This is a genomic window from Streptomyces sp. NPDC043952, assembly GCF_056435325.1.
The window spans coordinates 13,003-69,419 of record NZ_JBWKES010000002.1; the positions used below are offsets into that span (position 1 = coordinate 13,003).

50 protein-coding genes, 2 pseudogenes and 1 riboswitch are annotated in these 56,417 nt (G+C 73.1%); of the genes and pseudogenes, 27 read left to right on the forward strand and 25 right to left on the reverse strand.

Annotated features, from left to right (window positions below; genetic code table 11):
* Nucleotides 1-135: 135 nt before the first annotated feature.
* Nucleotides 136-591, reverse strand: coding sequence for a hypothetical protein (locus tag AC069R_RS02050; RefSeq protein WP_397982837.1), 456 nt, complete (start codon nt 589-591; stop codon nt 136-138).
* A 275-nt stretch (nt 592-866) separates the two neighbouring features.
* On the opposite strand from AC069R_RS02050, the gene AC069R_RS02055 reads away from it, so the two are divergent.
* From AC069R_RS02055 to AC069R_RS02070, 4 genes are all read left to right on the forward strand, one after another.
* Nucleotides 867-2,177, forward strand: coding sequence for a bifunctional o-acetylhomoserine/o-acetylserine sulfhydrylase (locus tag AC069R_RS02055; RefSeq protein ID WP_478763712.1), 1,311 nt, complete (start codon nt 867-869; stop codon nt 2,175-2,177).
* Nucleotides 2,178-3,317, forward strand: coding sequence for a homoserine O-acetyltransferase MetX (gene metX / locus AC069R_RS02060; protein ID WP_478763713.1), 1,140 nt, complete (start codon nt 2,178-2,180; stop codon nt 3,315-3,317).
* 49 nt (nt 3,318-3,366) lie between these two features.
* Nucleotides 3,367-4,146 carry an N-formylglutamate amidohydrolase gene (locus tag AC069R_RS02065; RefSeq protein ID WP_478763715.1) on the forward strand — a complete coding sequence of 260 codons (780 nt, stop codon included), beginning with the start codon at nt 3,367-3,369 and terminating at the stop codon, nt 4,144-4,146.
* A 108-nt stretch (nt 4,147-4,254) separates the two neighbouring features.
* Nucleotides 4,255-5,484, forward strand: coding sequence for a cytochrome P450 (locus AC069R_RS02070; RefSeq protein ID WP_478763717.1), 1,230 nt, complete (start codon nt 4,255-4,257; stop codon nt 5,482-5,484).
* 36 nt (nt 5,485-5,520) lie between these two features.
* On the opposite strand, the gene AC069R_RS02075 is transcribed toward AC069R_RS02070, so the two are convergent.
* The 3 genes and pseudogenes from AC069R_RS02075 to AC069R_RS02085 all read right to left on the reverse strand — a co-directional run.
* Entirely contained in the window at nt 5,521-5,952 is a 432-nt protein-coding gene (locus AC069R_RS02075) for a hypothetical protein (protein WP_478764206.1), read from the reverse strand.
* Nucleotides 5,953-6,092: 140 nt separating this feature from the next.
* Nucleotides 6,093-6,668, reverse strand: a complete 576-nt coding sequence (locus AC069R_RS02080) for an RNA polymerase sigma factor (protein WP_478763719.1) — start codon at nt 6,666-6,668, stop codon at nt 6,093-6,095.
* A gap of 59 nt (nt 6,669-6,727) precedes the next feature.
* Nucleotides 6,728-6,973 (reverse strand): annotated as a pseudogene (locus AC069R_RS02085) (S8 family serine peptidase); the annotation flags it as partial.
* Nucleotides 6,974-6,980: 7 nt separating this feature from the next.
* Here AC069R_RS02085 and AC069R_RS02090 point away from each other — a divergent pair.
* Together AC069R_RS02090 and AC069R_RS02095 are read left to right on the forward strand one after the other, a co-directional pair.
* A pseudogene (locus AC069R_RS02090) lies at nt 6,981-7,859 on the forward strand (CHAT domain-containing protein); the annotation flags it as partial.
* A gap of 29 nt (nt 7,860-7,888) precedes the next feature.
* The gene (locus tag AC069R_RS02095; protein ID WP_478763720.1) at nt 7,889-8,242 is read left to right on the forward strand and encodes a hypothetical protein; all 354 of its coding nucleotides are present in this window, start codon (nt 7,889-7,891) and stop codon (nt 8,240-8,242) included.
* A gap of 18 nt (nt 8,243-8,260) precedes the next feature.
* On the opposite strand, the gene AC069R_RS02100 is transcribed toward AC069R_RS02095, so the two are convergent.
* The 11 genes from AC069R_RS02100 to AC069R_RS02150 form a co-directional block, all read right to left on the reverse strand.
* Nucleotides 8,261-9,976, reverse strand: coding sequence for a LuxR family transcriptional regulator AbsR2 (locus tag AC069R_RS02100; protein ID WP_478763721.1), 1,716 nt, complete (start codon nt 9,974-9,976; stop codon nt 8,261-8,263).
* 199 nt (nt 9,977-10,175) lie between these two features.
* A complete protein-coding gene (locus AC069R_RS02105) occupies nt 10,176-11,552 on the reverse strand; it encodes an NtaA/DmoA family FMN-dependent monooxygenase (RefSeq protein WP_478763723.1) in 1,377 nt (458 codons plus the stop codon).
* Nucleotides 11,553-11,570: 18 nt separating this feature from the next.
* Complete coding sequence (locus AC069R_RS02110) at nt 11,571-12,836, reverse strand: LLM class flavin-dependent oxidoreductase (protein ID WP_478763724.1); 1,266 nt, start codon at nt 12,834-12,836, stop codon at nt 11,571-11,573.
* Between the two features lie 125 nt (nt 12,837-12,961).
* The gene (locus AC069R_RS02115) at nt 12,962-13,084 is read right to left on the reverse strand and encodes a putative leader peptide (protein WP_471057203.1); all 123 of its coding nucleotides are present in this window, start codon (nt 13,082-13,084) and stop codon (nt 12,962-12,964) included.
* A 124-nt stretch (nt 13,085-13,208) separates the two neighbouring features.
* Complete coding sequence (locus AC069R_RS02120; RefSeq protein ID WP_478763726.1) at nt 13,209-14,228, reverse strand: ABC transporter substrate-binding protein; 1,020 nt, start codon at nt 14,226-14,228, stop codon at nt 13,209-13,211.
* A gap of 52 nt (nt 14,229-14,280) precedes the next feature.
* Nucleotides 14,281-15,075 carry an amino acid ABC transporter ATP-binding protein gene (locus AC069R_RS02125; protein ID WP_478763727.1) on the reverse strand — a complete coding sequence of 265 codons (795 nt, stop codon included), beginning with the start codon at nt 15,073-15,075 and terminating at the stop codon, nt 14,281-14,283.
* A complete protein-coding gene (locus AC069R_RS02130; protein WP_478763728.1) occupies nt 15,072-16,052 on the reverse strand; it encodes an amino acid ABC transporter permease in 981 nt (326 codons plus the stop codon). The genes AC069R_RS02125 and AC069R_RS02130 overlap by 4 nt, the downstream gene beginning before the upstream one ends.
* A gap of 246 nt (nt 16,053-16,298) precedes the next feature.
* The gene (locus AC069R_RS02135) at nt 16,299-16,448 is read right to left on the reverse strand and encodes a hypothetical protein (RefSeq protein WP_478763729.1); all 150 of its coding nucleotides are present in this window, start codon (nt 16,446-16,448) and stop codon (nt 16,299-16,301) included.
* Nucleotides 16,449-16,480: 32 nt separating this feature from the next.
* Nucleotides 16,481-16,591, reverse strand: a riboswitch (SAM riboswitch).
* 79 nt (nt 16,592-16,670) lie between these two features.
* Nucleotides 16,671-17,561 carry a glutathione S-transferase C-terminal domain-containing protein gene (locus AC069R_RS02140; protein WP_478763730.1) on the reverse strand — a complete coding sequence of 297 codons (891 nt, stop codon included), beginning with the start codon at nt 17,559-17,561 and terminating at the stop codon, nt 16,671-16,673.
* Between the two features lie 138 nt (nt 17,562-17,699).
* Nucleotides 17,700-17,822 carry a putative leader peptide gene (locus tag AC069R_RS02145; RefSeq protein WP_397982856.1) on the reverse strand — a complete coding sequence of 41 codons (123 nt, stop codon included), beginning with the start codon at nt 17,820-17,822 and terminating at the stop codon, nt 17,700-17,702.
* Nucleotides 17,823-17,943: 121 nt separating this feature from the next.
* Nucleotides 17,944-19,395 carry a purine-cytosine permease family protein gene (locus AC069R_RS02150; protein ID WP_478763731.1) on the reverse strand — a complete coding sequence of 484 codons (1,452 nt, stop codon included), beginning with the start codon at nt 19,393-19,395 and terminating at the stop codon, nt 17,944-17,946.
* A 322-nt stretch (nt 19,396-19,717) separates the two neighbouring features.
* On the opposite strand from AC069R_RS02150, the gene AC069R_RS02155 reads away from it, so the two are divergent.
* Complete coding sequence (locus AC069R_RS02155) at nt 19,718-21,145, forward strand: amino acid permease (protein ID WP_478764208.1); 1,428 nt, start codon at nt 19,718-19,720, stop codon at nt 21,143-21,145.
* 21 nt (nt 21,146-21,166) lie between these two features.
* On the opposite strand, the gene AC069R_RS02160 is transcribed toward AC069R_RS02155, so the two are convergent.
* The 4 genes from AC069R_RS02160 to AC069R_RS02175 form a co-directional block, all read right to left on the reverse strand.
* Nucleotides 21,167-22,543: a cryptochrome/photolyase family protein gene (locus AC069R_RS02160; RefSeq protein ID WP_478763732.1), complete on the reverse strand. Its 1,377-nt coding sequence runs from the start codon at nt 22,541-22,543 to the stop codon at nt 21,167-21,169.
* 126 nt (nt 22,544-22,669) lie between these two features.
* On the reverse strand, nt 22,670-24,826 hold the full coding sequence (locus AC069R_RS02165; RefSeq protein WP_478763733.1) for a DEAD/DEAH box helicase: 2,157 nt from the start codon (nt 24,824-24,826) through the stop codon (nt 22,670-22,672).
* Nucleotides 24,827-25,081: 255 nt separating this feature from the next.
* Complete coding sequence (locus AC069R_RS02170; RefSeq protein ID WP_478763734.1) at nt 25,082-26,101, reverse strand: hypothetical protein; 1,020 nt, start codon at nt 26,099-26,101, stop codon at nt 25,082-25,084.
* Nucleotides 26,098-27,087: a hypothetical protein gene (locus AC069R_RS02175; protein WP_478763736.1), complete on the reverse strand. Its 990-nt coding sequence runs from the start codon at nt 27,085-27,087 to the stop codon at nt 26,098-26,100. The genes AC069R_RS02170 and AC069R_RS02175 overlap by 4 nt, the downstream gene beginning before the upstream one ends.
* A 348-nt stretch (nt 27,088-27,435) precedes the next feature.
* Between AC069R_RS02175 and AC069R_RS02180 the strand changes: the two genes are divergently transcribed.
* From AC069R_RS02180 to AC069R_RS02205, 6 genes are all read left to right on the forward strand, one after another.
* Nucleotides 27,436-27,648: a hypothetical protein gene (locus tag AC069R_RS02180; RefSeq protein WP_397982863.1), complete on the forward strand. Its 213-nt coding sequence runs from the start codon at nt 27,436-27,438 to the stop codon at nt 27,646-27,648.
* 152 nt (nt 27,649-27,800) lie between these two features.
* Complete coding sequence (locus tag AC069R_RS02185; protein ID WP_478763737.1) at nt 27,801-28,991, forward strand: tRNA lysidine(34) synthetase; 1,191 nt, start codon at nt 27,801-27,803, stop codon at nt 28,989-28,991.
* Between the two features lie 17 nt (nt 28,992-29,008).
* Nucleotides 29,009-31,033: an FAD/NAD(P)-binding protein gene (locus tag AC069R_RS02190; RefSeq protein WP_478763738.1), complete on the forward strand. Its 2,025-nt coding sequence runs from the start codon at nt 29,009-29,011 to the stop codon at nt 31,031-31,033.
* A gap of 4 nt (nt 31,034-31,037) precedes the next feature.
* Nucleotides 31,038-32,363, forward strand: coding sequence for an LLM class flavin-dependent oxidoreductase (locus AC069R_RS02195; RefSeq protein WP_478763740.1), 1,326 nt, complete (start codon nt 31,038-31,040; stop codon nt 32,361-32,363).
* 23 nt (nt 32,364-32,386) lie between these two features.
* Complete coding sequence (locus tag AC069R_RS02200) at nt 32,387-32,572, forward strand: hypothetical protein (protein WP_478763742.1); 186 nt, start codon at nt 32,387-32,389, stop codon at nt 32,570-32,572.
* Nucleotides 32,565-34,013: an amidase gene (locus AC069R_RS02205; RefSeq protein WP_478763743.1), complete on the forward strand. Its 1,449-nt coding sequence runs from the start codon at nt 32,565-32,567 to the stop codon at nt 34,011-34,013. The genes AC069R_RS02200 and AC069R_RS02205 overlap by 8 nt, the downstream gene beginning before the upstream one ends.
* Before the next feature lie 35 nt (nt 34,014-34,048).
* On the opposite strand, the gene AC069R_RS02210 is transcribed toward AC069R_RS02205, so the two are convergent.
* Nucleotides 34,049-35,830: a M28 family peptidase gene (locus AC069R_RS02210; protein WP_478763745.1), complete on the reverse strand. Its 1,782-nt coding sequence runs from the start codon at nt 35,828-35,830 to the stop codon at nt 34,049-34,051.
* Between the two features lie 559 nt (nt 35,831-36,389).
* Here AC069R_RS02210 and asnB point away from each other — a divergent pair.
* From asnB to AC069R_RS02230, 4 genes are read left to right on the forward strand one after another with little or no spacing between them, the layout of a single operon-like run.
* Nucleotides 36,390-38,588: an asparagine synthase (glutamine-hydrolyzing) gene (gene asnB, locus AC069R_RS02215; protein ID WP_478763746.1), complete on the forward strand. Its 2,199-nt coding sequence runs from the start codon at nt 36,390-36,392 to the stop codon at nt 38,586-38,588.
* Nucleotides 38,585-39,439: a hypothetical protein gene (locus tag AC069R_RS02220; RefSeq protein ID WP_478763748.1), complete on the forward strand. Its 855-nt coding sequence runs from the start codon at nt 38,585-38,587 to the stop codon at nt 39,437-39,439. The genes asnB and AC069R_RS02220 overlap by 4 nt, the downstream gene beginning before the upstream one ends.
* Nucleotides 39,439-39,723: a PqqD family protein gene (locus tag AC069R_RS02225; protein ID WP_478763750.1), complete on the forward strand. Its 285-nt coding sequence runs from the start codon at nt 39,439-39,441 to the stop codon at nt 39,721-39,723. Before AC069R_RS02220 ends, AC069R_RS02225 begins: the two co-directional genes overlap by 1 nt.
* 40 nt (nt 39,724-39,763) lie before the next feature.
* Complete coding sequence (locus AC069R_RS02230) at nt 39,764-40,867, forward strand: diiron oxygenase (protein ID WP_478763752.1); 1,104 nt, start codon at nt 39,764-39,766, stop codon at nt 40,865-40,867.
* A gap of 112 nt (nt 40,868-40,979) precedes the next feature.
* On the opposite strand, the gene clpX is transcribed toward AC069R_RS02230, so the two are convergent.
* Entirely contained in the window at nt 40,980-42,290 is a 1,311-nt protein-coding gene (gene clpX, locus AC069R_RS02235; RefSeq protein WP_478763754.1) for an ATP-dependent Clp protease ATP-binding subunit ClpX, read from the reverse strand.
* 193 nt (nt 42,291-42,483) lie between these two features.
* Here clpX and eno point away from each other — a divergent pair, with 193 nt between their 5' ends.
* Both eno and AC069R_RS02245 read left to right on the forward strand, forming a co-directional pair.
* Complete coding sequence (eno, locus tag AC069R_RS02240) at nt 42,484-43,764, forward strand: phosphopyruvate hydratase (protein ID WP_397982875.1); 1,281 nt, start codon at nt 42,484-42,486, stop codon at nt 43,762-43,764.
* An 89-nt stretch (nt 43,765-43,853) separates the two neighbouring features.
* Nucleotides 43,854-44,918 (forward strand): aminotransferase class I/II-fold pyridoxal phosphate-dependent enzyme, encoded by a 1,065-nt coding sequence (locus AC069R_RS02245; RefSeq protein WP_478763756.1) that lies wholly within the window; start codon nt 43,854-43,856, stop codon nt 44,916-44,918.
* A gap of 178 nt (nt 44,919-45,096) precedes the next feature.
* Here the strand turns inward: AC069R_RS02245 and dhaM are convergent, their stop codons facing one another.
* Nucleotides 45,097-45,489 carry a dihydroxyacetone kinase phosphoryl donor subunit DhaM gene (dhaM, locus tag AC069R_RS02250; protein ID WP_478763758.1) on the reverse strand — a complete coding sequence of 131 codons (393 nt, stop codon included), beginning with the start codon at nt 45,487-45,489 and terminating at the stop codon, nt 45,097-45,099.
* A gap of 71 nt (nt 45,490-45,560) precedes the next feature.
* On the opposite strand from dhaM, the gene AC069R_RS02255 reads away from it, so the two are divergent.
* The 6 genes from AC069R_RS02255 to AC069R_RS02280 all read left to right on the forward strand — a co-directional run bounded on the left by AC069R_RS02255 (nt 45,561) and on the right by AC069R_RS02280 (nt 51,575).
* Complete coding sequence (locus AC069R_RS02255) at nt 45,561-46,337, forward strand: IclR family transcriptional regulator (protein ID WP_478763760.1); 777 nt, start codon at nt 45,561-45,563, stop codon at nt 46,335-46,337.
* 656 nt (nt 46,338-46,993) lie between these two features.
* Nucleotides 46,994-47,632: a dihydroxyacetone kinase subunit DhaL gene (gene dhaL, locus AC069R_RS02260; protein WP_478763762.1), complete on the forward strand. Its 639-nt coding sequence runs from the start codon at nt 46,994-46,996 to the stop codon at nt 47,630-47,632.
* Between the two features lie 26 nt (nt 47,633-47,658).
* Nucleotides 47,659-48,249 carry a transposase gene (locus AC069R_RS02265; protein WP_478763764.1) on the forward strand — a complete coding sequence of 197 codons (591 nt, stop codon included), beginning with the start codon at nt 47,659-47,661 and terminating at the stop codon, nt 48,247-48,249.
* A 139-nt stretch (nt 48,250-48,388) separates the two neighbouring features.
* Nucleotides 48,389-49,426, forward strand: coding sequence for an alkaline phosphatase family protein (locus AC069R_RS02270; RefSeq protein ID WP_478763765.1), 1,038 nt, complete (start codon nt 48,389-48,391; stop codon nt 49,424-49,426).
* A gap of 113 nt (nt 49,427-49,539) precedes the next feature.
* Nucleotides 49,540-50,325 carry a hypothetical protein gene (locus tag AC069R_RS02275; protein ID WP_478763767.1) on the forward strand — a complete coding sequence of 262 codons (786 nt, stop codon included), beginning with the start codon at nt 49,540-49,542 and terminating at the stop codon, nt 50,323-50,325.
* Nucleotides 50,322-51,575, forward strand: coding sequence for an MFS transporter (locus AC069R_RS02280; RefSeq protein ID WP_478763769.1), 1,254 nt, complete (start codon nt 50,322-50,324; stop codon nt 51,573-51,575). The genes AC069R_RS02275 and AC069R_RS02280 overlap by 4 nt, the downstream gene beginning before the upstream one ends.
* A 48-nt stretch (nt 51,576-51,623) precedes the next feature.
* On the opposite strand, the gene AC069R_RS02285 is transcribed toward AC069R_RS02280, so the two are convergent.
* Both AC069R_RS02285 and AC069R_RS02290 read right to left on the reverse strand, forming a co-directional pair.
* On the reverse strand, nt 51,624-52,274 hold the full coding sequence (locus tag AC069R_RS02285) for a response regulator (RefSeq protein WP_478763770.1): 651 nt from the start codon (nt 52,272-52,274) through the stop codon (nt 51,624-51,626).
* Nucleotides 52,271-53,503: a sensor histidine kinase gene (locus AC069R_RS02290; RefSeq protein ID WP_478763772.1), complete on the reverse strand. Its 1,233-nt coding sequence runs from the start codon at nt 53,501-53,503 to the stop codon at nt 52,271-52,273. Before AC069R_RS02290 ends, AC069R_RS02285 begins: the two co-directional genes overlap by 4 nt.
* Nucleotides 53,504-53,675: 172 nt before the next feature.
* Between AC069R_RS02290 and AC069R_RS02295 the strand changes: the two genes are divergently transcribed.
* Both AC069R_RS02295 and AC069R_RS02300 read left to right on the forward strand, forming a co-directional pair.
* Nucleotides 53,676-54,764, forward strand: a complete 1,089-nt coding sequence (locus tag AC069R_RS02295; protein ID WP_478763774.1) for an ABC transporter permease — start codon at nt 53,676-53,678, stop codon at nt 54,762-54,764.
* The gene (locus tag AC069R_RS02300) at nt 54,761-55,462 is read left to right on the forward strand and encodes an ABC transporter ATP-binding protein (RefSeq protein WP_478763776.1); all 702 of its coding nucleotides are present in this window, start codon (nt 54,761-54,763) and stop codon (nt 55,460-55,462) included. The genes AC069R_RS02295 and AC069R_RS02300 overlap by 4 nt, the downstream gene beginning before the upstream one ends.
* Before the next feature lie 36 nt (nt 55,463-55,498).
* Here AC069R_RS02300 and AC069R_RS02305 read toward each other — a convergent pair whose 3' ends face one another.
* Nucleotides 55,499-56,179: a pyridoxamine 5'-phosphate oxidase family protein gene (locus tag AC069R_RS02305; protein ID WP_478763778.1), complete on the reverse strand. Its 681-nt coding sequence runs from the start codon at nt 56,177-56,179 to the stop codon at nt 55,499-55,501.
* Nucleotides 56,180-56,417: the final 238 nt, after the last annotated feature.

A 56,417-nucleotide genomic window follows, 5' to 3' on the forward strand; every position in this document is an offset into this window, starting at 1 on the left:
TTGGTGGTTCCCTCCTACCGACCCCCCCCCCCCCCCCCCCCCCCCCCACACTCCCCCCCCCCCCCCCCCCCCCCCCCCCCCCCCCCCCCCCCCCCCCCCCCCCCCCCGGTGCTGTTCCCCGTCAGAGGCGGCGGATCACGGGTGGTAGATCTCCGACAGGGCGGTGATCTGGCCCTTGGCGTTGACGTGGTAGGTGAAGTACGGGCTGTTGGCGAGCTTGTGGTTCGCCAGCCACGTCGGGGCGACCTTCACGGTCGTGGTGTCGCGCAGGACCTCGACCACGGCGCCCGGCGCGAAGCCGAGGGAGCGGGCGGCGCCGCTCGGGGTGTAGACGACGTCCTCGTCGTTCTTCGTGTTCACCTTGCACGTCTGCGGGGTGACCCGCACGACCGCCTTGCCCTTGACGTTCTTGGCGGAGTCCAGCTTCAGGAAGTGCCGGCCCGCGGGCACGTGGCACGGCTTCCAGGCCGTGGCCGAGGCGGCGGGGGCGGCGCTCCGCATCGGGCTGGCCCCGGCGGTCCCGCAGGTGGTGGCGAGGAGGGCCGCGGCCGAGGCGGCGACGAGGGCGGCGGAGACGTGACGGTGGTTCATTGAGCGTCCTCTGCTGTGAAGATCGGCTGACACCCAGGGAGAGAGCCGAGCGGGGTCACGGGTTTCACCGGCCCCCGCGGCTGTGACGGGACGGTGACAATGGGAACCCGGCCGGTACGAACGACCCGAGCCGCCGCCCCGGATGTCGGGGACATTGCGGCCGCATGTCGTCCGTGACGACCTCATGTCGCCTGCCGCGTAAGCCTGTTGGCCGGAGAAGACGCGTGGTTGCCTCGTGCCACGTCACCGCCTCCCGCGCACGAGGAGCACGCACCATGAGCACGCAGCCCGGCACCGCCGCCTGGTCCTTCGAGACGAAGCAGATCCACGCGGGCGCCGCCCCCGACCCCGCGACCGGCGCACGGGCCACCCCCGTCTACCAGACCACCTCGTTCGTGTTCCGGGACACCCGGCACGCGGCCGACCTGTTCTCGCTGGCCGAGCCCGGCAACATCTACACCCGGATCCACAACCCCACCACGGACGTGTTCGAGCAGCGGATCGCCGCGCTGGAGGGCGGCGTCGGGGCGGTCGCGCTGGCCTCGGGGCAGGCCGCGGAGACCCTGGCGATCCTGACCCTGGCGGGCGCCGGCGACCACATCGTCTCCAGCACGGCGCTGTACGGCGGCACGTACAACCTCTTCCGGCACACGCTGGCGCGGCTCGGCATCGAGGTGTCGTTCGTGGACGACCCGGACGACCCCGCGGCATGGCGGGCGGCGATCCGGCCGAACACCAAGGCGCTGTTCGCGGAGTCGCTGGGCAACCCGCGCGGCAATGTGCTGGATATCCGGGCGGTCGCGGACGTGGCGCACGCGGCCGGGGTGCCGCTGATCGTGGACAACACCGTGCCGACCCCGTACCTGCTGCGGCCGATCGAGCACGGCGCGGACATCGTGGTGCACTCGGCGACCAAGTTCCTCGGCGGGCACGGCACCGCGATCGCCGGTGTGGTGGTGGACGGCGGCACCTTCGACTTCGGCGCCCGCCCGGACCGGTTCCCCGACTTCAGCGAGCCGGACCCGAGCTACCACGGGCTGCGCTACTGGCCGGCGCTCGGTCCGGGCGCGTTCGCGGTGAAGCTGCGGGTGCAGCTGCTGCGCGACCTCGGCCCGGCGCTCGCCCCGCACTCGGCGTTCCTGCTGCTCCAGGGCGTGGAGACGCTGAGCCTGCGGCTGGAGCGGCACACGTCCAACGCGCAGGCGCTCGCGGAGTGGCTGGAGGGGCGCGACGAGGTGGCGGCCGTCCACTACGCGGGCCTCGCGTCCAGCCCGTGGTACGAGGCCGGGCGGACGTACCTGCCGCGCGGGGCCGGTGCCATCGTCTCCTTCGAGCTGCGCGGCGGGATCGAGGCGGGCAAGCGGTTCGTGGACGCGGTCGAGCTGTTCAGCCATCTCGCCAACATCGGCGACGTACGCAGTCTGATCATCCACCCGGCGTCCACCACGCACAGTCAGCTCACCGAGGAGGAGGCGGCGGCCACCGGCACCACGCCGGGCCTGGTGCGGCTGTCGGTCGGCATCGAGAACCTGGCCGATCTCAAGGCGGATCTGGAGGCCGGGTTCCGCGCGGCGAAGGGCGCGTAGATGAGCGCGGTCACGGCGACCGGGCAGCTGCCGGCCACCGGCGCCTGGCGGGAGGGCGATCCGCCGGGCCGTCGCCGGTGGTGCCCGGCCGGGCGGCCGCTGCGGCTGGAGGCGGGCGGTGAACTGCCCGGCGTACGGCTGGCGTTCGAGACCTGGGGGCGGCTCGCACCGGACGCGTCCAACGCGGTGCTGGTGCTGCACGCGCTGACCGGCGACAGCCATGTCGCCGGTCCGGCCGGGCCCGGCCATCCCACGCCCGGCTGGTGGGAGCCGCTGGTCGGACCGGGGCGGCCGCTGGACACCGACCGGTGGTTCGTGGTGGCCCCCAATGTGCTGGGCGGCTGCCAGGGCAGCACCGGACCGTCCTCGCCGCGCCCGGACGGCCGCCGGGCCTGGGGCGGCGCCTTCCCGTTCCTCACCCAGCGGGACCAGGTCGCGGCGGAGGCGTATCTCGCGGACGCGCTCGGCATCGACCGCTGGGCCCTGGTGGCGGGCGGCTCGATGGGCGGGATGCGGGCGGTGGAGTGGGCGGTGTCGTACCCGGAGCGCACCGGGGCGCTGCTGCTGCTCGCCACGACGGCGGCGGCGAGCGCGGAGCAGATCGCCTGGGCGGGGATCCAGTTGCGCGCCATCCGCGCGGACCCCGACTGGCAAGGCGGCGACTACCACGATGCCGCGCGCGGCCCCCACACCGGCCTCGGTCTCGCCCGCCGCCTCGCGCATGTCACCTACCGCAGCGAACCGGAGCTGACCGCCCGCTTCGGCCGGTCCCCGCAGGACGCCGAGCACCCCTGGCGGGGCGGCCGTTACCAGGTGGAGTCCTATCTGGACCACCATGCCGAGAAGCTGGTACGGCGCTTCGACGCGGCGAGCTACGTCGTCCTCACGGAGGCGATGAACGCCCATGACGCCGGCCGCTCGCGCGGCGGCCTGCGCTCCGCCCTCGCCCGTGTCACGGCCCCCACCCTGGTCGCCGGGGTCGACTCCGACCGCCTCTATCCGCTGGCCCAGCAGGAGGAGTTGGCCGCCCTGATACCGGGGGCGGACCGGACGCGCGTGGTTCAATCGCCGTACGGGCACGACGGGTTCCTGATCGAGACGGAGCAGGTGGGAGCGCTCGTACGGGAGTTGCTGGGCTGAGTCCGTGGCATGGTGGTGTGCCCCGTACCATCGGCCCCCCGGAGCAGCCGTGACCTCCTTCCGTCTCTCTTCCGGCGCCCCCGACTCCCCCGTCCTGCTGCACGTGCCCCACTCCGCCCGCGCGATCCCCGGTGACGTCCGGGACGGGATCCTGCTCGACGACGCCGCGCTGGAGCGGGAACTGGACCACATCACGGACGCGCACACCGCGGAACTGGCCGGGCGGGCGGCACAGCTCGCGGGCCGCGCGCCGTGGCGGTTCGTGAACCGGCTGTCGCGGCTGGTGGTGGACCCGGAGCGGTTCCCGGACGAGCGGGAGGAGATGCTCGCCGCCGGCATGGGCGCGGTGTACACCCGGACCACACACCGCGAGGCGCTGCGGCCCGCGGACACCGACCCCCGGCCGCTGATCGAGCGGTACTTCCGGCCGTACGCCGCGGCCATGACACGGGCGGTGGCGGACCGGCTCGCGGCGACCGGGCGGGCCGTGGTCGTGGACGTGCACTCCTACCCGGCACGGGCGCTCCCCTACGAGCTGCACGGGGACGGCCCGCGTCCGCCGGTGTGCCTGGGCACCGACCCCTTCCACACCCCGCCGAAGCTGCTCGCCGCCGCCCGCGAGGCGTTCGCGCCGTGCGGTGGGACCGGGCTGGACAGCCCGTTCGCCGGGACGTACGTGCCGCTGGAGTACTACGGCACCGAGCCCCGCGTCGAGGCGCTGATGATCGAGATCCGGCGGGACACCTACATGGACGAACCCGGCGGACCGGCCGGAGCGGGGCTCGACCGGCTCGCGGCGGCGCTGGCCGCGCTGGTCGACGCGCTGTAGCCGGGCCCGGCCGCCGTCCCCGCGGACACGCCGGCCGGCGCACCGCACACCCTCCGACTGGAGCAATCCCGCACGACACCCGCCGCGCCCCGTCCCATCGTGGAGGGCATGACGACCATGGAGACCAGCGCGCCCACCGGCCAGGAACCGCCGCCCCCCGTACGGGACTGGCCCGCGCTCGACCTGGAGGGCACCGAGTTCGATCCGGTGCTCGCGGGGCTGGTGCGCGAGGGACCGCTGACCCGAATACGGCTGCCCTTCGGCGAGGGCTGGGCCTGGCTGGCCACCCGCTACGAACACGTGAAGCTGATCACCAACGATCCCCGGTTCAGCCGCGCGGAGGTCGCGCGCGGCCAGGTCACCCGGCTGGCCCCGAACTTCGCGCCCCGCCCCGGCTCGCTCGCCTGGGCCGACCAGCCGGACCACAACCGGCTGCGCAAGCCCATCGCCGGCGCCTTCACGGTCGGCGCGATGAAGCGGCTGCGGCCCCGCGCCCAGGAGATCCTGGACGAGCTGGTGGACGCGATGCTCCGCGAGGGTCCGCCCGCCGACCTGGTCGAGCGGGTGCTGGAGCCGTTCCCGCTGTTCGTCGTCAGCGAGGTGATGGGCGTCCCCGACACCGACCGGGAGCAGGTGCACGCCTGGACCCGGCAGATCATCTCCCTGTCCGGGGGCGCGGAGGCCGCCGACCGGGCCAAGAACGGGCTGTACGGCTGGATCACGGACATCGTCCGGGCCCGCGCGCGCAGCGCCGGCGAGGACGTCTACTCGATGCTCGGCGGTGCCGTGGCGCGCGGTGAGATCGCCGAGCGGGAGGCCGTCGGGCTCGCCGGTCCGCTGCAGATCGGCGGCGAGGCGGTCACCCACAACTGCGGGCAGATGCTCTATCTGCTGCTGACCCGGCCGGAGTTAATGGCGCGCATGCGGGAGCGGCCCGGTGAACGCGGCCCGGTGCTCGACGAGTTGCTGCGCTGGATCCCGCACCGCAGCACGGTCGGGCTCGCCCGGATCGCCCTGGAGGACGTGGAGATCGCCGGGCACCGGATCGCCGCGGGCGAGGCGGTGTACGTCTCGTACCTGGCCGCCAACCGCGATCCCGAGGTGTTCCCGGACCCGGACGGCATCGACCCGGACCGGGACTCCAACCCGCACCTCGCCTTCGGCAACGGGCACCACTACTGCACCGGCGCGGTCCTCGCCCGCCTCCAGCTCGAACTGCTGGTGGACACGCTCCTGGACCGGCTGCCGGGGCTGCGGCTCGCCGTGCCGCCGCAGGAGGTCGAGTGGCGGCGCCAGACGATGATCCGGGGGCCGCGCACGCTGCCGGTGACGTGGTGAGGCGAACCCCAGCCGACCTGGCGGGCCCGCCCCCCGTCAGGCCCGTAGCCACTCCGTGACGATCACCTCCGAGCCGGTGCGCAGCCGCAGGGCGAAGGGTCCGGAGGGCGGGTCGTCGCTGGTGAAGCGGCCGAGGGTGTCGACGGCGACCGGGCGGGCGGTGCCCGGAGAGCCGAGCACCTCGATCCGCGCCGCACCCGGCGGCAGCACCTGCCCGATCAGCCCGTACCCCGTGACCTCGACGTCGACGGTGAGCGCGCCCGCGCGGAACGTCAGCATGCGCGGGGCGTCCGTGACCCCGCGCACCGGCAGCGCGTCCACCAGCGAGTCGAAGGCCAGCTCGGCGATCCGCGCGTCCAGATCACGCAAGGCGTAGGCGTCCACGGCGAGTTGGCGCAGAAAGCCGGGCACGGGATCGAGGACGGCCGCCGCCTGGCGCAGCTCCTCCTCCAGCAGCGCGTCCGCCATGAGGGCGTCCTCGGTGAGGGCGTCCTCGGTCAGGGCGTCCGCCGTGACGGCGCCTTCCGTAAGGGCGTCCGCCGTGCCGGCGTCCGCCGACTCCTCACCGTCCCCGTCCGCTCCGTCGTACGGGAACCCGTCGTCCTCGTTCATGCCGCACCCCGCTGGTCCATCCGGGCCCTCAGCCGGCGCAGACAGCGCTGGCGCAGGGGGCCGATGCTGCCGACCGCGATGCCGAGCGCGGCCGAGATGTCCCCATAGCTGGGCGGCGGCGAGGCGACCAGCACGCGCAGCAACTGCCGGCAGCGCTCGCCGAGTTCGTCCAGCTCCTGCCACAGGCGGCGGACCCGCTCGGCCCGGTCCGCCGCCTCCTCGGAGTCGATCAGTGTCTGCTCCGGCGTACGGTCGTCGCTGGCCCGGTCCAGCACCTGCACATCATCCGTAAGAGTGAGGCGCCTCAGGCCCTTGATGACCTTCAGGCATTCGTGGCGGGCGGTGCTGGCCAGCCAGGCGCCGGTCTTGTCGGGCTCCCGGATCCGCCCCAGGTGCTGGGCGAAGCGGAACCACACGGTCTGGAAGACCTCGTGCCCGTCGGCGTCGGACAGCCGATGGGCGCGCACCACCGACCACACCAGCGGACTCATCCCTTCCACCAGCGCCTTCCAGGCCGCGGCGTCCCCGTCGACGGCGGACCGGACGAGCGCGCCGACCTCTGTTCGGTCCACGGTCCCACCCCTCGTATAGGGCTCGCCATGGTACGCCGTGGAGCGGAGGGTTCCGGCGCTCACGCGGGCAGCGCCGGGGCCGGAACCGGAACCGGGCGCCAGGTGGGCGGCCGCAGCGCGCGCACCGTCGCCCCGCGCACATCGGTGCGGTAGGTCGCCTCCGCCAGCAGCCGGGCCCCGGCCGTGCGCGGGTCGCGCTCGCGCTCCGCCCTCATCAGGGCGGCGACGAGCCCGGCGGCGACCGGGGTGGCGAAGGAGGTGCCGCTCCACTGCGCGAACCCGTCGAACATCACCTGCTCCGGCTTGCCCCCGAAGGGCAGGGTGCGGCGGTTCGTCGGCGGCCCGCTCGCGGACGCGGTGGCCGAGGCGGAGTACGTCCAGGCCGGGTTGCGGCGGCTCGCGCATCCGGGTGCGGAGGCGCGGCTGCCGCTGGTGGAGGCGGCGGGCGCCCGGCTCCAGGAGCTGCTGCTCGCCGGGGCCGTGCCGCGGTTGGGCGCCGGTCCGGTGGTGATCGTGCCGCCGGGCGCGCTGCACCGGGTGCCGTGGGCGCTGCTGCCCGCGCTGCGCGAGCGGGTGCTCAGCGTGTCGCCGTCGGCGGGCAGTTGGCTGCGCGCCCGCGAGACGGAACCGCCGCGCGAGGGCCGTACCGTCCTGGTGCGCGGCCCCGGTCTCGCCACCGGTGGCGCGGAGGTCCCGGAGCTGGCGGACCGCTATGGCACGGCGACGGTACTGGAGGGCGACGACGCCCATGTCCCGCGCGTGCTGGCGGAGTTGGACGGGGCGGGGCTCGCCCATCTCGCCGCCCACGGCACCTTCCGTGCCGACAGTCCCCTCTTCTCGGCGCTGCGGATGGCGGACGGCCCGTTGATCGTGCACGACTTCGAGCGGCTGGCCCGCAGTCCCTACCGGATCATCCTCTCCAGCTGCGACACCGCGCGGCTCGCCTCGGTCGGCGCGGACGAACTCCTCGGCCTGGTCACGGCGTTGCTCCCGCTGGGTACGGCCGGGGTGGTGGCCAGCAGCGCCCCGGTCAACGACGCGGCGGTGATCCCGCTGATGCTCGCCCTGCACAAGGGCCTCACCGCGGGCCTCTCGCTGGCCGAATCCCTCCGGGACGCCCGGACCACCCTGCCGTCCGACCCGGTGCACCAGGCGACGGGGTGGGCCTTCGCGGCGTTCGGGGCGGCGTGAGCCCGGATACGCCTGCCATAATCGCAGACATGTTCGAGGAGAAGGTGAATGCGCTCTCATGGATGACGGCCGAGCACGCCTCCCGGCCGTTCCCGCCCGGCTTCCGCGGCCTGGAGATCGAGGGCCAGGACATGGTGATGCTCGATGCGGACGCCTACGGCTACGCCACGAGCGTCCTCAAAGGGCCTCTCGCCGAGCAGCAGCGGTCTGGCCTCGCGCAGCTGACGACGGTGTTCGACACGGTCCTCCCGGCGATCGAGGACGAGTACGCGGCCGGGTACTACACGCACGTGCGCGACATGGCCGTGCTGGCGGCCGACATCGAGACCCTGCGCGAGCAGCAGCCCGCCGATCAGGCACGCCGTAGGTCACCAACCCGGTGAGCGTATGCGGCCACGCCCCTACGCGGACCTGTCCAGCAGGCAGGGCAGCGCCTCCCGGTCGCCCGTGCCCAGCCGCGTGTACGCGCCGTACAGATGGTTGCCGACCGTCCGCACGGACAGCGTCAGCCGTTCGGCGATCTCCCGGTTGCTCAGGCCCGCCGCCGCCAGGGCCACGATCTGCCGTTGCCGCGCGGTGAGTTCGCCGAGCACCAGCCCGGCCAGCGCCGGGGTGCGCGCGCCCTGGCAGCGGCGGGCGAGGGCGAGCGCGCGGGTGCGGGAGCGGCGCCCGGACCGGGGGTCGCGGTGGGCGTGTACGGCCTGGGCGTGGGCCTCCGCCGCGAACAGCAGGAAGCCGCGCTCCTCCAGGGCGGCGGCGGCACGGTTCAGCGCGTCCCCGTCCCCCCGCGCCAGCGCCTCCGCGTGCCGGGCGAGTACACTGCCCGCGGGCAGCGCACCGGCGGGCTCCCCCACGCGTACGGCACGGTAGCGCGCGTACACCTCCCCCTCGGTGCGGCCGCGCGGCCCCGACCCGTCCAACTCGGCCGCCGCCGAGGTGAGTTCCGCCTCGCACTCGCTGTCCCCCGGCGTCCACCGCAGCCCCTCCCGCGCCCACGCGGCGGCGTCCCGCACCGCGCCTCGCAGCCGGGCGAACCGAGCCCGTACGGCCGCGTACCCGGCCGGCACCGGCTCCCCCTCGGCCACCAGCCAGTCCCCCACCGGCGTGGACAGAGGCCGCACGTCCATCCGCGCCAACCGCCCGGCCAGGCGCCGCTGTTCGGCATCGAGCGCGGCGTCCAGGGCCGCCGGGTCCCGGCTCAGCCGGCGCGCCCGCAGCCGTCCGGTCGCCGCGCGCAGCGCCGGTCCGTGCAGCGGGTCGGCGAGCCTGGCCCGGCCGGCGTCGTCCACGGCGATCAGACCGGCCGTCTCCAGCCCTTCGAGGACGTCGAGGTCGAGGCCGTACAGCGGCAGCCGGGCCGGCTCGGCGAAGGCGAGGCGTTCGAGGGTCTCGCGTTCGCCGGGCACGGAGCGCGCCAGCAGGGGCGCGAGCCGGTCGCGGACGGCCGGGGTGAGGGGCAGCGGGCCGCGCCAGGCGCGTTCGCCGGTGCCGGGTACGGCGACCAGGGCGCCCCCGGCCGCGAGCGCGGCCGCCAGGGAGCGCAGCAGCCGCAGATCGCCCCGGCACAGCCGGTGCAGCCGCCGTACGGTGAGCGCTTCGAACCCGGCCGCACCGAGGAGGGCCGCGGTGTCCTCCTCGGGCAGCGGGGCGAGGGCCAGCCGGGGCAGCAGCTCCCCGGTCCACAGCCGGGACACCGCGCCGGGCAGCGGCGCCTCGTCGGCCGCGGCGACGATCAGCCGGGTACGCCCGTGCGCGGCCAGCTGGTGGACCAGCGCGGCGGAGTCCTCGTCCAGCAGCTGGGCGTCGTCCACGACGAGGAACCGGACGCCGGACAGGGCCCGCACCGCGCCGTGCAGCGAGCCGGGTCCGGGCAGCAGGTGGGCGAAGGCGGCGAGGGGCAGATGGCGGGCCTCGGGTGTGCCGGTCACCCGTGCGTGGTCCTTGCCCCGGACCGCCTCCGTGATCAGCCGCGTCTTGCCGCGCCCGGCCGGACCGGTCACCACGATGCCGCGCCGGGCCCCGGCCAACGCGCCCCGCAGCAGCGCCAGTTCGTCCTCCCGGCCGGTGAAAGGCCAGCGCGGTCCCAGCGTCTTCGCGTCCTGTTCGTAAGTCCTCACACTTACCAGAGCGCGCGTACTCACCTTTGATACAGGGCGACTTGAGTAGCCCCCGACTCAGGCGCCCGCGATCGCGGGACGGCACGCTGGCCGCATGACCCGGCGCCTGTGCCCGTCGCCGCGTCACCGGGGGAAGCGGGCGCGTACGTCACTCACGGGGGAGGTGACGTGCGTGCCCGCGCCGGTGCCCTGTCCCCGCCTACGAGGCGGCCCGCTCGGCCGGGGCGGCGGCGTCGGGGTGGGCCAGGCCCAGGTGCTCGCGCAGGGTGGTGCCCTCGTAGTCGGCTCGGAAGACGCCCTGTTCCTGGAGGAGCGGGACCACCTTGTCGGCGAACGGGTCGAGGCCGCCCGGCGTGATGTGCGGGACGAGGATGAACCCGTCGGAGGCGTCCGCCTGCACGAACTCGTTGATGGTCCGGGCCACGGTGGCGGGCGAGCCCACGAAGGTCTGCCGGTTGCCGTTGTTGATCACCAGATCGCGGATGGACCACTTGTTGGCCTCGGCCTGCTCGCGCCACTGCCGCGCGATGGCGACGGGGTCCCGGTACATCCGCACCTGGGCGCGGCCCCGTGAGATGTGCTCCTCGCTCACCAGCGGATCGACGTCGGGCAGCGGGCCCTCCGGGTCGTACCCGGACAGGTCCCGGTTCCAGACGAACTCCAGGTGCTTGATGGCGGTGGCGCCGCTGACCTGCTGCCGGCGCACCTCGTGGGCGAGTTCGGCGGCCTCGGCGTCCGTGTCGCCGAGCACGAAGGTCGCGGCGGGCAGGATGAGCAACTGATCGGGGCGGCGGCCGTACTTGGCGAGGCGGCCCTTGACGTCGGCGTAGAAGGCCTGGCCCTCCACCAGGTGGGAGTACCTGCTGAAGATCGCGTCGGCGCCGGCGGCGGCGAACTCGCGGCCCTCCTCGGAGTCGCCCGCCTGGAAGATCACCGGGCGGCCCTGCGGGGAGCGCGGCACGTTGAACCGGCCGTGGATGTCGAAGTGCTGCCCCTGGTGCACGAAGGCGCCGGCCTTGGCGTCCCGCAGGAAGGCGCCGGTGGCCTGGTCGGCGAGGATCGCGTCGGCGCTCCAGGAGTCGAACAGCTCGTGCGCGGTGGCCAGGAACTCCTTGGCGCGCGAATAGCGTTCCTCCTGGGGCAGGAAGCCGCCGCGGCGGAAGTTCTCGCCGGTGAAGGCGTCCCAGGAGGTGACCACGTTCCACGCGGAGCGGCCGCCGGAGAGGTGGTCCAGGCTGGCGAACTGGCGGGCCACCTCGTAGGGCTCGTTGAACGTGGAGTTGATGGTGCCGGTCAGGCCGAGCCGGTCGGTGACGGCGGCGAGCGCGGCCAGCACGGTGAAGGTGTCGGGGCGGCCCACCACGTCCAAGTCGTATATCTGTCCGCCCTGTTCGCGCAGGCGCAGGCCCTCGGCGAGGAACAGGAAGTCGAACTTGGCGCGTTCGGCGGTGCGCGCGAAGTGCGCGAAGGAGCTGAACTCGATGTGGCTGCCGGCGGCCGGGTCGCTCCACACGGTGGTGTTGTTGACGCCGGGGAAGTGGGCGGCCAGATGGATCTGCTTCAGCGGCTTGCTCATGGTCGTAGGTCCTCCGGCTCAGACGGCGGTGGCCGCGGTGGCAGCGGCGTAGCGGTTGGCGGGGCGGCCGAGACCGAGCAGGCCGCGCAGGGTGTCCGCCTCGTAGGCGGTGCGGAACCGGTTCCGGCGCTGGAGTTCGGGCACCAGATCGCGGCTGATCCGAGGAAGGTCGTGCCCGGCGACGGCGGGCCGCAGCCGGAACCCGGCCAGCCCGGCACCCGCCAACTCCTCCAGCAGGTCGGCGAGTTGTTCCGCCGTACCGGTGAAGATCCGGGCGTCCGACGTGTACGGCTCGCCCGCGAGCGCGTCCAGCCGCTCCCGGCGCGCCCGCGCCTCGCCCTGGCCCTCGTCCAGGAAGACCAGCAGGTCCCCGAAGACATGCAGGGTCTGCCCCGCCCGCCCGGCCCTCTCCTGCTCGGCGCGGATCTCGGCCACGATCGCGCGGGCGTGCTCGGTGTCGCGCGGGGTGACATATCCGACGTCGGCCTGCCGGGCCAGCAGCCGGTACGGCACCGTGTCATGCCCGAGCGCGGTGACCAGCGGCTGCCCCTGCGGTGGGCGGGGCGTGATCGAGGGGCCCTTGACGCTGAAGAAGCGGCCCTCGAAGTCGATGTAGTGCAGCTTGTCCCGGTCGATGAAGCGGCCGCTGGCCCGGTCGCGGATCTCGGCGTCGTCCTCCCAGCTGTCCCAGAGCCTGCGCACCACCTCCACGTGGTCGGCGGCCTCGTCGAACAGGTCGGTGAGCAGCCCCCGCGCCTCGGGGCTGTCGTACGCCTCGATCCGTTCGACGGTACGGCGGCCGAAGTGGTCCGCCTCGTCGGGCCGGGCGGTGATCCGCACCCGCAGACCGGCGCGGCCGGTGCTGACGTAGTCGAGGGTGGCGATCGCCTTGGAGATGTGGAACGGCTCGGTGTGGGTGGCCACCACGGTCGGGACCAGGCCGATGTGCCGGGTGAGCGGGGCGACGCGGGCGGCGACGAGGACCGCGTCGAGCCGGCCGCGGACCTGGTCGGTGCGGTCGTCCGGCTCCAGCGGGCGCGAGGACTGGGGGCCGAGGCCGTCCTCGAAGGTCACGAAGTCGAGCAGGCCCCGCTCGGCCTCGGCGACCAGGTCCGCCCAGTATCCGGCGGTGAACAGCTCGCCGGGGCGGGCGACGGGCTCGCGCCAGGAGGCGGGGTGCCAGCCGGTGCCGTCCAGGGCGACGGCGAGGTGGAGGCGGGAGTCGGGGGCGTGGTGGTCGGGGCGGTGGGAAAAACTGGCATGGGAGGAACTGGCAGAGGACACGAGTGGGCGCCTTCCTGGGTGTCCGTACGGGGGCGCGCCGGGCCGCGCCGGTGGCGGGGCACGGCGGCGGGCGGGCGCGGCGGGGTGTCCGCGCGGCCGCGCGGGGGCCGGGCAGGGGGGAAGCGTCAGGGGCGACAGAGCGCGCCGGCCACCCGCTGGAGGTCGATGTGGGGCCGGGAGTGCAGCACGGCGGAACGGGCGGTCCGCAGGACGCGCGCGCACGGGAGGTGCCTCGGGTCCCCGGTCATGACCGCCGCCTCCGTCCGCCGTGCTCGGGGCGCCTGAGCGGCACCCGCGCCTGCTTCGTCACGAGTCACAACGCCCCGGCCCCACGGGGTGTTCCCGGCGGCGGGAGATGTTGCCCGCGGGTGCTCAGGAATCGCTGAGCGGCAGTCCGGGCGGGTTGACCTGGGACTTCGCCACGGCCTCGTTGGAGAGGTTGTAGGCGGCCAGCCATTTCGCGTACTGCCCGTTCTCGATCAGGTGGTTGACGGCGTCCGCGATGGGCTTGGCCAGGCCGCTGTTCTTCTTCGTGGTGGCCGCGATCAGCCCCTGGAGGCTCGCGCCCGCCCCGGAGTAGGTGCCCGCGCTGCGGGTGGGGTTCGGGGACTTCGCGGTCTGGGTGACGTGGTAGGCGACGCCGGGGTTCGCCGCGAAGTAGGCGTCGATCCGGCCACCGGTCAGCGCCAGATAGGTGGCGTTCTTGCTGGCGTAGTGCTTGACGGTGAGGGTCTTGCCCTCGGCCTTGAGCTTGCTCTGCCACTCCAGGAGGATCTTCTCCTGGTTGGTGCCGTTGTCGACGGCGACGGTCTTCCCGGCGAGGTTCTCGTAGTTCCCGCCGAAATTCCAGGTGCTCTTCTTCAGCACCTCGAAGCCCACGTTGTCCTTGCGGTACGAGGCGAAGTCGTACTTCTTCTTGCGTTCCTCGGTGTCGGTGATGTTCGCGAAGCCGACGTCGGCCTTGCCGCTGTCGATGGCGACGAACATGTTCTCCCAGGTGGCGTTGGACAGTCGGGGCTTGAGGCCGAGGACCGCGGCGACCAGGCGGCCGAAGTCGGGTTCGGCGCCGGTGAGGGTCTTCTGGTCGCCGCCGATGTAGGCGAGCGGCGGGAAGCCGTCGGGCAGCGCGCCCACGACGATGTTCAGGGTGCCGCTCTTGCGGACGGCGGCGGGCAGTTCGGCGTTGAGCGACTTGACCTCGGGGACCTTCAACTCGGTCTGTCTGGCGGCGCCGTTGGACACCCGGCCCACGGTCACCGTGCCGGCGGCGTCGGTCGTGGTGGCCGCGTCGCTGTTCCCGCCGCAGGCGGCGAGGGCGCCCGAGAGGGAGGCGACCGCGGTGGCCGCGGCCAGCGCGCGTATCAGGCTGCGTCGGGTGGGGTGGCTGGGCATGGCTGTCCTTGTCGTTCGATGGTGCGTCTGCTGGGAGATGAGGGGCGCGGGTTCAGAGGACCTTGGCGAGGAAGTCACGGGTGCGGGGGTGCCGCGGGTGGTCCAGCACCTCGGCGGGCGGGCCCTGTTCGACGATCCGGCCGCCGTCGATGAAGACGATCCGGTCCGCGACCTCGCGGGCGAAGCCGATCTCGTGGGTGACGATGACCAGGGTGGTGCCGCTGGTGGCGAGGTCCTTGATGACGGAGAGGACCTCGCCGACGAGTTCCGGATCGAGCGCGGAGGTCGGCTCGTCGAAGAGGATGATGCCGGGGCGCAGCGCGAGGGCGCGGGCGATGGCGACGCGCTGCTGCTGGCCGCCGGAGAGCTGGCGCGGATAGGCGCCGGTGCGCTCGCCGAGGCCGACCCGTGTGAGCAACTCCCGTGCGAACTCCCGTGCTTCGGCCTTGCCGAGGCGGCCGGTGGCGACGGGCGCGGCGGCCACGTTGTCGAGGACGGTCAGATGCGGGAAGAGGTTGAAGTTCTGGAAGACGAAGCCGATCCGGCCGCGCTGGGCCAGGATCGCGCGCTCGCCGAGTTCCTTGAGCCGGCCGCCCGCGCGCCGGACGCCGATGAGTTCGCCGCCGACGCTGACATGGCCGATCTCGGGCTTCTCCAGGTGGTTGATGACCCGCAGCAGCGTGGACTTGCCGGAGCCGGAGGGTCCGATCACGACGGTGACCTCGCCGGGGCGCACGGTCAGGTCGATGCCGTCCAGGACGCGGTGGGTGCCGTACCACTTGTGCACGTCGTGCACCTCCAGCGCGGCCGGGGCCGTCTCCGGGGCGATGGGGGCGGTGGGGGTCATACGGCGGCCTCCCTGCGCAGCCGGGCCCGCAGGCCGGTGAGGCCGGCGCGTGCCTTCTGGAGCGGGGTCGGCGGCAGGGTGCGGGTGGCTCCCCGCGCGAAGTACCGCTCGACGTAGAACTGGACGACGGAGACGGCGCTGGTCAAAATCAGGTACCAGACAGTGGCGACCAGCAGCAGCGGCACGATGTCGCCGGGGTAGGTGCTGCCCATGGTCTGCACGGAGCCGAACAGGTCGAGCAGCGACACGTAGAACACCAGGGACGTGCTCTTGACCAGGCCGATGAGCTGGTTGACGTAGTTGGGCGTGATGGAGCGCAGCGCCTGCGGCAGCACGATCCGGGTGAACTGGTAGCCCTTGGGCAGCCCGAGCGCGGCGGCCGCCTCGTGCTGGCCCTGGTCGACGGAGAGCAGCCCGCCGCGCACCACTTCGGCCGCGTACGCCGCCTCGTTGAGGCCGAGTCCGATGACGGCGACCGTCATGTCGGTGGCGAGCTTCGACTCGTCGAAGGTGACGAAGGCGGGGCCGAAGGGGATGCCGATGCTCAACGTCTTGTACAAGGCGCTGAAGTTGTAGAGGAAGATCAGTACGACGATCAGCGGCACCGAGCGGAACAGCCAGGTGTAGGTCCAGCTGACGGCGCGCAGCACCGGGCTGCCGGACTGCCGCGCGAGGGCCAGCAGGACACCGCCGAGCAGTCCCAACAGGGCGCTCAGGGCGGCGACTTCGAGGGTGACGAGGAGGCCGTCGAGGACGGTAGGCCGCAGGAACCAGTAGCGGAAGCGGTCCCACTGGTAGAAGGGGTTGGTGGCCAGGCCGTGCGCGATCTGCGCGACGACCACCAGGACGACGGCGGTGGCGATCCACCGGCCGGGTCGGCGCAGCGGCTGGACGCGCTGCGCGGTCAGGGGCTTCGGCGGCTCTGCGGCGGGCGGCGCCTCGGCGAACGAGACGGCGGCGCCTGGGGATTGGCTCATGGCGGGCTCCGGCGGAGGGCGGGGCGTGATGGGAGGAGCGGGGGGGAGAGCGGGGGTTCCGGGGTACGGCGGACCGGGCGTGGCGCCCGCCGCGCGGCTCGGGGCACACGGGGCGGGACGCCTCACAACGCGCGGGAAGCGAACCGGAGTTGGGTCCGGGGAGGGGAAAGCGGGCGGACGCAACGGAGCCGCGCAGGGGCGGGCCCGGTATGCGGGGCTACGGCCGCCGGGGCGGGAAGGCGGAGGTCAGCTCCGGCAGCGGCGGGCCGCGCCCGGCGCGGTACACAGCGCGCTGCTGACGCGCAGCAGATCGACGGCGCGGTCCGCGACCAGGGCGGCGCGCGGCGGTACGCAGCCCTGGGGGCGGCTCAGGGCCGTCCGGGGGGCTGCGTACATGGCGTCACCTGTCACTGTTCCGGCCTCGTGGGGCCTCGCGCTTACCGAAGTCGTGGTCCGGTCCGGTCGTCACCTGGGGCACCCCACCGCGTCGCGAGGGTTGCCGGTCAGCGAGCCAGGGCTTGGCGCTGACGCTCTTGACCGCATCTGAGCCGCAAGTAATCCATCCGGAGCCGCGAATGTCAACGCCCGTCCGTCAGCTGGACAGCCGCGGCACCGATCTCACCTGCGGGAAGCGCCCGGCCAGCCGGCGATGTGGGCCGCCCAGTCCAGGATCTGGACGGCGGCTCCGGCGGCCTCCAGGCCCCGGCAGCGGCCCTGGTGGCGGCGCGCGATGCCCTCGGGATCGAGGGGGCGGCCGAAGGCGGGGTGGGCGGCGAGCCGGCGGGCGTAGGCCCACAGGGCCCGGTGTTCGGCGATGCGCTGCACGGCGGAGGCGTCGAGGTGGCAGCGGTGCACCATGTCCAACTGCACCAGGGACACCCACAGTTCGACGTCGGCGGCGGTGATCCTGTCGCCGGCCAGGTACTCCTCCCCCGCCAGCCGCCGCTCCAGGCGGCCCAGGGTGTCCAGCAGCACATCGAGCGCGGCGGCCCGCTCCGCCGGACCGGCGCCGGCGCGGCCCGCGCGCTGGGCGGCCTCCTCGATGCCCTCGGCGCACATCCGCTCGACGGCCTCGATCACGGATTCCAGGCCGGGCGGGAACAGGGGGCTCCGCTCGGCGCGCGGGAAGCGGTCCAGGTCGCGCAGGATGTCGCGGGCGTGGGTGCTGACGATGCGTCCGGACCAGTCGTCGCTGAGCACCGGCGCGAGCGCCGGGCCCCGGTAGTGGTGCGCGCTGGCCTCGTACAGCGGGCGCAGCTCGGTGTGGCCGCCGTCGTAACCGTCCGGGAGGGCGGGCAGGAAGGTGACCGGACAGCTGTCGTCCAGGCCGAGGAGTCCGTGGCCGACGGCGAGGCGCAGTCCGTCGGGACAGGCGGTGGACAGATGGAGGCGGTAGCGGTGGGGCACGGCGTAGTGGCCGCTGCGCGCGTCCCGGCCGAGCCGGCCGCGGAAGGCGGGCGCGGCGGCGCGGTGGGCGGGCGGGACGGCGGCGAGCGGAGTGATGGACATGCGTCTCCCCCAGGGTCGGTGGGCGTACGAGGGCGCGTCGGCGGGAGCCGTCGGAGGGTGGCCGCGAGGGCCCGATCGGCGAGGGCGCGGAGCGTGGGACGGCGGGTCGGCGCCGGTCGGCCACGGCGTGCGGGCGGGTCAGCGCGGGGCGGCCATGGCGCTGGCGACGCGCAGCAGATCGATGTGCCGGCGGGAGGTGAGCAGCGGGCCGCGCGTCGGCGTCCGGCCCGCTCGGCCGGTGACCGCTTCGAGGCGCGCCATGATTCCCTACCTGTTCACTAGGATTCCCTGTCAGGAAGTCTCGATCCCCCTCGGCCCGGCGTCAAGGGGGTGTCCACCGTCGGGGACGCGCACCGGCGAGAACGCGCCCCGGCCGCCGCCCTCAGGGCTCCCGGTGCTCGTGGGCGGCCCGTTCCAGCTCCTCCGCCTCCGCCCGCGCCAGCCGGGCCTCCGCCTCGACGTCGAGGGAGCGGGTCAGCCACCAGTACAGGAGGGCGGAGACGGGCAGCCCGATGAACAGGGAGATGTCCGCACCGCCGAGCGCCTTCGCGGCGGGGCCCACGTACAGGGTGCCGACGGAGAAGAACGGGACCATGACCGCGAAGCCGGCCAGGTAGGAGATGATGCCCTGCCAGCCCCAACGGCCGTAGATGCCGTGGGGGTTGAAGATCTCGGCGACCGCGTAGTGGCCGCGGCGCACCACGTAGTAGTCCATGAGGTTGACCGCGGTCCACGGGATGAACAGGTAGAGGACCAGCAGCAGGAAGTCGTTGAAGTCGGCGAGGAAGTGCGCGGTGGCGGCGAGTGCGCCGATCACGGAGAGCGCGGCGGTCAGGGCGAGGGTGAGCAGCCGCACGGCGAGCGTCGGCCGTACCCGTCGTACGGAGTCGATGGCGCTGATGAGGGTCAGCGAGCCGCCGTACATGTTGAGCGCGGTGACGGAGACGAGGCCGAGGGCGGCGAAGAGCAGCACGATCGCGCCGAAGCCGTCGAAGACCTTGTCGCCGGCGGCGTTGATCGCGGTGATCGTCTCGAAGTGCGCGCCCGCCCAGGCCGCGAGCAGGGTGCCGAGGACCATCATCCAGATGCCGCCGAGCGCGGAGCCGAAGTAGGTCCAGTAGAAGGTCTTGCGGACGGTGACGTCCGGCGGCAGGTAGCGGGAGTAGTCCGAGACGTAGATGGCCCAGCTGATCTGGTAGCCGGCGACCACGCCGAACTGGGCGAGGAACGGCGTCCACTTGAACGCGCCGAGGTCGAAGGAGCCGGCCGGGTAGTGCAGGGTGAGCAGGATGCCGACGGTGAAGACTCCGAAGACGGCCAGGAAGACGTACGTCAGCACCCGCTCGGCCTTGTGGATGATGTCGTAGCCCACCAGGGCGATGACCAGCGCGACCACGGTGACCGCGAGGACCCAGGGCTTCACCCCGCCGTGCAGCGTGCTGTGCAGGGCGTCGGCGGCGAGGATGCTGTTGAAGACGTTGAACCCGGCGTACTGCACATAGGCGAACAGCCACACCAGGAGGGCGCCGACATAGCCGAACTGCGGCCGTGACTGGATCATCTGCGGCAGGCCCAGCTGGGGGCCCTGGGCGGAGTGGAAGGCCATGAAGAAGGTGCCGAGGACGGTTCCGGCGACGATGGCCAGCAGCGACCAGACGAGGTTTCCGCCGCCGGTGATGCTGATCAGCCCCACGGCCAGGGTGGCGAGCTGGGCGTTGGACATGAACCACAGCGGCCCCAGGTGCCACAGCTTGCCGTGCCGCTCGTTCAGCGGGACGTAGTCGATGGACCGGACCTCGATCCCGGACACCCTGCCCTGCGCCGACCCGCTCATGCCGCCTCCCGAGCCCGTTCCGTCACTCGGATCACATGGTGCACCGGCGCGGGCCGGGTGACGAGACCACGGACGCCGACACACCCCGGAAGATCACGGCGGGGCGCGACGGACGATCGCGCCGGGGAGGGACCGGTGATCACGGCGGGGGCGAGGGCGCCGGAGATATCGCGGTCCGAGCGGCCCGCCAGCTCACTATTTACGCGCACGGAATGCCCGGACGAGACAAGAAACGGCGATTTTGCGACAGGTAGGGGCATCGCCGACCATGGCGGGGTTCCGGCGATCCCGGAACATCGGCTTGATGAGAGGCGCACCACCCATGCACGTCACCGGAACCGCTCCCCTGCCGGCTCCGGCCCCCTCGGAGGCCCCCGCGGCCCCCGTCGGGGACGCTCAGGGGCCGTCCAGCCGGCACGCGCGCCGGTTCGGCCTGCCCGTGGCCACCGCGCTGGTCATGGGCAACATCATCGGCGGCGGCATCTTCCTGCTGCCTGCCTCCATCGCCCCCTACGGCACGGTCAGCCTGGTCGCCTTCGGCGTGCTGACCGTCGGCGCGATCGCCCTCGCGCTGACCTTCGGCAAGCTCGCGGCGCGCGATCCGCGCACCGGCGGCCCGTACGTCTACGCCCGCGGGGCGTTCGGCGACTTCGCGGGCTTCCTCGCGGCCTGGTCGTACTGGATCACCACCTGGGTGTCGAACGCAGCGCTCGCCGTGGCCGCCGTCGGCTATCTGGACGTGCTGATCCCGGTGAGCGGACACCGCTGGACCGCGTGCCTGGCCGCGCTGGTGATCCAGTGGCTGCCCGCGCTCGCCAACTTCGCCGGCACCCGCTACGTGGGCGCCGTACAGCTGGTCTCCACGGTGCTGAAGTTCGTGCCGCTGCTGCTGGTGGCGGTCGGTGGGCTGTTCTTCTTCGACCCCTCCCGGCTCGGCCCCTTCAACTCCAGCGGCCATGGCGCGATCGGCGCGGTGTCCGCCTCCGCCGCGCTGCTCCTCTTCTCCTACCTCGGGGTGGAGTCCGCCGCGGTCAGCGCCGGTGAGGTCAGGAACGCCCGGCGCAATGTGGGCCGGGCCACCGTGATCGGCACCGCGGGCGCCGCGCTGGTGTACCTGCTGGGCACGCTGTCCGTGTTCGGCACGGTCGCGCACCAGCGCCTGATCCACTCCACCGCGCCCTTCTCGGACGCCGTGAACGCGATGTTCGGCGGCAGCTGGGGCGGCTGGGCGGTGGCGCTCGCCGCGCTGGTGTCGATGGTCGGCTGCCTGAACGGCTGGACGCTGCTCAGCGCCCAGACCCCGTACGCCGCCGCGCGCGACGGACTCTTCCCGGCCGCCTTCACCCGGCGCCGCCGGGGCGTGCCGACGACCGGCGTCGCCGTCACCGTGGTCCTGGCGTCCCTGCTGACCGCCTACAACTACCTCTCCGGCTCCGGCAAGGTCTTCGAGGTCCTGGTCCTCGTCACGACCTTCACCGCGACCGTCCCCTATCTGCTGGCCACCGCCGCGCAGATCTTCCACCTCGTCTCCGGCCGCGCCGACTCGGTGGACCGGGGCCGGCTGGTGCGGGACGCGGTGGTCACCTCGGTGGCGGCCGCCTTCTCGATCTGGCTGATGGCGGGCGCGGGCTACGCGGCGGTGTACCAGGGCGCGCTGTTCCTCTTCGCGGGCGTCCTCGTCTACGCGGTGATGACCGCCCGGCGGGCCCGGCCGGGGGCGGCCGCGCCGGCCGAGCGGCCCACCGCGTAACGCGCCCGGCCGGGGGCGCGGTCACCTCCCCCGGTCGCGGGCGGCGCGGAACCGGTCCAGGCCCTCGGAGAGGTCGATCACCGGGTCGGGGTAGTCCAGCGCGGCCCGCTCCGCGCCGGGCAGCTTCCACGGCTCGTGCACGAACCGGGCGGCGACGCCCCCGAGCTCGGGCACCCAGCGGCGCACATAGCCGCCGTCGGGGTCGTAGCGCCTGCCCTGCGCGATGGGGTTGAGAACCCGGTTGGGGCGGGTGTCCGTGCCGGTGCCGGCCACCCACTGCCAGTTGAGCTGGTTGTTGGCGATGTCGCCGTCGACCAGCCAGTACAGGAAGTGGGCGGCGCCGATCCGCCAGTCCACGTAGAGCGTCTTGGTCAAAAACGACGCGGTCAGCAGCCGGGCCCGGTTGTGCATCCAGCCCTCGTGCCGCAGCTGCCGCATCGCCGCGTCGATCACCGGGTAGCCGGTACGGCCCTCACGCCACGCCTCGATGTCGGCGCGCGCGGTGCGCTCCGTGCGCCAGCGGTCGCCCCTGGTGCGGTAGTCGGCGCGGGCGGCCTGCGGGCGGGCGGCGAGGACCTGGCGGTGGAAGTCGCGCCACGCGAGCTGCCGTACCAGCGCCTCGGCACCAGGGCCGCCGTGGCGGCGGGCCCGCTGGAGAAGTTCCACCGGGGACAGGGTGCCGAAGTGCAGCTGCGCGGAGAGCCGGGAGGTGGCGTCGGCGGCCAGGTCGTCGCGGGTGTCGTCGTAGGCGTCCAGGCCGCTGCGCCAGTAGGCGCTCATCCGCTTGCGGCCCTCCCGCTCACCGCCGGGCGGGAGGGCGGGCGAGACGCCGGTGACGTCCTCGCGGGCGGGCAGCGGCTCGCCCCGCACCGCTTCCGGCACGGGCACCCGGCGCGGGACGGCCAGCGGCGCGCGCAGCGTGGCCTGCGCCCAGCGGCGGTGGTACGGCGTGAAGACCGCGAAGTGATCGGAGCCGGCCGGGGTCACCTCGCCGGGCGGTACGGCCACGGTCACCGCGTCGTGCACGAGCAGCCGCCGCCCCGCGGCCTCCAGCGCTCGCCGCAGCCGGTCCTCCCTCCGCGTGGCGAAGGCGCTGTGCGCGGCGGCCAGGTGCACCTCGCCGGCGTCCGCCTCCGCCGCGACGGCGCACACCTGCGCCACCAGGTCCCCGGAGCGCACCACGAGCCGTCCGCCGCGCTCGCGCAGGGACGCGTCCAGGTCGGCCAGGCAGTCGGCGAGGAAGGCGCTGCGGTTCGGGGCGGCGAAACCGGCTGCCTCGACGGCACGGTCGCGGACGAACAGCGGGACGACCTCGCCGCCGCCCGCCAGCGCCGCGCGCAGCGGCGGATGGTCGTGCAGGCGCAGGTCGGAGGTGAACAGGACGACCGAGACGGACATGACGGTCAGCCTATTTCCGGTGATCGGAGGTGGTGGGAAGGCCGGGCGGCGCGGCGGGGTGGATGTGGGTTCGGGGTGGTGTGGCGTGCGGTGGTGTGGCGTGCGGTGGTGTGGCGTACGTCCCTGTCATTCGCTGGGTTGCAGCGGGCTCTCCTCCGGCACGGCCACGCCCAGCCGTGCCTGTTCCTCCTCGACGATCCGGCGGGCCAGCTCGGTGTCGGACACGTCGACCGCGTCCGGCGTGGACTCGGCCACGGCGCTGCGGCGCGCGTAGGCGTCGAACAGGCGGGTCTTGGCCGCCAGCATCCTCACCAGGCGTTCGTCCACGCCCCCGGTGGCGAGCAGCCGGTACACCCGTACCGGCCTGACCTGCCCCATGCGGTGCGCCCGGCCCACCGCCTGGTGCTCGACGGTCGGCTTGAGCTGGGGCTCGCAGAGGACGACGACGGAGGCGGCCTGCATGTTGAGGCCGACCCCGGCCGCCTGGATCTGCGCGAGGAGCACCGCGGGGCCCGCGGCGGCGGCGAAGTCGTCCACGAGCTGCTGGCGCCGCGCGGCCGGGACGCTTCCGGTGAGCGGCCCGAACAGGGCGGTGTCGTCGGCGAGTTCGTCCCGGACCACGCCCAGCACGTCCTTGAAGTAGGAGAAGACGACGGTCTTCTGCCCGTTCTCGCCGGCCTCCCGGACGATCTCCCGGAGCCGGCCCAGCTTGGCCGACTTCTCGGGGCGCGTGTAGGCGGCCCGGCGCATCGCCATGAAGTTGCCCTCGCGTACGGCCTCCCGGTACGCCTCCTCGTCCGAGGCGCTGAGTTCCTCCCACTCGTCGGTCTGCTGGAGGCTGGGCAGTTCGGTGAGGACGTCCGCCTGGTTGCGCCGCAGATAGACCGGGGCGACGGCCTTGCGGAAGGCCACCGATCCGGCCGGCGCGTCCCCCTCGCCCAGGGAGTCCGCTATCCCGCGGTGCAGCATGCCGACGAGGTTGCGGAACTCGACGACCCTGTTCTCCATGGGAGTTCCGGTCATGAACAGGGCGCGCTCGCAGTGCTCCGCCCATCCGGCCACGGCCTGGGACCGCTTGGCCTTCGGGTTCTTCACGCAGTGCGCCTCGTCCACGACGAGGAGTCCGACCTCGCCGCCGCCCGGCAGCGGGAATCCGCGCAGGGCGTCGAACGTGGTCACCGCGACCCCGCCGCGGCCCCGCCAGTCGGCGAACGCCTCGTGCCGGTCGGGTCCGTGCAGCACGGTGACGCGCAGCGCGCTGCGGGCCTCGATCTCGCGGGTCCAGTTGACGAGGACGCTGGCCGGGCAGACGACCATGAAGTGGCTCCGGCCCTCGGCCGCGAGGTGCGCCAGTACGGCGATGGCCTGGATGGTCTTCCCGAGGCCCATCTCGTCGCCGAGGATCACCTTGCGCTGGGCGAGCACGAAGCGCGCGCCGAACGCCTGGTAGCCGCGCAGGGAGACCCGCCGGTGCGTCTCGGCGAGGTGCTGGGTGCGCACCCGTTCGGCGACCTCGTCCGGCAGGAAGCCCTCGGCGGCGGCCGCGTCGGGTTGCCGGCCGGAGATCTCGGCGAGCAGGCCGTAGTACTCCGCGGAGCGGAGCTCGAAGTCCACCCGTGCGGCGATGTCGGACGAGGCTCCACGCAGCAGGTCCACCGAGGTCTGGGCCAGCGCTTCGGGCAGCCCGGCCTGCTGTGCCTCGGCCACCAGTGAGCGGATTCCGGCGAGCGCGGTCAGGGCACGGGCCCGTTTCTCCCGCCCGGCGAGCAGCATCCTGAACCGTCCGGTGGCGGGCTTCGCGTCGGTCAGCAGCGGGCCGAGGCGCTTTGCGAGGGCCGATGCCTCGTCCACCGTGCGCCGGGCCGCCGGGCCCGCTTCCACCAGGACGTGCAGGGCCTGGACCAGGGCGGTGGTCGCGGGTTCCGGGTGGTCGACGTCGATATGGACGGCCACGGTCTCGTGCACGGCCTCGGACAGCCGCCGGGCGGCGGCGAGCACCTGGTCGACGGTGCGCTGTCCGACGCCGGGGATCTGGCGCAGCCGGTAGGGGCCGGCTTCGAGGACCTGGCCGACCGTGCGCAGCCCGCTCTTGTCGACGTTGCCGAGCCGCAGCCGTCCCTCGGTGACGTCCTGGAGCCGGGCGACGGGTATGCCGTCCAGCTCCCTTTTGACCAGCGCGTCATAAATCGGCTTCAGCGCGGCGCGCACCGCGTCGACGGCCCTGCCATGATCACCGGCCACGGCCTGCGCCGCCTCGAACAACCGCGCCCCACCGGCAACCACCTCCCGCGCCTCGTACCCCACCCGTCCCGCCCCCACTCCTCGCCACCGGACTCACGCGCCCCCAGGAACATAAAAGATTCCCATACGACGGGGGGGTGTGGAGGTCGGGACCAGGTGGGGAGGTCGGGACGAGGACGCCGTCCGTTACCGGACGCGGCCGTCGAGCACCTGCCGCTCGACGGCCGGGTACGGATCGTCACCCCGGCGCGCTCCCGGACACGGCAGATCCACGATCACGGACACCGGCGCGGGGACTCAGCGGCCGGCGGACGTCCGCCACTCGGCGGCGGAGCTGGGCGGCAGCAGGTCCGCCGAGGCCGGACGGTCGGCGTCGAGCACCTCGGTGGCGATGCGGACGAAGTCCCAGACCTCGACCGCCGGATCGGCCGGATCGAGCAGCGTGCACAGCTCGTCCCAGCTCAGCCGCGTGCCGCCGGAGACGGCGAAGCGGAGACGGGCGAGGGCGTCCGGCCCGGCGGCCGGCTCGACCCGCTTGAGCGCGGCCTCCAGGTCGAAGTCGCTCGCCGGGATGCGGGCCTCCAGCCGGGCCACTTCCGCGTGCGCCCGCCGGGTGGCCGCCTCCACGTCGGCCGCCCGCACCTCGGCGAGCAGGGCCCGGCGTTCGGGCCGGTCGAGGAAGATACCGATCTCCCGGACGATGTCGGCCGGCTCGTCGGCGACGTGCACAAAGTTGATGATCTTGTTGGGCGGGTCGAGAACGGTCCGCAGATGCTCGGGGCCGCGGGCCTCGGGGTCGGCCGAGCCCTTGAGGTCGGCCAGCCGGACCGAGCCGGGCACCGCGGCGTCGCGGCGGTCGTCGCGCACGATCAGCAGCACCGAGTCGGTGACGCTGTGCATGAGCGTCATCAGCGCGAGCCGGTCGGTGGTGTAGACGTGCCAGTTGTAGCGCCACAACTCGCGCATCGAGTGCCGGTTGTGCCGGATGGGCGCGCTGGCGAGGATGCTGAACCCCTGGTCGGCGAGGTAGCGCAGGGTCCGCTCGGCCCGGCGCCCGGCCATGCCGTCGCACTTGAAGCTCAGCAGGCCGAGCGGGGCCAGCGCGTCGGCCGCGGCCCGGTCCCGGCCGGTCCCGGCCGCCGGGGCGGCGCCGGTGGCACCCGCCGGAGCGCCGAGGACATCGAGGGCGTCGGACCAGCACTCGCGGAAGTAGAGGTCCTCCGCGAACAGTTCGGTCTTGGTGGACGACACGGTCAGTGCACGCCACACCTCCGCGTCCGGCATCCGGCTGTCGCGGGCGACGGGTGCGCTGGTCATACGTTCTCCCTCTGCCGGCTCTGGCCGCCGGCGCTCACATGCGGCTGCGAAGCGGATACCCATGACTGGGGATCAGGGTTGGTCAGCATCTTCGGGTGACCGGGCTCGTCGTACTCGATGACATAGGTGCCCAGCGCGGCCAGGTCCCAGCGGTCGGGGTGCGCGCCGGCCGCCGCGAGGTCCGCGAGGAAGGGCCGCCACTCGACGCGCTCGCCCCGCGCCATGCGCGCCAGCCGGTGCCGCGCGGCGTCCGCCGCGTGGCCGGGTCCCGCGGCCTCGACCGCGCGGGTCACCCGGTCCAGTACGTCGGCGAGCGCCAGGGACCGGCTGGGGGCGGCGAAGCGCTCCCGCGCGCGGTCCAGGGTGGCCTGGTCCTGTGCGGTGGGGGCACCGGCGGCCAGGCTGTCCAGCAGGGCGCGGCGGCCGGCGGCATCGACGAGCAGGCCGAGCTCACGCAGGAGGTCCGCGGGCTCGTCGGCGACGTGGACATAGCTGAGGACGCGGTTGGGCTGGCCGAGCAGCGCGCGCAGGGTGCCCGGCCGCTGCGCCTCCAGGGTGGCGGAGCCCTTGAGCGTGGAAAGCCGCACGGTGCCGGGGAGCGGATGTCCGGACTCGCTGCGCAGCAGCAGGAGGAGGGCCGGGCCCGCGCCGAGAAGCAACTCGTTGACGGCCAGCCGGTCCAGCGTGGCCGAGGTGAGCTGGTAGCGCCACAACTCCCGCCAGTGGAAGGGCTGGAAGTGGAACTCGCGGGCGGCGGTCACGGTGAATCCGTGCTCGCCCAGGTAGTCCAGGACGGGGATCAGCCGGCCCGCGGCCAGGCCGTCCGGCTTGAGCATCAGCAGGGCGCCGTCGCGCAGGGCGGCGGGCAGCCGTTCGGCAAGGACCTCCTCGGCGTCGCTCAGCCCCTCGCGGAAGTACGTCTCTCGGGCGTACAGCTTCCTCTTCGTCTGGCTGCGGGTCAGCGCCGACCAGTCGAGCGTTGCCATGAGGCCTTCCCCCGTGACGGTTCCGTTTGCTGGGACGGGGGGATGCTAGCAGCTCCGCATTCCGAGACCGGATCACGTGAGACGCTCTTTTTTAATTCCCCTGGCCGGGCAGCCCAGCTGAGACAAATATCGTGCCGCATGCGCCGCACACTCCCCGACAGAAGAGATGTTTACGGGTCAATACGGACAGGTTTAGGGCGCGTCCGGAGCGGTTCGGTAAAGAAGTACCGGTGGTGATCGGAATACAGGGCGCCCTGGTCGTCCTTGACGGTCGCGGTCGGCGTCCGGCTAATCTCCGGGCTGTGGGAAGCCCTTCCCGCACTCAACCGATAAAGGAGGGTGGTCGACATGCGCGAAGCTGTTTCCACCGCTGTGCAGAGCAGCAACTTCAACCTGAAGAATGAGGTTGTCGAGCTCATTCCTTCCGGTGTTGCCGCCGGGCGCGCCGTCCTGGGCATCCGTGAGCTGGAGGCCTTCCGTGCCGCCGGTTCCTTCGTGCCCGCCTCGAAGCACGGCCTCGAGGTCATCACCGGCGCGAGCTGCGAGACCGGCGCCCAGTAACACCCAGCCGGGTGGGCCCGTCCTTTTCGGTCGGCGCCCGCCCGGCGTTTTTCCGGGGCCACTCGCCCTCCTCCTTTCAACCATCACATTCGACGTCGGAGGAAAAGGTCATGACCGACACCTCGTCCCGCGCACTCCCCACGGTTTCCGTTGTGACCTCGCATGGTCGGCAGCAGCTGAGCGGCTCGGCCGACGAGCGCCTCATCGACATCCTCAACCGGAACCGGGTTCCGTGGTCCGCGGTCGCGGCCTATGTGCTGCCGGAATCCGGCGGCGACCCGCGCCTTTCGCCCTCGCTCGACCGCACCCTGGCCGAATTCGAGGACGCCTCCGAAATCCTGCTGTACTTCAACCGGAACGTCAATCCGTTCAATTTCTCGATCGAGGACTTCAAGACCATCGAGAGCGACAATCCGGGAGCGGAGGCCACCGAATACGTCTACCAGCGGCTCGACAACGAGTCGGGGACGGCGGAATCCTTCCTGAAGAAGCTGAGCCCCGAGGAGTGCCGGCAGATCATCGCCGACCGGGTCGGCGACACCATCCGCGAGCACCTTCCGCAGGGCGCGGACCTGGTCGTCGGCGTCAGCGGCGGCGGTGACAGCAATGCCCTGCTGTACGGCCTGAGCCAGCTCTCCGACCACGGCATCACCGTCCATCCGGTCATCCTCAAGGGCATTCCGGACTGGGACGCGGGTGTGCCGCGGGCGCAGGCCCTGTGCGAGAAGTACGGCCTGGAGCTCACCGTCGTCGAGGCGGACGAGGTCAAGCAACTCCTGGGTATTCCGGCGGACTCCGTCGACCTGATCGACCGGTTCGAGCGCGAATTCCAGGGCGACGACTTCGAGTTCCTCGGCACGCTGCTGATCCGGCTCGCGCTCTCCAAGGCCGCCCGCGACATCGGTACGCCGTACATCGCCACCGGTGTGAACCTGGAGGACATCGTCTGCGAGAACCTCTACCGGGTCACCACCGGTCTCAAGCCGGCCGCGTTCCCCGCCCGGCGGATCGGCGAGACGACACTCGTGCTGCCGCTGTGGCTGTGCCCCAAGCGCATCATCGACGGCTGCTTCCCGAAGTTCTCGCTGGAGAACTACGACGCCCGCTACCCCTGCTTCTCCCTCGGCCGGAACCTGTACTACAGCGTCGTCTACGCGATGCAGTCCCAGTTCCCCGGCTACCTGGAGCAGGTGGCCCGCGGTCTGTCCCAGCTGAGCATGAAGGACCCGGTCGAGTACACGTACAACGAGCAGCTCGGCTTCCACGTCGAGCGCACGGTGCCCTTCCCGCTGCTGCGCAGGTTCCAGAAGATGCTCAGCGGCGCGCAGCCCACCGCCGGCTGACGGGCGGGGAGGCGGGCATGACCGCGCACTGTGTGGTCGTGGTCGGCGGCGGCCCCATGTGCACGTACGCCATGGCGCAGCTGGCGGCCGTGCTGCCGGACGCGCCGCCGGCCGGACCGGTGCGGATCGTGGTCTTCGAGCGGGGCGGCCGGCCGGGCGCGGGCGAGGTCCACAGCGATGTACAGCCCCCGACCGGCTATCTCAACCGGGTGGCCGGACAGATCGCCTTCGCCCCGGACGAGTCGAGCAACCCGCCGCGCAAGCTGCTGCCCGGCACGCTGCGGCCCACGTTCCAGGAGTGGTGTGCCGAACGGTACGCCGCCACCGGCCACGCCGACTTCGACCTGCGCCCGCACGACGTGCCCAAGCGGTACGTCCACGGGCTGGCCCTGCGCGAGATGTTCCAGTCCTACGCGGACCGGCTGCGCGAGGTGGCCGGTGTCACCGTTCAGGTGCGGGAGACCGAGGTCACCGGCGTCCGCCGCACCGGCGCCGGGCAGCGCCCCGGTGCCGGGAGGTTCCTGGTGCGGGCCGCCGACGGCGGTGACGTCGTCGCCGACGAGATCCTTTTCGTCACCGGGCACTCCTGGAACACGCCGGCGCCGGGCAGCGAGGAGGAACTGCTCGCCGCCCACCGGGGCTATGTGCCCACCCCCTACCCCCTGGCCGAGCGGCTGACCGAGTCCGCGGTGCCGCCCGGCCGGCCCGTGGCGGTACGCGGACTCGGGCTCACCGCCATCGATGTCTTCCTCCAGCTGACCGAGGGCCGCGGCGGCACCTTCGCCGCCGACCCGGACGCGGCCCCGCACGGACTGCGGTACCGGCCAGCCGGCCGTGAACCGTCGGTGATCGTCGCCGTCAGCCCGAGCGGGGTGCCCGTCTCGGGCCGGCCGCTCAACGGCAAGGTGACCGATCCGGCCCGGCTGGAGCACACCGGGGAGTTCTTCACCGTCGAGGCGGTGCGCACCCTGCGCGCACGCGTCGGCATACCCGTGCCGGACGGGCGCCGGCAGCTCGACTTCGACCGGCACCTGTTCCCGCTCGTCGCGCTGGAGATGGCCTGGGTGCACCACCGCACCCTGCGGGACGGGACGGCCGTACGGCGGCTGCGCGCGGCGGTGGAGCCGGCGCACCGGGACTTCCTGGCCGGTCGGGGGCCGTGGGGTGAGGCGGGCGCGGACGCGCTGATCGCGGCGCTGGAGGCCCCGCTCGGCGCGGCGGAGCCCGGCCGGTTCGACTGGCGGGCGCTGCTCGACCCGCTGCCCGCGTCCTCGGCCCGGCGCGGCGACGACGGTGCGGACTGGGCCCGGCGCAGCGCCGACCACCTGCGCCGCGATCACCTCGACGCGCTGGAGGGGAATCTGCGCAACGCCGCGAAGGCGGCCTGCGACGGGGTCTGGCGCGACCTGCGGGCGGTCTTCGGCGAGGCGGTGGACTTCGGCGGGCTGACCCCCGATGCGCACCGCCGCTTCGTCCGCGTCCACCTGCGCCACTACAACCGCCTCTCCAACGGCGCGGGTCTGGAGCCCATGCGCAAGGTGCTGGCCCTCCTCGACGCCGGGCTGCTCGACCTGTCCGTGGGGCCGCAGCCGGCGGTGCGTCCGGCCGGGGACGGCGCCACCGGCGGGTTCACCGTGACGGGCGGCAGGACGGGGGTCGTGCGGGCGGTGGACACGGTGGTCGAGGGCCGGGTCCATCCGTTCGACCCCCGCCGTGACGTGCTGCCGCTGTACCGGTCCCTGCTGGACGCCGGTCTGGTGCGGCTGTGGCACAACCGGGGGCCGTTGGGGTCCGACGACTTCGTGCCGGGCGCGCTGGACCTCACCGAGCGCTTCCACCCGGTGCTGCCGGACGGTTCCAGCGAGGACCGGCTCACGTTCCTCGGTGCGCCCGCCGAGGGGCTCCGGGTCTTCCAGCAGAGCGCCGCCCGGCCCCGTTCCAACAGCTCGGTCCTCTCGGTGGCCGCGGACTGGGCGGAGGAGGCGGCGCAGCGCATGCCCCGCCCGAAGGATCCCCGTTCCCGTATGCAGAGAGATGGTTGACGCGTTGACTCGGCACTCCCACATGAGGCTCGGCGCCTTCCTGTACCCGACCGGTTATCACGTGGCGGCCTGGCGCCACCCCGAGGTGCCCGCCGACGCGGGTGTGAACTTCGCGCACTACGCCGAGCTGGCCCGGACCGCGGAACGCGGTGCGCTGGACTTCCTCTTCCTGCCGGACAGTTCCGCGATGCGCGGGGCGGACCTGTCGGAGCTGAGCCGTACCGCCATCCGGTACGTGGCCCAGTTCGAGCCGCTCACCCTGCTGGGGGCCCTGGCCGCGGTCACCGAACGGATCGGGCTGACCGCCACGGTCTCCTCCACCTACAACGAGCCCTATCACACGGCCCGGATGATCGCCTCCTTGGACCACATCAGCGGGGGCCGGGCCGGCTGGAACCTGGTGACGTCCCAGAACCCGTTCGAGGCCTACAACTTCGGCCTGCCCCAGCACCCCGAGCACGACGCCCGCTACCGGCGGGCGCAGGAGTTCGCCGAGGTGGTCAAGGGGCTGTGGGACACCTGGGACGACGACGCCTGGGTCCGTGACAAGGAGTCCGGTCTGTTCTTCGAGCCGGAGGGCGTCCGGCCCCTGGACCACCGAGGGGAGCACTTCTCGGTGCGCGGGCCGCTCAATATGCCGCGCACTCCGCAGGGGCACCCGGTGACGATACAGGCGGGCTCCTCCGGGCCCGGCCGTGACCTGGCCGCCGCCACCGCCGACGTGGTGTTCACCGCGCAGCACGACAAGAACGACGTGCGGGCCTTCACCGAGGACGTCCGGGCACGCGCCGGGAAGCACGGCCGTGACCCCGACTCCTTGCAGGTCCTGGCCGGAGTCTTTCCCTTCGTGGGCCGTACGCGGGCCGAGGCCGAGGAGAAGGCGCAGCGGCTGCGGGAGCTGATCCAGCCCGAGGTGGGGCTGGACCTGCTGGCCAGCGAACTGGGGCACGTCGACCTCTCCGGCTGCGACCTGGACGGGCCGTTGCCGCGGCTTCCGCCCTCCAACTCCGGGCAGAGCAGGCGGGACCTGCTGGTACGGATGGCGGCCGACGAGGGCTTGAGCGTCCGGCAGCTGTACCAGCGGGTGGCCGGCTCTCGGGGTCACCGGCAGGTCGTGGGCACGGCGGAGTCGATCGCGGACGAGCTGGCGGACTGGTTCGAGAGCGGTGCCGTCGACGGCTTCATCGTGATGCCCCCGTCCCTGCCCGACGGACTGGACGACTTCGTCGACCTGGTGGTGCCCGAGTTGCGCCGGCGCGGGCTGTTCCGCAGCGCGTACGAGGGCAGCACGCTCCGCGACCACCTCGGACTGCGGAGGCCGGGACGGTGACCGGGGCCGAGGACCAGACGAGCGTGACGGAATTCCTTCAGGTGGCACGGCGGGCCGGGCTGACGGTGCCGGACGAGTGGCTGGCCGGGGCCGCCGCGTCGTACGCGGAACTCATGGTGTTCGCCGACCTGTTGCGTGATCCCGGTCGTCCGGCCGGCCACGAGCCGTCGGCCGTGTACCGCCTCACCGTGGAGGACGACGATGCCTGAACCGCGCGAACCGCACGAGCTCTCCGTCGCCGAGGCCGGTGCGCGGCTGCGTTCGGGCACGCTGACCTCGGCCGAACTGACCCGGCACACGCTGGCGCGGATCGCCGAGGCCAACCCGGTGCTGCACGCCTTCGTGACCGTGACCGAGGAACGGGCGCTCAAGGACGCCGACCGTGCCGACCACGAGCTGGCGGCGGGGCTCGACCGGGGCCCGCTGCACGGCATCCCCTACGCCCTGAAGGACATCTTCGACACACGGGGCATCCGCACCACCAGCCACTCCTGGCTCATGGCGGAGCACATACCGGACGAGGACGCCGAGGCCGAGGCGCGGCTGCGGTCCGGCGGGGCGGTCCTGGTCGGCAAGCTGGCCACGCACGAGTTCGCGCTCGGCGGGCCCAGCCCGGAACTGCCCTTCCCGCCCGCCCGCAATCCCTGGCACACCGATCACTTCACCGGCGCGTCCTCCTCGGGCGCCGGTGCGGCCGTGGCGGCGGGGCTGGTGCGGATCGCCATCGGCTCCGACACCAGCGGATCGGTGCGCGGCCCGGCCTGCCACTGCGGCACCGTGGGCCTGAAACCCACCTACGGACTGGTGTCCCGGCGGGGCGCGTTCCCGCTGTCGTACGCGCTGGACCACATCGGTCCGCTGGGCTGGACCGTGCGGGACACCGCGCTCGCCACCCAGGTCATCGCCGGGTACGACCCGCGTGATCCGGGCAGTGTCCGGCGGCCGGTGCCGGACCTGACGGCGGGTCTCGGACAGGGGGTGCGGGGGCTGCGCATCGCCTATTCGCCGTGCTGGTTCCGGGACGACCCGGCGACCTCGCCGGAGGTCACGGCGGCCATCGAGCGGGTGCTGGCGGAACTGGCCCGGCGCGGGGCCACCGTCCACGAGGTGGAGCCTCCGCCGTACCGGCTGTTCAACGCGTGCGGGCGGGTCATCATGGCCGCCGAGGCGTACGCCATCCACGAGGCCGACCTGCGGGAGCGGCCCGGCTCCTACGGCCGGTACACCTATCAGCGGGTCGCGCCGGCGGCGGGCCTGAGCGCGGCCGACCTGGTGCAGGCGCACCGGGTCCGGCAGGAGTTGGCCGACGCCGTGCGGCGCACGGTCTTCGACCGGTACGACGTGTGGGTGACCGCGACCGGGCTCGCGCCGGCGCCCCGGCTGGACGCCTTCCCGGTCGACTGGCCGCCGCCGCGGGAACTGACCGCCATGCAGACCATCCCCTTCAACGTCACCGGCCACCCGGCCCTGGCCCTGCCCGCCGGCCGGTCCGCGAGCGGACTGCCGCTGGGCATGCAGATCGCGGGCCGGCCCTTCGACGAGGTGACGGTGTTGCGGGTGGGCTCGGCGGTGGAGGAGATCACCCGGCACCCGGACGAGCGGCCGGCCGGCTTCACCGTGCGGGCGGCGGCGGGCGGACCGGGGGTCTGAGCCGCGGCTGCCGCGCCCCGGCCGGCGGCGAGGGGTCAGCCCTCCGTCAGCCAGCCCGACTCCAGGAGCGCGTCGAAGAGGCGGTCCGTGGTGGCGGGGTCCAGGGGGCGGCGCAGACCGTACGACGTCTCGGTGACGATCCGCTCGCGGTCGCGCGCGCCGTCGGCCCGGATCGCGAGGTTGAACAGGACCGACAGGTGGTGCTTGTCCTCGGCGATCATCCCGCCGAGCACCGTCCGTGTGGTGACGGGGAGTTCGCCGAGCATGGCCCGCAGATTGAGCGGCCCCGGCCAGTTCCGGCGCACCGGGGGGCCGGCCGCGGCGGCGCCCGCCCCGGCGAGCAGGCGCGCCTCGGCCGCCGGCGCTCCGGCGGCCAGCGCCCGCAACGCCGCGGCGCGGCGCGCCACATGGTCCAGCAGACCGCGGGACCAGCCGTCGTCCGCGCCCCCGGTGTCCCGCGCCAGGCGGGCCGCCGCCTCCTGCTCGGTCCGGCACCAGCGCTCCACCACCGCGCTCCGCGCCGCCGGGTCGGGCCCGTCCGAGGCGAGCAGATGGGCCAGGGCGGCGCCGGCCACGCAGGAACGCGTCATCTCCACCGCGGAGACCTTGTCCGGGGAGTCGCCGGCCGAGTGGTTGAACCGGTCGGCCGGGTGGCAGAACTGGACGGCGGGCCGGTCCACCGAGGGGTCGGCGTACAGCGCGTGGTCGGAGAAGCCGAGGAACGGGGACGGCTGCCAGGTGCCGGGGCTGCTGGCCGTGGCCGTGAAAACCTGCTCCACCACGTGCTCGGCAAGGGGCGCGAGCAGGGTCGGCGTGGTCTCCGGCGGCCGTTCGACGACGAACGGCGAGCGGCACAGCGCCTGGTCCTCCCCGACCATGTCGAGGTTGATCAGCGCCTGCGGCAGACCGCCACCGCCCGGTTGTGAACGCCCGTGCAGGACGGCCGCGTTGCCGAGGAACTCGGCGCCCCAGAAGAACCTGATCGGGCGCCGGGTGCCAAACCGGGCGTCCGCGCGCCGCAGCCGGGCCAGGGTGTCGGCGATGCCGAGCAGCGCGGCGACCCCGGACGCGTTGTCGTTGGAGCCGGGGCGCGGATGGCACAGGTGGGCGGTGAGCCAGATCTCCCCCGCGTCGTCGTCGCCCGGCAGCACTCCGCTCACCAGGGGCATGGCGGCGGTCCTGTCCACCGTGACCTCGGCGTGGGCGACCGCGCCCCGGTCCGCGGCCGCACTGGCCTGCCGGAACCTCTCGGGGGTGAGGCTGAAGCCGAACAGGGCGCTGTCCGGCGGGAGTTCGATACGGCCGACGTACGGTGCATCCGCGCTGCCCTTCCACGGTGCGTCGGTGAGGAGACCGAGCGCTCCGGCGGCGGTCAGCTCGGCCGGCAGGGAGCCCCGTGTGAAGGCCGCCCGGTCCACCACCGCGATCGCCCCGGCCACGGCGGCACCGACCGGGTCGTTCCCGCGGACCGGGACCAGCCGGGCGACGGCGCCGCCCTCGGGGGTGGCGGCGGAGTAGGTCGCCACGGCGAAGGGCTGCTCGGCGTGGTCCGTCCGGAACACCACGGCGGTGTCCGGGCCCGGTCCGGCGAACACGGTCAGGCGGGCGTCGAGCGGTGTCCAGGAGACGGGGGCGCGGAAGGTCCACCACTGCGGCTCGCCGTCGGCGGGATAGCGCCGCACGCCCACGTCGGCCAGCCCGGCCGCCGCGGCCGACTCGGCCACCAGCCGGGCGGCGCGCTCCAGGCCGAGCGACGCCTGGTAGCGGTCATGGGCGCTCACCTGCTCGACGTGGTCCATGACGGCGTCGATGGGCACCGAGCGCAGGAGCCGTCGGACCAGAGAATCGTCCGAAATCTGTGAATAGCCCATGGAAGGTACTCCGGAGCAAATCGGATCGGATACCGGCGCCCCCATCTTTACAGAGCCCGAAGGCGGCTCGGCAATCGCGGACTTGTCTCACGTCGTACTCGTTCTTCCCACGGGCGGCAGAGCCGGAACGCCCCGTCGGCAACCCCGCTCACCTGCGGCAACGTCAACTCCCCTGCTGTAGTTCAACTGTTGACTGTCTCATGTGGACCTTGACGGGCCCACCGCGCGGCTTGTTGCATTCCGTTGTCGGAATTCGGAAATGCCGAGGGCGACTTTCCCGCCCGAGGCATTCCAGAGATTTCGCAGGGGAGGTGAATGATATGCGCAAGTACGCCAAGCCGGCTGCCAAGGAGGTCACCTCCGGCACCGTCCTGAAGATGGTCGTCTGAGTCCGCTCGGACGATCCCTTGCCGCGCCCGGTCCCGGCCGGGCGCGGCAAGCCCGGTGCCGCACCGGCACCGGACCCGGCGTCAATCCAGTCTCCCGCAGCGAGCGAGGTAGAAGTATGTGTGGCCTGTCCGGCATCGCCCGAGTCGACGGCCGTCCCGTTGGTGAGGAAGCGGACGCCCTGCTCCGCCGGATGGCACGCGCGGTGGCCCACCGGGGCCCCGACGACGAGACGTACTTCCGCTCCGGTCCGCTGGGCCTGGGCTTCGTCCGGCTGTCCCTGGTCGACCCGGAGGGCGGTGCGCAGCCGCTCGCCACGGACGACGGCGGCCTGGTGCTCATCGCCAACGGCGAGATCTACAACCACCGCGAGCTGGCGGCCGGTCTGCCCGCCGGCACCCGGCTGCGCACCCGCTCCGACTGCGAGGTGCTGCTCCATCTCTACCGCCGCGACGGTCTGCGCTTCCTCGACCGGGTGCGCGGCATGTTCTCGCTGGTGCTGTGGGACCGCGACCGCGGCCGTCTGGTGTTCGCCCGCGACCGGTTCGGCATCAAGCCGCTTTTCTACCACCTCAACCGCGAGCGGGTCGTCTTCGCGTCCGAGATCAAGGCACTCTTCGAGGACCCCGACTGCCCGCGCGAACTCGACTGGGACAGGGCGCTGGGCGACCAGCTGCTCAGCATGGCGCCGGTGACCGACGACAGCCCGGCCCACTCCTGGTTCAGGGACATCGAGCTGGTGCCCGCCGCGTCGATCGTCACGCTCGACCTCGGCGACGGCTCCCGCTCCACCCACCGCTACTGGGACTTCCCCTCCTACGAGGGCGACGCGGCCGCCTCCGAGTCGCAGCTCGTCGCGGACTACGGCAGGATCCTGGCCGAGAGCATCGACGACTGCCAGATGGCCGACGTCGAGATCGGCCTCTTCCTCAGCGGCGGCATCGACTCGGCGGCCGTGGCGGCGCTCGCCTCCCTCAAGCCGCGCACGTTCACCGCGCTCAACGGCAGCACCCTCGCCAACGGCGACGCCGAGTCCGCGCACCACATCGCCGGCGTCCTCGGCCTGGCCAACCACCAGGTGCTGCTGGACTCCTCGCACACTCCCTCCGCCGAGGAGTGGAAGCGGCACCTGTGGCTGCTGGAGACGCCGCTCGCGGGCCCCGAGACGTTCTACAAGTACGAGATGTACCGCTACGTCGGCGCCCACGCACCCGAGATCAAGGCCATGCTGCTGGGTGGTGGCGCCGACGAATTCAACGGCGGCTACTCGAAGACCATGGCGGGCGGCGGCGAATGGCCCGACTTCGTGCGCAACGTCGACGCCCTCGGCACCGCCCGTGACCGCGCCCTGCGCCCGGACGTCGGCGCGTGGTGGGACGGGGCGGGCCGCTCCATGGTCAGCGCCCGCTATCTGCGCGAGGTGGCGGGCCGGCCGGCGAGCGACCCGTACGCGGAGCTGTTCCGCTGGAAGTACCGCGATGTCCAGCTCTACAACTGCTGGCACGAGGACCGCACCGCGGCCGGCAACGGTATAGAGGCGCGGGTGCCCTTCCTCGACCACCGGCTGATCGAGCTGGTGGCGGCCGTGCCCGAACCGCTGCGGGCGAACCTGGTGTGGGACAAGCAGATCCTGCGCCGGGCCATGGTGGGCATCCTGCCGCCCGAGATGGTCAACCGCCCCAAGGGCCCCTTCTTCTACGGCAGCGGCGAACACCTCACCTACCGCACGTTCCTGCGGATGCTCGCCCAGAACGGCGATCAGCTGCTCGACGAGGCGCTCGCCAGCGACGCGGCCCGCGAGCGCCTGGACGCCGACCAGGTCCGCGCCCAGTTGCGCAGGCTGGAGCAGGACCCGTCGGCCGGCCATGTGGAGCTGCTGCTGCGCGTGGTCAACCTCGGGCTGCTGGAGCGGATGACCCGCGATCTGCCCACCCCGCACGTCGAGTCCCGCAAGGCGCCGGTGCCGCAGAGCGTCCCGGTGACCGACTGGGCGGCCGAGCGGGAGGCCGTCGAGGCCCGTGTGGTGCGCCGCCGGGAGGTCACGCAGGAGCAGGTGCTGGAGCTGCCCGAGCACGTCCTGCTGCTGCACTCCGCCGACGAGCCCGCCGTGTGGTACCTCGTGGTCGACGGCAGCATCGAGTACGTGCTGGACGAGGTGGAGAACCCCGACTGGCTGCGGTTCCTGCACGCCCTGGACGGCAAGCGGCCCTACGGCGAGCTGGTCGCCGCGCTCGGCGCCGATACCGCCGCCGTGACCCCGCTGGCGGCCGAGGCCCTGGAGCTGGGACTGCTGACGTCGGTGGTTCGCGCGGAATGACCAGGCGTGGCCCGGTGCGCAACCCCGACACCGCCCTGGTGCAGGGCCCCTGGGAAGCGCTGGCGGCGAAGTCGGCCCTGCTCGGCTGCCTGGAGCAGCTGGAGGACCTCGGGCTGCTGCCCGTCGTCCACCTCGCCGTGACGTGTGCGGGGTCCGTCGCCCGCGGCTGGGCCAACGAAGGCAGCGACTACGACTTCAACGTGATCGCCACCGGACCCTGGCACGGGCCCGCCGTGCACGCCATCCCGGTGCCGCTGCGGCCGGCCTCGGTGCCCGTGGCGGTGGCGGACGTCGACGGACGCCGCTGGGAAGTCACGTACTGGCTCGACACCCAGGTGGACCAGATGCTGGCGAAGGTGTCCTGGGCGCGGTTCGAGGAGCGCACCGTCGCCTCCGACGTGCTGACCGGGGCGGAGGAGCGGTTCCTGGAGCAGCTGGTCACCTGTCTCACGCTCAGCGGCACCTCATGGGTGCGCGGCCGGCGGCTGGAACTCGGGGCGACCGCCTTCCGCGCCTTCGTGACGGCACGTTCGCTCGCCGAGGCGGACGCCTCGATCGAGGACGCGCTCGGCCAGCTCGCCGCCGACGACACCGACAGCGCCGTGCTGTCCGCCCGCAAGGCGTTCGGCCACGTGGTAGACGCGCTCCTGGAGAGCCACGGGGCGTTCGGCTCCCGCACACCCAAGTGGCGGGCCCGGCGGTTCCACGAGGTACGGCCCCGGCAGCTGTCGTACGAGGACTACTGGGCGGTGGAGACCATGCGCGACCTCCCCCACGACCGGCCCGGAGGCTGGGTCACCCGAGTCGTGCAGCTATGCAGAGATCTGTCGATCGATGTGGAGATTCACTGATGAGAGACACGGAGTTGCAGCCGGACAGCGTGGTGCGCCGCCGGATGGAAGCCCGTACCCGCAAGTACCGCGGGAAGCTGTACATCGCCGTGCAGGACCAGGCCCTGGAACTGGACGAGGTCGCCCAGGCCATCTTCCGCCGCATCGACGGCACGTCGACGCTGCGGCAGGTCGCGGCCGGACTCGCGGAGGAGTACGGCGTCGGGGTCGACGAGGCCACCGCGGACACCGTGGACTTCGCCGTCCAGCTGCTCGGGCACGGAGTCGTGGAGGTCGTGGCGTGACCGCGGCCGCACGCGGGGGCTTCTGCGGGAAGGGCCCGGCATGTGCGGGACGGTAGGGATGTTCGTCGGCTGCTCGGCCCTGTCGTACTGTCCCCGGCGCCTGCTGCGCGCGCCGTCGCCCGATCCGGGGACGGCGCGGGGGACGGAGGGCGGCGAGACCTCCGCGGAGGCCGACGGCGCCGATCCGGCCGTCGCGAGCGGCGAGCCGGCCCCCTACCGCAGTCCCTTCCGCAGCTGGTACGAGCGCTCCAGCGTGCGCAGCGCCCCCCGGCGGCTGCTCGACGCCGATCCCCGCGACGGCGGTCCGGCACCGTGGCTGTTCCCGCCCGACCTGGTACCGGTCACCCGGCACCCGCTCGTCCGCGACCTGCCCGCGCCGCAGTTCCAGGAGGTGCTGGTTCAGCACCTGTACCGGTACCTGGACTTCACCGCCAAGCTCGAGTACCTGGTCGTCAACCGCACCGTGCTGGGCATCGCGCGCGGCACGGTGGGCGTCCCGGTGCCCGGCGAAATGCGCCTCGACGCCTACAAGATGTACTGCGACGAGGCGTACCACGCGCTGTTCTCCGCGGATCTCGCGGACCAGGTGCAGGCGGTGACCGGAACGGCCCCCCGACTGCCCGAGGAACCCTTCTTCCTGCGGCGGCTGAGCGATCTGCTGGCCGAGCTGCCGGCCGGTGAACGGCCCCTGGCCGAGCTGCTGTTCGTGATCGTCTCGGAGACCCTGATCTCGGCGAGTCTCGCCGAGATCCCGCAACGCGAGGCGGTGGCCCCCGCCGTCACCGGCACGATCCGGGACCACGCCCTCGACGAGGGCCGCCACCACGCCTACTTCGCGCACTTCCTGCACCGTCTGTGGGCGCACCTCGAACCGGCGGAGCGCGAAACGGCCGGCCGGCTGGTGCCGGCGCTGATGGACGCCTTCCTGCGGCCCGATCTCGACGCGCTGCGCGAGGAACTCACCGCTTACGAGCTGACCCGCGACGACGCCGAGCAGATCCTCGCCGAGGTGTACACGCCCGAGGTGCTGAGCAGTCACGCCCGTGCCACCTCCCAGCAGACCCGGCGCTACTTCCGGGAACTCGGCGCCTTCGAGAGCGCCGCCGCCCACGACGCGCTGGCGGCGTACGGCCTGCTCGACTGAGGCGGTCCGGACCCGACGCCGGCCGGCTGCGCCCGCCCACGGACCGGCGGGCGGTGCCGGGTGTCCAGTTCCCCGGCACCGCCCGCCACACATCAGCCGCGGCGGGCCGCCGTCACCCGTTCGCCTCGTGCCCGGCCACCGAGTCGTGCTCCACCACCGAGTCGTCCTCGCGCGTCAGCAGCGGCATCTCGCCCTTCAGCACGGTCCGCTCGGTGACCGTCACCCGTGCCACGTCCTCCAGCGACGGCACGTCGTACATCACCGGCAGCAGCGCCTCGTCGAGGATGGCCCGCAGACCGCGGGCCCCGGTGCCCCGGCTGAGCGCCTGGTCGGCCACCGCCTCCAGCGCTCCCGGCTCGAAGGCCAGTTCCACACCGTCCAGTCGGAACAGCCTGCGGTACTGGCGCACCAGGGCGTTCTTCGGCTCGGTGAGGATCCGCAGCAGCGCCTCCCGGTCCAGCTGGGCCACCGAGGTGACCATCGGCAGGCGGCCGATCAGCTCGGGGATCATCCCGAACTTCACCAGGTCCTCGGGGGTCACTTGGGCGAAGAGGTCGTCCGCCGCGGTCCGGTGCCGGGACCGGACGCTGCCGCCGAAGCCGATGCCCTGGGCCCCGACACGCGCCTCGATGATCTTCTCCAGGCCCGCGAAGGCGCCGCCGACGATGAAGAGGATGTGCGAGGTGTCGATCTGAATGCCCTCCTGGGCGGTGCGGCTGCGGCTGCCGGCGACCGCACCGGTCCCCCGCCCCGGCGGGGCGACGGTCACCAACGAGCCTTCGAGCACCTTCAGCAGAGCCTGCTGCACGCCCTCGCCGGAGACATCACGCGAGACAGCCGGACCGTCGCCCCGGCGGCCGATCTTGTCGATCTCGTCGATGTAGACGATGCCGGTCTCCGCCCGGCGCGGGTCGTGGTCGGCGGCCTGGAGGAGTTTCATCAGGATCGCGTCCACGTCCTCGCCCACATAGCCCGCCTCGGTGAGGCCGGTGGCGTCGGCGATGGCGAAGGGGACGTCGAGGATCCGGGCCAGGGTCTGGGTGAGCAGGGTCTTGCCCGAGCCGGTGGGCCCGAGGAGCAGAATGTTGGACTTGGCCAGTTCGACGTCGTCGTCGTCCACGGCCGCGCCGCGCACCCGCTTGTAGTGGTTGTACACGGCGACGGAAAGCGACTTCTTGGCGCGCTCCTGGCCCACCACATAGGTGTCCAGGAATGCCCGTATCTCACGTGGCTTCGGAAGGCCGCCGGCGAGACCTGCCTTTTGTCCCCCGTTTCTCGTTTCCGCGACCACTTCCGCGCACAGGTCGACGCAGCCGTCGCAGATGTGCACGCCCGGCCCGGACACGATCTTCAAGACTTCGTCTTGTCTCTTCTCGCAGAACGAGCAGGTGAGCTGAGTGTCACGCATGCCGACAACCGTCATTGGGTGAACTCCTTCGTGCGGTCGCGAAACATCGGGTGCGCGGAACACGCCCAACCCGCCCGCGGGATCGATCAATTGAGGATAGGCCAGCTCAATCGGGGGGCCTGGGTTGCGAATAGCGAGACGTCCGTCGCACGGCCCGCACAACTCTGGCAGGATGGAGGCGAGTTAATCAATGCGTCCGAGGAGTCACATGACCGCGGTATCCCGAGTCGTAGCCCGTGAAATCGTCGACAGCCGTGGCAATCCCACCGTCGAGGTCGATGTCACCCTTGAGGACGGCTCGTTCGGCCGCGCCGCGGTCCCGTCCGGAGCCTCGACCGGTGCCAACGAGGCCGTCGAACTGCGCGACGGGGACCGGTCCCGGTTCCACGGCAAGGGCGTGCGCAAGGCCGTCGACGCGGTCAACGGGCCCATCGCGGAGGCGTTGCGCGGCCTGAACGCCGTGGACCAGTACCTCGTCGACGAGACGATGATCAGGCTCGACGCCACGCCCAACAAGGGCGCCCTCGGTGCCAACGCGATCCTCGGTGTCTCGCTCGCCACGGTGAAGGCCGCCGCCGCGGCGCACCGGCTCCCGCTGTACCGCTACGTCGGCGGTGTCGGCGCGCGCACCCTGCCGGTGCCGATGATGAACATCATCAACGGCGGTGCCCACGCCGACAATCCGATCGACTTCCAGGAGTTCATGATCGCGCCGGTGGGCGCGGCGAACTTCGCCGAGGCGGTGCGGATGGGTTCCGAGGTGTTCCACACCCTGCGCAAGGCCCTGGCGGAGGCCGGTCACAACACCAACGTCGGGGACGAGGGCGGCTTCGCGCCCAACCTGCGCTCCGCCGACGAGGCCCTGAGCTTCGTGGTCCGCGCGATCGAGCAGACGGGGTACGCCCCCGGCGAGGACATCGTCCTCGTGCTCGACCCGGCCACCTCGGAGTTCTTCCACGACGGGGTGTACGACTACGCGGGCGAGGGCGTCAAGCGCTCGGTCGAGGAGCACATCGCCTACCTCACCACGCTCGTCTCCCGCTACCCGATCGCCTCCATCGAGGACGCGATGGCCGAGGACGACATCGAGGGCTGGAAGCAGGTCACCCGCGAGCTGGGCGGCAAGATCCAGCTCACCGGTGACGACGTCTTCTGCACCAACGTCGAGCGGCTGAAGGACGGCATCCGCGACGGCTACGCCAACTCCATCCTGGTCAAGGTCAACCAGATCGGTTCGCTCAGCGAGACCCTCACCACCGTGGAGACCGCGCACAAGGCCGGGTACACCGCGGTGATGTCGCACCGGTCCGGTGAGACCGAGGACACCACGATCGCGGACCTCGCGGTCGCCACCAACTGCGGGCAGATCAAGACGGGTTCGCTGTCCCGTTCCGACCGCACGTCCAAGTACAACCAGCTCATCCGGATCGAGGAGGAGCTGGGCTCGCAGGCCCTCTATCCGGGCAGCAGCGTGCTGCGGGTGCGCTGACACCGGCACTTTCCCCTCACCACCGGCCTGCGGGCTGCCCCGCGCCCGCCCGCAGGCCGGTCACCGATCCGGAAGGCGGTCCCCCCTCCATGCCCCTCGCCATCGGCTCGTACGAGAAGCTGGGTGCCCTGTCCGACGGGGCGGACCTGCTCAACCTCGCCTGGACGCAGGACGAACGGGACCTGCTGGGTGCGGACGTCATGGCGGTGGTGGCGCAGGAGCTGACCGCCGAGGTGGCCGAGGCCCTGCCGTACACCGGCGACTACATGGTCAAGGACCCCTACGGCGAAGGCGTACTCGGTCCGGTGGTCGCCGACTTCTTCGGGCGGCCCGGCTGGTCCGCGTCGGTGACCTGCGGCGCCGGGGTCGGTCCGCTGCTGCACGACCTGAGCCTGCTGGCCGCCGGGGCGACGGTGGAGGTCCTGACCGACGTCTACCCCGACCACCCGCACTGGGTGGCCAGGGCGGGCGGCCGCTGTGTGCCCTTCGGCGCCGGGCCGCCCGGTGACATCGTGCTCCTGGAGCGTCCCGCGCTCACCGACGACCGCTTCGCCGATCTCGACGCGGTGCGCGAGTTGTGCGCGGGCACCGCGGAGCGGGGTGCGGTGGTACTGATCGACGAGTCCAACGCCAACTACTGCCCCGCCGGGTTCAGCGCGGCGAACCTCGCCGCGGAGGTGTCCAACCTGATCGTCGTGCGCGGACTGTCCAAGGCGTACGGCCTCGGCGGGGTGCGTCTCGGCTACTGCGTCTCGTCCGCCGCCCTGACCGGGGAGGTACGCGGCGTGGTGGCGCCGCTCGGCGCCTCGTCGCTGTCGCTGCGCGTCGGACGGCGCGTCCTCGGGCTCGGCGACGTGACCTCCGGTCTGCGGGCCCGCATCGCGGCGCACAAGCCGTACGTACGCGACCTGTTGACGGCCGCCGGGCTGCCCGAGCCGGTCGCGGCGGCGGACGGCCTGCCCTATGTGATCTTCCCCGAGAAGCCGCAGGTGGTGGTGGAGTCACTGCTGTCCCGCGGTGTCCAGGGCAAGGTGCAGCCGGTGTGGTCGGCCCGGACCGGCGCTCTCGTCGCGGTCGGCCGGCTCAGTGTCCCGCTCGCGGCACACCGGCTGGCCGAACTGGAATCCCGCCTGGACCGCACGACCACTCCCTGAAGGGCTCACGGCACACGGGCGGCCCCCCTCGGGCTACTCGGCGGTGGCGAGTATCCCGGCCGGCGCGGCGGTGGCGATGCGCCCGGCGGGGCGGGCATGGAGGTCGGCGGGGAGCACGACGGACCTCCGGCTGCTTCCGGGCACCTCCGTCGGATGCGCGGACCCGGAACTCGCGGGCTCAGAACTTGCTGACAAAACGTGACTCCTCCGCGCTCTTGAGGACGGTGGCGAGATCCGCGCCGCCCGCCGAGGCCACCGCGGCCGCGACGGCGCCCTCCACGAAGGGCACGTCGGCGATGACGACATCCGGGCGGCGATGGTCCTCAAGGACCGCACGCGCCGTCAGCACCGCGCTGCCCAGATCCGGCACCACCACGACTCCGGCCCCCCGGTCCGCCGCGCCGAGCGCCTCGCGGACACGGCGGTAGCTGGTGCCCAGCCCGCCGTGGTCGTCGCCTCCCGCGGCGACGACCGGCACGCGATCCGGCCCGATCTGCGCGACCAGCTCTGCCACGCCGTCAGCAAGCCTTACGCTGTGTGACACCAGGACGATGCCGACGGACGGGTTCATGAACGCGTAGCCTAAATATCAGAACATGATTCATCAATACAGAACCCACACCGGAGCATGAGGAAAAGAGCGTGGTGGTTGAGTCGGTCAGGCGTGCCGTCCACATCCTGCGGGAACTGACGGCCGCACCGCGGCTGGGCGTCACCGAGCTCGCCGAGCGCGTCGGCGTCTCGAAGTCGGCCGTCCACGGGCTGCTGCGCACCCTTGAGTGCGAGGGTCTGGTGGGGCAGGACCCCGAGTCCGGCAAGTACCGCCTGGGCCCTGCCCTGGTCACGTTCGGCAACGCCTACCTGGACACGCACGAGTTGCGCACCCGTGCGGTGACCTGGTCCGACCTGCTGGCCGCCCGGACCGACGAAGCCGTCTGGGTGGGGGTGCTGGTCCGGGACGAGGTGCTGGTGGTCCACCACGCGCTGCGCCCGCAGGGGGGCGTGCAGGCGCTGGAGACCGGGGCCAGGCTGCCCTGGAACGCGTGCGCCCTCGGCAAGGCCATCATCGCCTTCTCCGCCCCCGAGGCGCGCAAGCGCGCCCTGGACGGGCCCCTGGACTCGCTCACCGGCCGGACCGTGACCGAACCGGCTGAACTGACCGCCCAGTTGGAGCGTGCCCAGGACGTCGGCTACGCCCTGGAGAGCCAGGAGTCGACGCTGGGGGACGCCGGCATCGCGGCGCCCGTCTTCGACCGCACCGGGGCGGTCGCGGGCGCCATCGGGGTGGTCGGTCCGGTCGAGCGGCTGCTCGCCGAGCCGAACCGCGAAGCGCACGCGATCGCGACCCGCGAGACGGCACGGAACCTTTCGCGCGAACTGGGGGCGTCCCGCGCCACCGGACGCCAGACCATCGGCTGAACAGGACATCTCTCCCCCGAAACCCCTGCCCACCAGCGAAAACCGTCGATTGTCGGGCGTGGCCGTCCCTTGACAGCAGGGGTACGGAAATCTAACTTTCAGGTAATCGTTCAGCGATGGAGAACAGTGTTCTGATCGCGAGGATGAGTTGGCTCAGGTACCGCGTTCGTCATGACCGGGCGTGCACGGTCTGACGACCGCTCGGTGCGAGCGGCCGCTCATGGTAGGGGGCGTCCTGAAGAGGCTGATCAACACGGCCGCGGCGTTAGCGTCCGACACGCTCACCGCGAGAGTGTCCGCCCACCCCGGCCCACGCCGTCCCGCCGGAACCCGAGTGACCGGGCGCGCGGGCGGTCCGGCGTCCGTCCCGGTCGGGACGACACGCTCCTCCTCGTCCATCTCCCGCCGGATCCGGCCGGGTTGCCCGCGGCCGCCGTACCGGGCCCGGCCGGTCCTTCCCCCGTACAGACCCTCCCGCAGACGCCGGCCGGCCATGGCGTCAGCGAGTCGGGCGCGGCAGACGTGCCCTTCACCGTCCGCCGCGCCGGCTCCCACCTCCTCGACCTCTGCACGACACCCGTGAGCACCCCGGCACCGCACTGCGGCTGCCGCGGGTGGCACAAGCTGACGACCACACATGCACGGGAGGACGACCGTTGGACCCCGCACGGATACACGAGTGGCTGTGCACGACGGCAGTGCTGATCGACCAGGAGAAGGACCGGCTGACCGACCTGGACGCAGCCATCGGCGACGGTGACCACGGCGTCAACATGCAACGCGGATACGCCGCGGTCGTGCGGTCCCTGGGGGCGGGCGGAACGGACGGCGCGACGGCGGGCGGGCTTCTGGTCGCCGCGGGCGACACCCTCGTCTCGACCATCGGAGGGGCCTCCGGACCGCTGTTCGGCAACTCCTTCAAAGCCCTGGGCAAGGCCCTCGACGCACCCGGAGCGGAGACCGGCACGCACCGGCTCGCGGCGGCGCTCGCCGCGGCCCGTGACAGCATCCAGCGCCTGGGCGCCGCCCGGCCGGGCGACAAGACCATGTACGACGCGTACGGACCGGCCGCCGACGCGTTCGCCCGCGAGGCCGCGGCCGGAGCCGGACTCGCGGCCTGCGCGCGAGCCGCGGCCACGGCCGCCGCCGAGGGGGCGCGCGCCACCGAGCCGATGCAGGCCCGCCGCGGCCGCGCCTCCTATCTCGGCCTGCGCAGTGTGGGCCATCAGGATCCGGGCGCGGCCTCGACCGCGCTGATCTTCCGTGCCCTTGCGACCGCCCTGGAGGCCAAGTGACCCGGTACCCGCAGACGGTCTCCCCGTTGCGACAGACACCCGCTCCCGGCGCCGCACGTCTGCCCGAGTCGCCGGGGCCCTACCCGCAGTCCCAGGCGACGACGCCGGGCGCGGGCCGTTTCGCCTGGCTCGCCCCCATGGCGCTGTGGCCGCTGGCCCGCCCGTACCTCCCGCGCCCCGCGGCGCGGCCACAGGGGGGCGGCACCCAACGCGCCGACGACGAGGCGATGTTCGCCGCGATCGTGTACGTCCTGGTGAGCGGGGTGCCCTGGCGGGCGCTGCCGAAGGCGTTCACCGTGTCCTGGCAGAACACCCACCGCCGTTTCACGCAGTGGAGCGAGGCCGGTCTGTGGAACCGCATCCGCGAGTCCTCCCGCAGGCCGCAGATGCCCGGTCACACCCGCCAGTGGGCCGACATCATCGGCGCACTGGCCGAGGAGCGGCTGAACCGCACCGCGCCCGCCCCCGCCCGGAGCCCTCAGGCGCAGCCACGGCGCGGCGAGGGCCTCAACCCGCGCATCCGGCTGCATCAGCCGGGCGATCTCACGGTCCGTCTGTTCGGCCCGACCCGCGCCCCGGCGCAGGCCACGGGCCAGGCACTGCGCCGGGCCCAGTGAGGGCCGCCGGGTGGAGGGTGCCGTGGACAGCGCCGACGATGTCTAAGGCGCCGCCGGGCCGACGCCCCGTCAGATCCGGTCCCCGCCGGGTACGTTCGACAGAGAGTGTGGTCCCTCAGCGGTGAACGCCCCTGCATCGATGTCCCTCACCGATTTCCGCGGACGGCTCGACCGGGTGATGGCCGAGAACCCGCGGCGGCACGTCGTCGTGCTCGCGCTGGACGGCGTCAACCTCGCCGCGGCGCGCCCCTGTTGGCCGTCCGCCGACGTCCGGCTGATGCGCGCGGTCTCCCCGACGACGTCCTCCGCCTGCTGGCTCAGCTCCCTGACCGGTCTCGGCGTCGACGACCACGCGGTGCCCGGAGTGGTCTTCGCGGCGCCCTCGGGCGGCCCCGCGCTGGTCAACTTCCTCGACTACCAAGGCGCCGGCCTGACCCCGGCCGCCGGCAACGTCTTCTCCGACGCGGCCCGGCACGGCCGTACGCCGCTCGCGGTGCTCGGCGACATGGAGCACTACGGTTCCGCCTGGCGCGACGCCCTGCTGGCACACGCCCGCCCACTCGCGGGCCACTCCTTCTACACGGAGCACGGCGCCTACCGCAGGCGGACGTCCGCCGAGGTGGCCGCCCGCGTCCGCACGGCGGTCGAGGAGACACTCGCCCGGCACGGCAGCGGGCAGCCCTGCCTCCTGTGGTGCTACGTGGAGGTCGATCAGCACGTGCACCGGCACGGGTACGACAGCCACACCACCGAAGTCCTCACGGCTCTCGGCGCGTTCGCCGACGCGCTGGTCGCGCGGGGTGTCGTGGTGGTGGCCCACGCCGATCACGGTCTGGTGCCCACGGTGCACGACCCCGCGCTCGCGGACCTTCTCGACCACATGGGACAGCGGCACGGCTTCACGATGGGCGGCGCCGGACGTATGCGCTGGCTGTATCCCGAGGACCGCGACGGCGGCGCCGGTCTGTCCGCACGACTGCGCGCGGCGCTCCCCCGCGCCGTGCGGGTCATGCCGGCGGACCGGGTCTTCGCGCCGGGCTCGGCCGCACGGGGCCGGGTCGGCGACGTCCTGCTGGTGGCGGAGGGGGAGAAGTTCCTCACCGATGCCGCCTACCGCTACGACCACGGCTCCTTCGCGCCCGAGGAGACCGAGACCCCCTTCGCCGTATGGCGCTGAGCACGGCCCGCAGTCACCCGTTTTCGATCCAACTCCCCTGTCTCACGTGGCGGTTGACGGCACGAGCGGCTGTGCTGAACGCTGAGGCGAGTAATTTCCCAGGAGGTAGAGCGATGAGTACAAGTCTGACCGGTTGCCTGGAGGAGATGGATCGCCGCGGGCTCATACCGGCGGACTGCCTCGCGGTGTGCTGTGTGGGTTCGGTCGCCCGCGGCTGGTCCAACGAGTCCAGCGACTACGACTTCAACGTCGTCTCCTCCACCCCGTGGACCGGCGACAGCGCCCGTACCATCCCGGTACCGCTCCAGCCCGGTGTCGTCCCCGCGGTCGTGCTGCACGTGGACGGCCGGCGCTGGGAGATCAAGTACTGGCTCGACAGCCAGGTCCAGCAGATGATCGACAAGGTCAGCTGGGAACAGTTCGAGGCCGGCAGCTCCACGGCCAAGGCGCTGATCGACGCCGAGGAGCTGTTCCTGGAGCGGATGAGCACCTGCCTCACCCTCAGCGGTGCCGCCTGGGCCGACGAGTGCCGGCGCAAGGTCGAGAAGTCCGCCTTCCGGGCCTTCGTGACCACCCGCTCGCTGGCCGAGGCGGACTCCTCCATCGAGGACGCCGGCGGCCAGCTGGCCGCCGGGGACTTCGACAGCGCGGTGCTGTCCGCCCGCAAGGCGCTCGGGCACACCGTGGACGCCCTGCTGGAGAGCAAGGGCAACTTCGGCTCCCGTACGCCGAAGTGGCGGGCACGCCGGTTCCGCGAGGTCCGGCCGGACGCGCTGGCGTTCGAGGAGTACTGGGCCCTGGAGACCATGCGGTCCTTCGATCCCGACCAGCCCCAGACCTGGGTCAACCTCGTCATTCAGCGATGCCGGGACCTGACCATGGAGGTCGAGATCTCGTGACCGCCCACCAGGACGTCAGACCACTCGATCCGGCGGCGGACCGGCGCTCCGCCTCCGCGTTCTGGCGGTACTGGACCGCGTCCACGATCAGCGGCACCGGTGACGCGATCACCACCGTCGCCCTGCCCCTGGTGGCGGTCGGCGTGCTGCACGCCTCCAGCCTCCAGGTCAGTTTCCTGACCGCGGCCCAGTACGCCGCCTGGATCGCCATCGGCCTGCCCGCCGGGGTGATCGTGCAGCGGCTGCCGTTGCGCGGTACGCAGGTCGCGATGGACCTCATCCGGGCGGCGGCCCTGGTGTCGGTACCGGTGGCGGCCGCGTTCGGCGTCCTGCATCTGGCCCAGCTGGTCCTGGTGGCGCTGGTGATCGGGCTGGCGACGGTCCTGTTCGACGTGGGCAACTCCACGTTCCTGCCGTCGATCGTCAGCAAGGAGGAACTGACCGCCCGCAACAGCCTGACGTCCGCCTCGGTGTCGGCCACCCAGCTGGGCGGGCCCTCGCTCGGCGGTCTGCTGGTCCAGGTCTTCGGCGGCGCGCTCACCCTCGTCTTCGACGTCGTCAGCTACGTCGTCTCCGCGGTGCTGCTGCGCACCCTGCCACGGCCCGCCCCCGTCCGGTCCGGGGGGCCGGCGGAGTCGATGGCGGGGCAGATCAAGGAGGGCTGGCGGTTCGTCACCCACCACAAGGTCATCCGCCCCTGCGTCGCCGCGGCCACACTGGCCAACTTCACCTGCGGCGCCTTCATGGCACTGCTCCCGGTCTTCCTGGTGCGCACGCTCGGCACACCGGCAGGGCTCGTCGGTGTGCTGATCGCCATGGAGGGGCTCGGCAGTCTCCTCGGCGCCACGCTCACCCCGCGGCTCGCCGGCCGCGTCGGCAGCGCCCGCACCATCCTGGCCTCCACCCTGTTCGGCGCGTCCCTCGCGCTGCTGATGCCGCTGGCGGGAAGCGGCTGGGGGCTGCTGCTGTTCGCGCTCGGCAACCTGTGTTTCGGCGCGAGCATCGTCGTACTCAGCATCCTCACCCGCACCCACCGGCAGACGGTCACCCCGCCCGAGCTGCTGCCCCGCGTGATGGCCACGGTCCGGTTCATCTCCTGGGGGGCGGTGCCGTTCGGCGCGCTCACCGCCGGCGCCACGGCCAGTGCCCTCGGCAACCGGGGGGCGCTGTGGCTGATCTGCGCCCTCGCCTTCCTGACCCCGCTGGCCGTGTGGACCAGCGGCATCCGCCGCATGCGCGACCTGACGTAAGCCGGTACGGCGCCGGGTTCGTGTCCCGGTTCGCGCACCGCGCCCACGTCAGCGCCGGATCAGCCCCAGGTCCGTGGCCGTCGCGACCGCGGCGGTGCGGGAGTCGACGCCCAGCTTCGTGTAGACGCGGGCCAGGTGGGACTTGACGGTCCCCTCGGTGAGGTGGAGGCGGTGGGCGACGGCCTGGTTGGAGAGGCCGCCGGCGACCAGGGTGAGCACCTCGGTCTCGCGCCGGGTCAGGGCGGCGCCCGGCGTGCGCAGCCGGTTCATGAGGCGCTCGGCGACCGCGGGGGCGAGGGTGGTGCGGCCGGCCGCGGCGGTGCGTACGGCGGCGGCCAGGTCCTCGGGCGGCGCGTCCTTGAGGAGGTAACCGGTGGCGCCGGCCTCGATGGCGGGCAGCGTGTCGGCGTCGGAGTCGTACGTCGTGACGACCAGGACGCGCGGCGCCCCCGGCCTGGCGGTGATCCGCGCGGTGGCCTCGGCGCCGCCCATGCCCTTGCCGAACTGGAGGTCCATGAGGACGACGTCGACATCGCCCCCGGCGGCGCGGGCGACGGCCTCCTCCGCGGTGGCGGCCTCGGCAACGATCACGAGGCCGGGCTCGGTCTCCAGCACCGCCCGCAGCCCGGCCCGGACCACGGGGTGGTCGTCGGCCAGGAGCAGGCGGATGGGGGTGCGCGGGGAGCTGTCGTCGGTCACGGGCGGGCCTCGAATGCGGGGGTGGGCGTGCGGTCGGCGGGGGCGCCGAGCGGGAGCCGCGCGGCCAGGGAGGTCCCGTGGCCGGGCGCGGCGGCGATGGTCAGGGTGCCGCCGAGGTCGTGCATCCGGGCGCGCATGGCCGCCAGGCCGAAGCCGCCGCTCTCCGGGTCGGGCGCGGGCGGCAGCGCGGGGTCGAAGCCGGTGCCGTCGTCGGTGATGTCGAGGGCGATGTGGTCGCCGCGGTAGCCGAGGGTGACGTCGGCGCCGGTGGCGCGGGCGTGGCGCACGGTGTTGGCGAGGGCGGACTGGGCGATGCGCAGCAGGGCGACCTCGTGCGCCGTGGGCAGCGGGACCGGGTCGCCGGTGAGGTGGAACCGCACCGGGATCCGGTGGTGGGTGCCGGTGGTGGCGCACAGCCGTGCCAGCGCGTCGGCGAGCGTGCTGCCGTCCAGGGCGGGCGGGCTGAGGGCGGCGACGAAGCGGCGGGCCTCGGCGAGATTGTCCACCGCGGCCTGCCGGGCCGCCGCCACATGGCCGGCGGCGGCATCGGGCCGGCCGGGCAGGGCGCGTTCGGCGGCGCGCAGCAGCAACTGGATGCTGGACAGGCCCTGGGCGAGGGTGTCGTGGATCTCGCGGGCCAGGCGTTCGCGCTCGGCCAGCACCCCCGCGGTGTGCTGGACCCGGTCAAGGTCGGCGCGGGTGGCGGTGAGTTCCTCGATCAGCCGTCTGCGCCGCTCGCTCTCCCGGTACAGGGCCTCGTACCCCCGTACCACCGCGACCGCGACCGCGGCGCCGAGCGCGGGCCCGATCACCATGGCGGCGCCGAAGGAGCCCTGGTGGGCGGCGAAGCCGCAGACGGCCGCCGCCGCGGTGGCGGCCACGGCCGCGATCTGGGCCCGGCGCGGCAGCAGATGGAGCTGGAGGAAGTACAGCGGGAACGCCACCCACACCGCGTCGGGGGACAGGACCAGCAGCACCAGCCATACGGCGCCCACCGCGGCGAGCCACAGCGCCGCGGCCCGCCGGGAGCGGCGCACGGCGGGCAGCGGGGGCCCGGCCGCGTAGACCCCGGCGCAGGCCACGGCGGCGGTGACGACGGGCCAGGCGGCGGTCCGGCCGTCGGCCACCGCCCGCCAGGCGACCAGCGTGAGCAGGCCCACGACCAGCAGGTGCAGGCACCAGGACAGGGCCCGAGTGGTCGGGGTCGGAGCGGGGGAAGCGGTGTTCACAGTGCCTTACAGGCTACGAGAGGTTCCAAACCGGCGGCCTCTGTCGAAAGGTGGAACCCGCGCACCGCCTTCCGGCCCACGAAGTGCCGTCCGGCGCCGGACGCGCGCACGGGGGGCCGGCGGCGACGGTGGGGGCATACCGCTTCCACCGCCGGAGAGGACAGCCGAGGCCGTGTTCGTCGCCTGGAGAGACCTGGGGTTCGCCAAGGGGCGCTTCGCCCTGATGGGAACCGTCGTCGTACTGATCACCCTGCTGGTCGGGCTGCTGTCCGGGCTGACGGCCGGGCTGGGCCGGCAGAACGTGTCGGCGATCACCGGCCTGCCCGCCACCGGGATCGCCTTCCAGGCGCCCGCCCGCGGCCAGGGTCTGTCGTACGCCGACTCCACCGTCACCGCGGCGCAGTGGCGGCAGTGGGCCGCGGCCCCCGGCGTCGAGCGCGCCGAACCGCTGGGGATCGGCACCACCAAGGCCGGCGCCGGGCAGCGGACCGCCGGGGTCGCCGTCTTCGGCGTCCGCCCCGGCTCCCGCCTCGCCCCGGACGGCGGCAGGCTCGACGACCGTACGGTGGTGCTGTCCACCGGCGCCGCCGACGCCCTCGGCGTGACCGAGGGCGGCACCCTCACCCTCGCCGGGCGGCGGCTGACGGTCGCCGCGGTGCGGGGCGACGCCTTCTTCAGCCACACCCCGGTCGTCTGGACCAGCCTCGACGTGTGGCGCGGGACCGCCCCGCCCACCGGCGACGGGAAACGCCCGGCCGCCACCGTGATCGCCCTGACCACCGGCTCCGGGGCCGACCTCGCGGCGATCGACCGGCGGGCGGGCACCAGGACCGTCGCCAGGGCCGACTCGCTGTCCGCGATCGGCTCCTACACCTCCGAGAACGGCTCCCTCCAGCTGATGCGCGGCTTCCTGTTCGCCATCTCCGCGCTGGTCATCGGCGCCTTCTTCACCGTGTGGACCATCCAGCGGGGTGCCGACGTCGCCGTGCTGAAGGCCCTGGGCGCCTCCACCGCCTACCTGCTCGGGGACGCGCTCGGCCAGGCCGTCGTGCTGCTCGTCGGCGGCACCCTGCTCGGCACCGGCGTCGCCGCCGCACTGGGGGCGCTCGTCGTGGGCGGCGCCGTGCCGTTCGTCCTCTCCCCCGGAACCGTCCTGGTGCCGGCCGCGGTGACGGTCGTACTCGGTGCCCTCGGGGCCGCGCTGTCCGTCCGCCGCATCACCTCCGTCGACCCGCTGACCGCCCTGGGGAGCGCCCGATGAGCCTGCGCCTGAGCGACATCACCCTCACCTATCCCGACGGCGACACCCGGCTGACCGCCCTCGACCGGGTCGCTCTGGAGGTCCCTCAGGGCAGCCTGACCGCCGTGGTCGGCCCCTCCGGCTCGGGCAAGTCCAGCCTGCTGGCCGTCGCCGCGACGCTGATCACACCGGACAGCGGCACCGTGACCATCGACGGCGTCCGCACCGCGGGACTGAGCCGGGCCGAGCTGACCGAGCTGCGCCGGGACCGGATCGGCATCGTCTTCCAGCAGCCCCATCTGCTGCCCTCGCTCACCGCCGCCGAACAGCTCCAGGTGATGGCCCACATCGCCGGCCGCTCCCCCGCCAGGGCGCGCGGCCGGGCCATGGCGCTGCTCGACGCGGTCGGCCTCGCCGGGCAGGCCGGGCGCCGCCCCCACCAGCTCTCCGGCGGTCAGCGGCAGCGGGTCAACATCGCCCGCGCCCTGATGAACGACCCCGCGGTGCTGCTCGTCGACGAACCCACCAGCGCCCTGGACCACGAGCGCGGCACCGCCGTCCTCGACCTGCTCACCCGGCTGACCCACGACCGGAACACCGCCACGGTCCTGGTCACCCACGACCACACCCACCTGGCGGTCGCCGACCGGATCGCCGAGGTACGGGACGGGCGGCTCGCGGCGCTGGAGTGCCCCAGCGAGGGGAGGCCGCGCTCGTAGGCGCCGGGGCGGAATACCGGCGGTTCGAGCGTCGGTTCAGGTCGCCGGGGTGCCGGCCCGCTGCGCCAGATGGGCGGGGGGCTCGATGCCCTCGGGCAGCGCCGGGTCCGGCTCCAGGGCGCCCCACGTGGCGCGCAGCGGGAGCACGCCGGCCCACAGGCCGAGTCGGGCGTCGTCGCCGTCGCCGTCGTCCGGGGCGCCGGTACGGACCTTGACGGACGCCTCGTCCAGGGAGAGGGCGAGCAGCGCGGTCGCGGCGAGTTCCTTGCGGCTCGGGCCGCGGGCGTAGTCCCACTGGCCGGGCGCGGCGTGCTCGGTGAGGCAGCGCAGGCCGGCGAGCTTCTCGCCGGGGTCGGTGACCAGGCGGGGAGTGCCGTAGACCATGGCGCTGCGGTAGTTGACGCCGTGCTCGAACACCGAGCGGGCCAGGACGAGTCCGTCGACGTGGGTGACGGTGACGCAGACCGTGGCACCGGGCGAGGCGACCAGGCTGCGGCCGGCGACCGAGCCGTGGAAGTACAGCGTTCCGCCGTCGCGGCCGTAGACGGTCGGTACGACCATGAGCGTGCCCTCGACGGTGACGCCGAGGTGACAGACGAAACCGGCGTCGAGTATCGCGTCGAGCTGCCCCCGGTCCAGGCTGCCCTGCTCGCGCAAGCGGCGGTGACGGGTGCGCTCGGTGACCGGCAACTGGCGTGCGGCGGCAGGGGAGTTCATCGGCGCTTCCTCTGTGTACGGGCCGGGTCGCGGTCCTGCGGCGTGAGCGGACAGTGAGGTATGGTACTGATTCCATCGCTTGACCGCCATGAATCTTCTTGATTCGTTGTTCCAAGCGCGCTTTCCCACGGAATCCTTTGCCCTCTCGCCCCGGAGAGATGTGCGCCGTACCCGATCGTCGACCCCGAAAACGACGAGGGCCGGTCTCGGATTTCTCCGAAACCGGCCCTCGATCACG

Excerpts from the sequence above, each read along its gene's own strand:
- AC069R_RS02050 (WP_397982837.1), bottom strand. The coding sequence starts at position 591 with ATGAACCACCGTCACGTCTCCGCCGCCCTCGTCGCCGCCTCGGCCGCG.
- AC069R_RS02055 (WP_478763712.1), top strand. The coding sequence starts at position 867 with ATGAGCACGCAGCCCGGCACCGCCGCCTGGTCCTTCGAGACGAAGCAG.
- metX (WP_478763713.1), top strand. The coding sequence starts at position 2,178 with ATGAGCGCGGTCACGGCGACCGGGCAGCTGCCGGCCACCGGCGCCTGG.
- AC069R_RS02070 (WP_478763717.1), top strand. The coding sequence starts at position 4,255 with ATGACGACCATGGAGACCAGCGCGCCCACCGGCCAGGAACCGCCGCCC.
- AC069R_RS02075 (WP_478764206.1), bottom strand. The coding sequence starts at position 5,952 with ATGGCGGACGCGCTGCTGGAGGAGGAGCTGCGCCAGGCGGCGGCCGTC.
- AC069R_RS02095 (WP_478763720.1), top strand. The coding sequence starts at position 7,889 with ATGTTCGAGGAGAAGGTGAATGCGCTCTCATGGATGACGGCCGAGCAC.
- AC069R_RS02105 (WP_478763723.1), bottom strand. The coding sequence starts at position 11,552 with ATGAGCAAGCCGCTGAAGCAGATCCATCTGGCCGCCCACTTCCCCGGC.
- AC069R_RS02115 (WP_471057203.1), bottom strand. The coding sequence starts at position 13,084 with ATGACCGGGGACCCGAGGCACCTCCCGTGCGCGCGCGTCCTGCGGACC.
- AC069R_RS02120 (WP_478763726.1), bottom strand. The coding sequence starts at position 14,228 with ATGCCCAGCCACCCCACCCGACGCAGCCTGATACGCGCGCTGGCCGCG.
- AC069R_RS02125 (WP_478763727.1), bottom strand. The coding sequence starts at position 15,075 with ATGACCCCCACCGCCCCCATCGCCCCGGAGACGGCCCCGGCCGCGCTG.
- AC069R_RS02130 (WP_478763728.1), bottom strand. The coding sequence starts at position 16,052 with ATGAGCCAATCCCCAGGCGCCGCCGTCTCGTTCGCCGAGGCGCCGCCC.
- AC069R_RS02135 (WP_478763729.1), bottom strand. The coding sequence starts at position 16,448 with ATGTACGCAGCCCCCCGGACGGCCCTGAGCCGCCCCCAGGGCTGCGTA.
- AC069R_RS02140 (WP_478763730.1), bottom strand. The coding sequence starts at position 17,561 with ATGTCCATCACTCCGCTCGCCGCCGTCCCGCCCGCCCACCGCGCCGCC.
- AC069R_RS02145 (WP_397982856.1), bottom strand. The coding sequence starts at position 17,822 with ATGGCGCGCCTCGAAGCGGTCACCGGCCGAGCGGGCCGGACGCCGACG.
- AC069R_RS02150 (WP_478763731.1), bottom strand. The coding sequence starts at position 19,395 with ATGAGCGGGTCGGCGCAGGGCAGGGTGTCCGGGATCGAGGTCCGGTCC.
- AC069R_RS02155 (WP_478764208.1), top strand. The coding sequence starts at position 19,718 with ATGCACGTCACCGGAACCGCTCCCCTGCCGGCTCCGGCCCCCTCGGAG.
- AC069R_RS02160 (WP_478763732.1), bottom strand. The coding sequence starts at position 22,543 with ATGTCCGTCTCGGTCGTCCTGTTCACCTCCGACCTGCGCCTGCACGAC.
- AC069R_RS02170 (WP_478763734.1), bottom strand. The coding sequence starts at position 26,101 with ATGACCAGCGCACCCGTCGCCCGCGACAGCCGGATGCCGGACGCGGAG.
- AC069R_RS02175 (WP_478763736.1), bottom strand. The coding sequence starts at position 27,087 with ATGGCAACGCTCGACTGGTCGGCGCTGACCCGCAGCCAGACGAAGAGG.
- AC069R_RS02180 (WP_397982863.1), top strand. The coding sequence starts at position 27,436 with ATGCGCGAAGCTGTTTCCACCGCTGTGCAGAGCAGCAACTTCAACCTG.
- AC069R_RS02190 (WP_478763738.1), top strand. The coding sequence starts at position 29,009 with ATGACCGCGCACTGTGTGGTCGTGGTCGGCGGCGGCCCCATGTGCACG.
- AC069R_RS02205 (WP_478763743.1), top strand. The coding sequence starts at position 32,565 with ATGCCTGAACCGCGCGAACCGCACGAGCTCTCCGTCGCCGAGGCCGGT.
- asnB (WP_478763746.1), top strand. The coding sequence starts at position 36,390 with ATGTGTGGCCTGTCCGGCATCGCCCGAGTCGACGGCCGTCCCGTTGGT.
- AC069R_RS02220 (WP_478763748.1), top strand. The coding sequence starts at position 38,585 with ATGACCAGGCGTGGCCCGGTGCGCAACCCCGACACCGCCCTGGTGCAG.
- AC069R_RS02225 (WP_478763750.1), top strand. The coding sequence starts at position 39,439 with ATGAGAGACACGGAGTTGCAGCCGGACAGCGTGGTGCGCCGCCGGATG.
- AC069R_RS02230 (WP_478763752.1), top strand. The coding sequence starts at position 39,764 with ATGTGCGGGACGGTAGGGATGTTCGTCGGCTGCTCGGCCCTGTCGTAC.
- clpX (WP_478763754.1), bottom strand. The coding sequence starts at position 42,290 with ATGACGGTTGTCGGCATGCGTGACACTCAGCTCACCTGCTCGTTCTGC.
- eno (WP_397982875.1), top strand. The coding sequence starts at position 42,484 with ATGACCGCGGTATCCCGAGTCGTAGCCCGTGAAATCGTCGACAGCCGT.
- AC069R_RS02245 (WP_478763756.1), top strand. The coding sequence starts at position 43,854 with ATGCCCCTCGCCATCGGCTCGTACGAGAAGCTGGGTGCCCTGTCCGAC.
- dhaM (WP_478763758.1), bottom strand. The coding sequence starts at position 45,489 with ATGAACCCGTCCGTCGGCATCGTCCTGGTGTCACACAGCGTAAGGCTT.
- AC069R_RS02270 (WP_478763765.1), top strand. The coding sequence starts at position 48,389 with ATGTCCCTCACCGATTTCCGCGGACGGCTCGACCGGGTGATGGCCGAG.
- AC069R_RS02275 (WP_478763767.1), top strand. The coding sequence starts at position 49,540 with ATGAGTACAAGTCTGACCGGTTGCCTGGAGGAGATGGATCGCCGCGGG.
- AC069R_RS02300 (WP_478763776.1), top strand. The coding sequence starts at position 54,761 with ATGAGCCTGCGCCTGAGCGACATCACCCTCACCTATCCCGACGGCGAC.
- AC069R_RS02305 (WP_478763778.1), bottom strand. The coding sequence starts at position 56,179 with ATGAACTCCCCTGCCGCCGCACGCCAGTTGCCGGTCACCGAGCGCACC.